Here is a 57200-nt window from a genome sequence, read left to right as displayed (position 1 = left end):
GGCCACCGCCCGCGGCGACGAGGTGGCGTCCAAAATCGCCGAACTGATCTCTACCGCGGACAGCCGCACCCACGACTACGACTGCATTGTTGCCACCCAGGACTGGCACATCGACCCGGGCGCGCACTTCTCGGACGCGCCCGACTTCGTGGATTCGTGGCCGCCGCACTGCCGGGCCGACTCCTACGGCGCGCAGATCCGCGGCCCGGTGAACACCGAACTGATCGACCAGTTCTTCAAAAAGGGCCACTACACCGCCGCCTACTCCGGCTTCGAGGGCGTCAACGCCGACGACGAGTTGCTGGCGGACTGGCTGCGCGCGCAGGGCGTTTCCCACCTGGATGTTTGCGGCATCGCCACCGACCACTGCGTGCGCGCAACCGTCCTCGACGCGCTGAAGGAAGGCTTCAAGGTCAGCGTGCTGCGGGCAATGTGCTCGCCTGTCGACGACAAGCGCGGCGCCGACGCCCTCCAGGAGATGATCGACGCCGGCGCGGAACTGGTCTAGCTCTCGTTCGGCGTGTAGCCGAGCATCTCCTCCATCTCGCCCATCTCGGCGGTTTGGACGTCGACCATCTGCTGCGCCATCTCGCGCAGCGGGCCGTAGCCGCCCCGGTCGATCTCGTCCTGCGTCATGTCGATGACGTGGGCGTGATGGAAGTGCATCATCTCCAAAAACGCAGTGCGAAGCTCGTCGCCGGTTTTTGATTCGAACTCTGCGAGCTGCTCCGTGTGGAACATGCCGTTGGCGATGTGTTTGGAGTGGTGCTCCATGTCGTCCTGGATGCCCCACTCGTCGGCCCAGACGCGCATCTGCTCGTTCTCGCGCTCCTGGCCGTCCTTGATGCGCTGCGCAAGGTCGCGGACTTGAGCGTCGTCCACGTCCGAGGCCAGTAGGACGTCCGACATGTCGATGGCCTGCTCGTGGTGCGGCACCATCATCCCGAGGAAGTGGACGTCCACGTCGTTGTAGCCCGCCTCCCCGTCGGCGGAAGTGGAGGTCTCAGGCGAAAACGCGGCGCGTATCGACGGCCCCGCGAACGTCAGCACCAGCGCCAGCGCCGCAATCAGCGCCACCGCGATCCACAGCGGCTTCTTGCTGGGCCGCATCTGTTCGAGTTCCGGATCGTGCGTAGTCTGCGCGTGCTCATTCGTCATTGGTATGCCCTTTCTCGTTCTGTTTGAGCGTAACCCAAAAACCGCGCCGACACACTGCGTTTTGTGCAGCGCATCGGCGCGGTAGGAATGAGAACTCGGGCTAGGCCGCAGGCGGTGCCGGCGGCGCGACCGGCTCCGCGATGGTGATGATGTTGTCGGCGTACCCCAGCGCCCCGCCGACGAACTGGCCACCGCAGGTGATCAGCACCAGGCGGTTCGGGCCGGTGGCGTCGTTGACCTCCGGCGGGAAGTCGGAGCCCTTCGGCAGCCGGTACGGCGCCTGGGTGACGCGGAAGGTGCGCGGCGTGCCGTCGATGAGCACGTCGAATTCCTGGCCCACCGCCATGTTGGCGAAGCGGGCGGCGTACCCGGTGCCCTGGCCCTGGTAGTTGATGTGGCCGGTGATCACCGAGGACCCGACGGCACCCTCTGCCCCCGGCACGGCCGAGGCGGAGTACCAGCCCAGGCGCGAGACGTCCGACGGCGGGATCAGCGCGCCAGCTTCCGTCAGCTGCACCGGATCCACCGCGGCGATTTCCCCGCCGACACTCAAGGCCATCCCCTCGATGCCGTCGAACTGGCCCGGCGCAGCCTCGTACTGCACCTCCTGCTCGCCCTCAGGGTCGACGTAGCCGCCCTCCGTCGGCACAGGGGTCTCCTCGCCCGGCTCCTGCTCCGTCGCGCCCTCAGGGGCCTCGCCTGCCGACGGCGCCACACTCTCCCCCACCGGCGCCTCACTGGCGGCGTCGGTGTCAGCGGGCTCGTCGTCGTTGTTGCGGAACGCGAAGATCGCGAGCTGCAGCAGCACCAGCGCGATTGCGATGATGGCCACGATCGGCCACCAATTGCGGCGCTGCTGCGTCTCCTCGTCGTCGCTCAGGCCGTCGAGCCTGTCGTCCTGCTTATCTTCGAGCCGGTGCTTTCCGCGGCCCGGTTCGGGGGTGCTGCCAGAGATGGAGGTGGACATGTGCGGGGGTTACCTTTGGTGCGTCGATTAGCGGTTGGCCAGGAGCTTCTGCAGTTCCTTGAGCTCGCTCTTGCGCTTGCGGCCGTTGTAGGCCTTGATGCTGATCAGGACTGCGATACCGGCAACGACGCCGCCGATGACCTTCTGCACCGTCTCGTCCTGCAGCCAGTTGGCGGCCTCGGACTTGGCGTTGCCGGCCAGGGTCTTCGGGTTGGTTCGGTCCGCGAGCTCGTCGAGGGTGCTGGCGAGCTGGTTGCGGGTGCGCTCGAGGTCGCGTTCGATGTCGTGGATGTCACGTGCCATGGGAAATTGCTCCTCAGATTGTTAAAAGTTTTGTCGTTCGGCGTTTCCGCCGCCGAGGTATCAGCTTAGTGTAAAACGGGGTGGTATGACTGACTCCATCCGCCTAGATACCGGCGACACCGCCCCCGAGTTTGCACTGTCCAACGACCGTGGCGAGACCGTCTCCTTAAAGGACTTCGCTGGCTCCCGCGTGATCGTGTACTTCTACCCCAAGGCCAACACCCCGGGCTGCACCACCGAGGCGTGCGATTTCACCGAGAACTTCAGCCAGTTCGATGACGCCGGCGTGAAGGTCCTCGGCATCAGCCCGGACAAGCCCGAGGCGCTTGCGAAGTTCCGCGCGGACCACGACCTCACCGTCGAGCTGCTGTCCGACCCGTCGAAGGAGACCCTGGAGGCCTACGGCGCGTTCGGCGAGAAAAAGAACTACGGCAAGGTGGTCCAGGGCGTCATCCGCTCCACCTTCCTGGTATCTGTGGACGACGCCGGCAAGGGCACCATCGAGACGGCCCAGTACAACGTGAAGGCCACCGGCCACGTGGGCCGCATCCTGCGCGACTGGCACATTTAAGCTTTTCGACGACCAAAGGCCCCGCACGCCCATTCGGGTGTGCGGGGCCTTTTCGGTTATGCCCTGCGGGCTATGCCTGGCACCGCCCTGGTGTGGGCGGCGCCGTCAGCGCCTAGATGTAGGCCGGCATGTCCTTCTCGAGGACGGTGCCGCCGGACGGGATCTGCTTGATCTCGCCACGCGGGCTGTCAGCCGGGACCGGCTTGCCCACCGGCGATGGCGCCGGCTGGTTGGACGGTGCCGGAGCAGGCTTGCTCTCCTGCGGTGCCGGGGTCGGCTTCGGCGCCGGCTTGGACGAGCCGTTGCCGCCACCGAGCACTGCCGGGATCATGCCCAGGCCCGGGATGAGCAGCAGCCACCACAGCTTCTTCTTGTCGAAGTCAGCCGAGCTGCCCTCCTCACCCGGAGTCGTGGACGGCGCCGGGGTGGAGGAAGCCGGGGTGGTCTCCTCAGCCGGTGCGCCCGGGGTGGTCGTCGACGGTGTGGTCGTTGCCGGGGTGGTCTCCTCCGCCGGCGGGGTGTTGCCCTCGCTGGTCTTCACCGTCTGGTAGCCGTCGTTGATGTCCTTGTGCTCGGCGATCTGGTTGTCGTCGGTGACATCGTCCGGGGTGTTGCCACCCTTCGGGTTCTCGTCGCCGTTGCGGTCAACCTCGGTGGAGGTCAGGGTCTCGAACGCCACGGCTGCCGGGACGGCACCCTCAGCGTTGGTCACCGGAATCTCCACCACAATCTCGCCGTAGGCAGCCTCCGGGGTGAAGGTCACGGACTGGGTACCCAGCACGCGGCCCTCGGTGTACGGAGCGGACTCGCCGAGGCGTTCCATCAGCTGCGCGGTAGCGGTGTAGGTCGCGCCCGGGACCAGGCCCCAGTACTTGACCACATCGCGCACCACTGCGCCGTTGACAACTTCAGCACCCTTGGAGAAGTCAGCGTTGGTGGACACACCCGGCTCGCCCGGGACGTCACGGCCTTCGCTGATACCTGGGGTGATCACCGTCTGCGCGGCATCGTTGATGTCGCGGTGCTCGGCGATCTGCTGCGGCACGCGGTTGCCTGCCGGTTGATCGTTGCCCTGAGCGTCGACCTCCGTGGAGGTCAGGCGCTCAAAGGCGACTGCAGCGTAGACCGGGTTGGTCACCCAGGAGGCGACGGTGATGTCGACGTTGACAGAACCGTAGCCAGCCTCGGATGCAACGAACTGCTTCTCGCCCTGGCCGATGATGGCACCGCTGCCCTTGGCAACGAGGTCGGCGGTCAGGGTGTAGGTCTTGCCCGGAACCAGGCCGGTGTAGCGGACGGTGTCCACCACGGTGGCGCCAGCCACAACCTGCTTGGCACCGTCAGCGAAGTTCGCGTTCGTGCCGATGAACGGCTCGGAGGTCTCCGGGACGTTCGAGCTGCGAACCGTCTGGTTCTGATCGTTGATGTTCTTGTGCTCAGCGATCGGGTTGTCATCGGAGACGTCGTTCGGCGTCTCGCCGCCCTGCGGGTTGTCGTTGCCCTCGCGGTCGACCTCGGTGGAGGTCAGCGTCTCGAAGGCGACAGCCGCGCGGACCGGGGTGTCGATGCCGTCTACAACCGGGATCTCCACAACCACGGAGCCGTTGCCGGTCTCCGACGCGGTGAAGGTCTTGGTGCCCGTGCCGATGATGGCGTCGCCGTAGGCGTCGCGGTTCACCAGCTCGTTGTAGACGTCCTTGCTCACCAGCTCAGCGGTCAGCGTGTAGGTCTTGCCCGGGACCAGGCCCTGGTACTTGACCGTGTCGTTGACCACGGTGCCGGAGACAACCTCCGTCGCACCGTTGGCGAAGTCAGCAGTCGTACCGATCTGCGGGTTCGGGAACCAGACAACCGGCGGCACAACCGGGGTGGTCGTGTTCGACGGAACCACCGGAGTGGTCGGCTTCGTCGGCTGCTCGGAGGTGGTCACCTTCGTCGGCTCGGTCGTCTGCTCAGACGTGGTCGGCTGAGCCGGAACCGTCGTCGTGGGCTCCTCGGAGGTCGCCGGGGTTGGCTTCTCCTCAGTGGTGGAAGCGCAGGTCTCCGGAACGGTGGTCACCTCAGTCGTGGACTCCTCAACCGTGGTACCCGGAACAGTGCTGCCCGGGGCGGTGGTTCCCGGACCAGTGGTGCCCGGAACGGTGGTCTCCGGAACCGTCGTACCCGGCACCGTGCTCACCGTGGTCGCCGGCACGCAGTTGTCCGGCGTGGTGCTCGGCGCCACCGGCGCAGTCGGCGAAGTGGTCGGGGTCTTCTCGACCACGAACGTCTGCGCCTTATCCTTCGGATCCTTGTGCTCGACGACCTTGCGGTTGTCCTTCGACGGATCCTTCGGCGTGCCGTCAGGGTTCGTCGTCGGCTGGTCGTTCTCGTCGAGCGGGATGGCCTGCTCGTACACCACGTACGTCTCACCCGCGGTCAGCTCGGTCAGCGTACCGAAGTCGACGGTAGCCGTACCCGCGCCGTTCTCAGCGGCAAGAACGTCGGTGAACTTCACCTCGGTCACCGGGGTGACCTTCACAACCTCGCCGGCCTCGTTGAACTCAACGTGCTGCAGCTGACCCTCGAAGCGGTACTTCGCGCCCGCGACCAGGCCGGAGTAGGTGATCTCGTCCGTCACCCTCAGGCCGTTGGTCACGTCCTGCTCGGTCACGGTCACCGGCTTGCCATCGACGATGGTCTTGCCGTTCACCGTCACCTTGGTGTCGATCTTGCCCTCAGGGTTCGACGGCACCAGTGGCACCACCGGGGTGCTGCTCGGAGCAGTTTCGCTTGTCGACGGCTCCGCCACCGACGTCGTCGTCACCGCAGTCGTCGCGTCAGTCGTCGTCGCCTCGGTGGTCGGCGTTGCCTCGGAGGTAGTTACCTCGGTGGTCGGAGCCGGCTCCGTGGTCGTGGTCGACTCACCAGTCGTCGGTTCAACCGGAACCGTCACCGTAGTAGACGCCATCGTCGTCGGCGTCGCCTCGGTGGTGGTTACCTCGGTGGTCGGAGCCGGCTCCGTGGTCGTGGTCGACTCACCAGTCGTCGGCTCAGCCGGAACCGTCACCGTAGTAGACGCCACCGTCGTCGGCGTCGCCTCGGACGTCGTCTCCGTGGTGGTGGTCTCGGTGGCCGGAGTCGGCTCCGTGGTCGACGTCGTCTCAGACGTCGTCGAGGTCTCCTCGCTTACGCCCGCGGTCTTCGTCGAGGATGCGCCACCCGTGGTCGTGGTCTCGGTGACCGTGGTGGTCTCCGCCGTCGTTGCCGGGGTGGTCGTGTTCACAGGACCCTCGACGGTCTGGTTGCCGTCGTTGATGTCCTTGTGCTCAGCGATCTTGTTGCCACCCTCGTTCGGGGCGTCGTCGCCGCCACGATCAACCTCAGTCGAGGTCAACTCCTCGAAGGCAACGGCAGCAGCAACCTGCTCGCCATCTTCAAGACCATCGACGGTGATACGCACATCAACCGAACCGTTCTCAGCCGGAGCCTGGAACGTCTCAGTGCCAGTACCGATCGTGCGGCCCACACCGTACGGAGCTGCCTCGCCGAGACGCTCCTTCAGCTCAGCGGTCAGGGTGTAGGTCTTGCCCTTCACCAGACCGGAGTAATCAACTGTGTCCACAACGACCGTGCCGTTTTCAACCTGCTTCGCACCATCCGCGAAGTTCGCGTTGGTAGCGATACGCGGGCTGCGCACGGTCTGCGCCTCGTCGTTGAGGTCCGTGTGCTCGGCGATCTTGTTGTCGTCGTCCGTAGTGCGGGTCTCCCCGCCCTTCGGGTTCTCCTTGCCAGCGCGGTCAACCTGCGTGGAGGTCAACTTCTCGAAGGCAACAGCAGCAGTGACAGTCTCACCCTCCGGCGCGTTGCTGACAACAATGGTCACATCCTCAGAACCGTTCGGCTCAGTCGGAATGAACGTCTTGTTGCCAGAACCGAGGACAGTCTCGCCGTCTGCCTTATTAATAAGGTCAGCGGTCAGGGTGTACACCTTGCCCGGCACGAGGCCTTCGTAGGTGACGGTGTCAACAACAGCGACGCCGTTCTTGACTTCCTGCGCACCGTTAGCGAAGTTCGCGTTCGTGGAGATCTTCGGATTACGGACCGTCTGATCCTGATCGTTGATCTCCTTGTGCTCAGCGATCTTGTTGTCATCCGAGTAGTCATCCGGGGTGTTGCCACCCTTCGGATTCTCGTTGCCACCACGGTCCACGACCTTGGAGGTCAGCTCCTCGAACGCCACAGCAGCAGTGACCGTGCGGTCATCCGGAGCGTTGTCGACGGTGATCTCCACATCAACAGAGTCATTCGGCTCCGTCGGGGTGAAGGTCTTAGTGCCAGTGCCCAGAACAGTGGTGCCATCAGCCTTATCAATCAGCTGCGCGGTCAGCGTGTACTCCTTGCCCGGCACAAGACCGGCATAGGAGACAGTATCCACAACCACAGCACCGTTGGTCACCTCAGCGGAACCCTCCGCGAAGTTCGCATTCGTGGAGATGTGCGGAACACCAACAGTCTGGTTGGCGTCGTTGATGTCCTTGTGCTCAGCGATCTTGTTGTCGTCGGACGTCTCCGGAGTGTCGCCACCCTGCGGATTGTCCTGACCGGTCTTGTCGACGACCGTGGAGGTCAACTCCTCAAACGCAACAGCGGCGTCAACCGGCTCAGTCACATCATCGTTGACCGTGATCTCGACCTCGACGGAACCGTCGGTTGTCTTCGGAGTGAAGGTCTTGGTGCCTGTGCCCACAACGGTCTTGCCGTCAGCCTTATTGATCAGCTGCGCGGACAGGGTGTACTCCTTGCCCGGAACCAGGCCCTTGTAATCGACGGTGTCGATCACGGTGTTGCCGGCAGCAACCTCAGTGGAGCCATCCTGGAACTTCGCATTGGTAGCAATGCTCGGCTCAAAGACGCTGCGGACCGTCTGCGCCTCATCGTTGATGTCCTCGTGCTTGGCAATGTCATTGGTCTTCTCGCCGTCGGTCTCTTCGCCTGCAGCGTTGACTTCCTTGGAAGTCAGACGCTCGAACGCAACCGCTGCCTGAACCGGGTTCGGGGCGTTGGTCACAGCAATCTCGACCTTGACGTTGCCGTTGACCAGCTCGCCCTCGTCGCCCGGGACCACGAAGGTCACCGCGCCGGTACCCAGGACCTTGTTCTCATCCTGCTTGTCGACGAGCTTCGCATCCAGCGTGTAGGTCTTACCGGCAACAAGACTGTAATAGCGCACAGTGTCCTCAACGGTGGTGCCGTTTTGAACAACGTTCACACCGTCCTTGAACTCCGCACGAGTTTCAATCTTCGGATTCGGCGTATAGCCCTGCTTGACAGTGGTAGTCACAGTCGTCGGCACCAACGGGACAGCAGGCGAAGTCTCCTGGGACGACGGAGCTTGCGTCGTCGGTGTCGGAGTGTCAACTGGGCCCTCGACGGTCTGGTTGCCGTCGTTGATGTCCTTGTGCTCGGCGATCTTGTTGTCATCCGAGTAGTCATCCGGGGTGTTACCACCCTGCGGATTGTCCTGACCGGTCTTATCAACCTCGGTGGAGGTCAACTCCTCAAACGCAACCGCAGCCGGAACCGGTTCGGTCACATCGTCGCTCACCTTAATGGTGACCTCAACAGAACCCGCACCAGTCTCAGACGCAGGGAAGGTCGCCGTGCCCTCACCCAGTACGCGGCCAGCCTCGTACGAGCCAGCCTCACCACGACGCTCCATCAACTTCGCAGACAAGGTGTATTCCTTGCCCGGAACCAGACCCTCGTAATCAACGGTGTCGATCACGGTGTTGCCAGCGGCAACCTCCGTCGAGCCATCCTGGAACTTCGCATTGGTCTTGATGCTCGGCTCAAACACGGTTCGGACCGTCTGCGCCTCATCGGTGATGTCGTCGTGCTTAGCGATGTCGTTGACCGTTTCACCGTCGGTCTCTTCGCCGGCAGCGTTGACTTCCTCAGAAGTCAAGTACTCGAACGCAACCGCAGCCGGAACCGGTTCGGTCACATCGTCGTTGACCTTGATTTCGACCTCGACGGAACCGTCGGTGGTCTCCGGAGTGAAGGTCGCCGTGCCCTCACCCAGTACGCGGCCAGCCTCGTACGAGCCAGCCTCACCACGACGCTCCATCAACTTCGCAGACAAGGTGTACTTCTTGCCCGGAACCAGACCCTCGTAATCAACAGTGTCGATCACCGTGTTACCAGCAACAACCTCAGTCGAGCCATCCTGGAACTTCGCATTGGTCTTGATGCTCGGCTCAAACACGGTGCGAACAGTCTGCGCCTCATCGTTGATGTCGTCGTGCTTAGCGATCTGGTTATCGTCGGACGAGTCCTCTTCCGTTTCAGCACCCTGCGGGTTGTCCTTGCCGTTTGCGTCAACCTCCGTAGAAGTCAGGTACTCAAACGCAACCGCAGCCAGAACCGGGTTCTCATCCTTTAGTTCCACGCCCTTACCGACAGTGATATCAACGTTGACTTTGCCGTTAACGAAGTCGCCGTCGTTACCTTCGGCAGTAAAGGTCACAGCACCGGTACCCAGGACATTGTTTTCGTCCTGCTTATCGACGAGCTTTGCGTTCAGCGTGTAGGTCTTACCCGCGACCAAGTTGGTGTAGGTCACAGTATCGACAACTACCGTGCCTGCTTTGATCTCGGTAGCGCCATCCTTAAACTCAGCCTGAGTCTTGATCGACGGCTCCGGGTTTTCAACCACGAAGGTCTGTGCCTTGTCGCTCGGGTCCTCGTGCTCGATTACCGTGCGCTTATCCTCCGACGAATCGTTGGGCTTGCCGGCATCATCGGTGGTCGGGTTGCCCTCGTTGTCAAGTGGGATTGCCTTCTCGTAAACGACATAGGTCGCGCCCGGCTTCAGCCCTTCAACATTTTTGAAATCGACGTCAGCCGTGCCAGAGCCGTTTTCGGCAGCAACAATGTCCTTACTTACGACACCGCCAACCGGGGTCACCTTCTCGCCATCAACCAGCTGCAACTGACCCTCAAACCGGTACTTCATACCAGCAACCAGGTCGGTGTAGGTGATGGTGTCCTTGAAGTCCAGACCATCGGCGACATCCTCCGCCTTAACGGTCACCGGAGCGTCCTTCGACGCCTCCACGTCGTTGACCGAAACCTTAGTAGCGATCTTGCCCTTCGGGTTCGACGGAACCGGCTTGAAGGACTTATCGATGGTGATGATCTGTGCGGCGTCGTTCGGGTCCGCGTGATCAGCCACAAGCTTCTCAGTACCGAGGTCGTTGAAGTAGAGACGCTCGAATACGACAGCGTCGCCGTCCTCGATCTGGTCGGATACGGGGATCTCCATGACGACGGAGCCGGAAACCGAATCGGGGAATGAGCCTTCAGCCCAAGTCTCGTCCGGTGTCACAGTCATGGACACTTCGTCTCCGTACGGCGTGTACGGGTAGGAGCGGCTGACCAACTGTCCTTTCAGCGTGTACTCAACACCCGGGACGAGGTCTTCAAGGTACACCTTGTCGTAGACAGTCGTTGCAGAAGAAGCCTTCGCGACACGCTCGCCGTCGAAGAGATCATTCTCCAGAGAAGCGCTCGTGCGAACCTTCGGTGCAAACCGCGGGACTTCCTTATCAACAGCGACAGTCTGCGCCTCATCGTCCAAGTCGTGGTGCTTGGCGATCTCCATCTTGGAGTCTGCAGAAACGAGTTTGCCGTCCTTCTTCTCCGCAAAAGCGTGCAGCGTCTCGAAGACAACTGCTTCCTCACCAGGCTCCAGAGCTTTCTCACGCGGCACTGCAACCGAGATCCAACCGGAGTAGCCGCCAGTGTCATCGGCCTTCTTATCGCGCAGTTTGTCGACGGTGAATTCGGCGCTCGACGCCTCTCCGCCCAGTGGTTCACCGGTGGACTTGCTCATCAGCTGGCCAGTTACGGAGTACGTGATGCCAGGCGCCAGGTTGGTGAAGTAGACCTTGTCGTAGACAACTGCGGGGGCTTCCTCGCCCTCGGGGATTTCTACGTAGTCGACACGCTTGTTGTCGAACTTGCCGTCGACAAACGAAGCGGAGGTACCCATGGTCGGCGGAACGAAACCGTGGTACGGGTACAGTCTCTGTGACTCGAAGTTTTTACCGTCGTGTATTGCGTAATTCTCGTCGGTACGGCCCGTCGGCTCGTTATCTTCGTCGATGTCGCGACGCTCCAAGCGCTGGCTAATGTAGCCAAATTCTCCGATCTTATTGCCGTCGTCGAGGTTTACGATTTCGTCGCTATCGTCGAGTTTCATTACGACGGACCCTGAAACCGTACCGTCTGGATTCTCCCAAGACTTTTCGAAGTCCTCACCCTCGTGATCGTCCTTCGCCTCGATTTCGAGGTCATTTCGAACAATAAACTCGACTGTATGATTGCCGCCCAGTTCCTCGTCCGGTTTACCCTCGAGGGCGCGAGTCCCCCATTGATAGGTGTGGAGTTTGTACCAGCCCGGGGGAAGATTTTCAATCGTAACTTCATCCCAGCCTTCGTCCGACACTTTGCCGACTGCGTGCTGAACCACCTTGTCCTTCTCAAAGGAGGCCTGCGTGCGGATCCGGACCTCTTCCTGCGGAACCTCCGGAGCGGGAGACGTCGACTCCTCAGTGGTCGTCGTGGTCTCCTCAGTGCTACCGGACGGCTTTGTCGAGGTAGTCGGAGAGGTCGGCTGCGTCGGCGGTACTTGGCCCGAGGTAGACGGTACAGATTCGTCAGTCTTCGGGAAAATAATCACGTCCTGCTGACCAACAGCATCGTCAGGCACGAAGACTCGTCCGCCAACCCCACTGAGGGCCTTGTTGGCGATACCAACGTTCGATGGCCCCGTGAGGTAGTCGTAAAGAGCCTGCATGTTTCGACGGTTCGTGCTACTGCCCTTGGAGTTCTGAAAATCAGGATTGATTCCGTCGGAGTAGTACTGCACTGCGGCTTGAGTTGCCGCCACCGCCTCACCAGGGTTTAGGTTCTTCCCCACCCGTGCCGAAAGCTCCTCAAGGCTCTTATACGGGTATCCGTTAAACGCAACCCAAGAAAGCTTTGCTTGGCGGTCGGAATCACCGGCCAGCTTATTAGGAGTTGGCGCATTGGATTCGTAACCGTTCCAATCAACGATCGTTCCCTCGACGTTCTTGGGAATGATACCGCTGGATGGCTCAATGCAGTAACCACTGTAGACAACATCGCCAATTCGAACGGTGAGAATAACAGGGACAACTCGTCCGTTACTCCCGTATGGGGAATCAGTCTGAACGGGGTAGCCCGACTGATCCGGAATGAAGCTGATACCCCGCGAACCCACGCCGTGGGCTTGCGCCTGAGCCGGAGTCGGCACTGAGACCATCGCGACTGCCAACGCAATAGAGGCGAGTAGGGAAACGAACACCCCCCACCACGATCTAGTTCTTGCTGGACTATTTAACACAAACTCCACCTTTCACTCACCGAGCAGCACGTGGCCGACCCGTTTCCGACACCCCACTCGACGGACACGCCGAAGACAGGGATATTCCAGGGAAAAGATAACCCATAGACAGGAGAGGGGCAACGGGATATACGCAGGTCGAAGACTTCTGTAAATTAGTGGACCATCCGCTTAACACCCTCTAAGGGTTGAGAGCTGGACATCCCTACAACGCGCTGGGGAAACCTTTTGAAAACATATAAAGCTGTCCAAAGCCCGAGAATCTCTAAGAATCCTCGAATCGCCCCCACTACCCCCGGGAGGATCTGTGCGCCCGGAGAGACTTGAACTCTCACGCCATAAGGCACTGGAACCTAAATCCAGCGCGTCTGCCAATTCCGCCACGGGCGCGTCGTTGATGAATACTACACAGTGGTCCGCAGCAAACGTTAACTGGAACCTGACCATTTGCAGCGACATATAAATAAGGTGCAATTGAAGATGCAGCAGTCAAACTTTCGTTTGGTCTTTTAAGGTTGCCGGGTAGACTGACCAGCTGTGAGCGAAGAAAACAAGGCAGTTGAGAGCACTGAGGCGGTGCCCCAACGCGAGCGCGTCCGCGTGCGTTGGTGGCACATCGTGCTGCTGATCGCTGCGGCCGTGACCTGCCTCCTGCTCGCTAACTGGCAGTGGGAGCGCTATCAGTCCGGCTCGGGAACGTTCCAGAATCTGGGCTACGCCCTGCAGTGGCCGTGCTTCGCCGCGTTTTTCATCTACGCCTACCGCGTGGGTATGCGCATGGAAAACGACAAAATCGACGCCGAAAACGCCGGCCTGACCATGGACGACCTCTACGAGGCCGACCTTGCCAAGTACGGCGAGGTGAAGGAACCCACGGCGATCGACGAGGACTTCCTCCCCTCTCGCCCCGAGCTGGACGTGGAGGAATACAACAAGCTTGTGACCCCGCGCCGTCGAACCAACACAAAAGGTAAAGGTGAATCAGCATGACGCAGCCCACCCCGCAGACCCAGCCTGCCCAGCCGGCGCGCATCCACCCGGAGCGCCAGCGTCGCGTGAAGCAGGCACTGCAATTTTTCACCGTCACCGCATGGATTACCGGTGTGCTGCTGCTCCTGCTGGTCGCGCGCATGATCATGCAGTACGGCTTGGACATGAACGTCGACTACCTGTCCTGGGTCGCCCGAGTGCACGGCTTCGCGTTCGTGGCGTTTTTGATGGCGTCGCTGAACCTCGGTTCTAAAGCCCGCTGGTCCGCGGGCACCTGGATCGCCACGGCCCTTTCGGGTGTGGTGCCGTTTATGTCCTTCGTCATTGAGGGCAAGCGCCGCAATGAAGTGAAAGAGAAGTTCCAGCTCGCATAAGCGGCAGAGAGCGTAAGACAAATCCCGGCAGGTTTTCACTGCCGGGTTTTATGCTGTCGCAGCCTATTTACTTCTCGCCCGTCTTGGTCAGCACCATTACGCCGACCTTTTCTGCCTGGTCGTTGCCCGGGCTCAGGGTGAGGGTGTCGCCGCTGCGCTCGGCGTCGTACTCGAGATCCTGGTGGGTCAGCGGATCCTCGAGCTTGAACTCCTTGTCGTCGCGAAGACAGTTCGCCTCGTTGGTTTCACCGTCGGTCTCGGTCATCTGCCAGTCGCAGTCCTTGCCATCGATAGTGATGGTGGCGTGGCCGCCGCCTTTGCCTTCCTGGGTAGAGGTGATGTCGCCGGTCCATTCGCCGTCGAAATCACCCTTCTGACCGCAACCGGTCAGCAGCGCGCCGGACGCGAGAACAGTTCCTACAAGTGCAATCGTTTTCTTCATAAGCACACTGTAACGAATTACGTCACTTCAGCGCCGCTATGTGCGGGGCGAGCGCGCGTAGCGCCTTGCCGCGGTGGGAGCGTGCGTTCTTCTCCTCAGGCGTCAGCTCTGCGGAGGAGCGGCCGTTGGCGTCGGCAGGTGCAAACAGCGGGTCGTAGCCGAAGCCGTGCTCGCCGCGGGGCTCGCGCAGCAGCTCGCCTTCCCAGCGGCCCTCGGCGGTGAACTCCTGCCCGTCTGGGGAGGCCAGGGCGCAGCAGGACACGAACGCGGCGGCGCGCTCGTTGATGTCCTTCATTTGGGCGAGCAGCAGGTCGTTGTTGGCTTGGTCGTCGCCGTGGTTGCCGGACCAGCGGGCGGACAGGATGCCAGGCATGCCGTTGAGCGCTTCCACGGTCAGGCCGGAGTCGTCGGCCACGCAGGGCAGGCCGGTGGCTTTCGCCCCGGCGCGGGCCTTCAAAAGGGCGTTGTCCACGAAGGTGAGGCCGTCTTCGACGGGGTCGGGGTACGGCGGAGCGTCGTGAAGCGAGACAAGCTCCACCCCTTCAATGTTGAGCTCGCGCAGCACCTGCTCGAGCTCGCGGACCTTGCCTTGGTTCCTAGAGGCAACGAGAACTTTTACCATCCCAGCGCCGCCTTCTGCGCAGCGATGAGCTCCTCGCAGCCCTTGGCCGCGACATCCAGCATCTCGCCGAGCTGCTCGCGGCCGAACAAGCCGTGCTCGCCGGTGCCCTGAATCTCCACGAAGTTGCCGCCCTCCTGCATCACCACATTCAGGTCGACCTCAGCACGGGAGTCCTCCTCGTAGGGCAGGTCCAGGCACACGTGGCCGTCGATGATGCCGGCGGATACGGCGGCAATCGGCTTGAGCAGCGGCTCGCCCGGGACCACGCCGCGCTCCTTGAGCACCGCGATGGCGTCCGCAAGCGCGACGTACGCGCCGGTAATCGAGGCGGTGCGGGTGCCGCCGTCGGCCTGGAGGACGTCGCAGTCGAGCTGGATGGTGTTCTCGCCGAGCTGGCTCAGATCCACCGCGGCGCGCAGGGAGCGGCCCACCAAGCGCGAGATCTCATGGGTGCGGCCCTTGACCTTGCCCTTCATGGACTCGCGCGGCATGCGCTCGTGGGTGGCGGACGGGAGCATGGCATATTCGGCGGTGAGCCAGCCCTCGCCGGAATCCTTCTTGAAGCGCGGCACGCCCTCCTCCACGGAGGCGGTGCACATGACGCGGGTGTTGCCGAACTCCACGAGCACACTGCCCGCCGGGTTGGAAGTGAAGCCGCGGGTGATGCGCACAGGGCGCAGTTGGTCGAAGGCGCGGCCGTCCAGGCGCGAAAAATCAGTCATGCGTCCAAGGGTAACGCAGTTCGGCAATGTCGATTCGTCGGATTGCTACGCCCAAAGCGTTTGATTGATCACGTTCGGAGGGCACCCATGTAGCTCCCCGAAATTTAGAAAACCGGCCCTGGACTGACCACCTGAAGTAGACGAGCGGAACCGGTCATTGTGCTGGTTAACTTAACACATTAAGTTGCCCTCACTGCCACTGCGCGCAACGCAGGCGCTTAGGGCTCGAAGGTGGCGCCGGCTTTGCCCAGGATGATCTCCCCGTTGAACTCGGTGCGAGCGGCTGCGAGGACCTCCTCCGGATCGGTCCACGGCTGGATGTGCACCAGCACCAGGGTCTTCACTCCTGCTTCGCGGGCAATGCGTCCTGCTTCCTTGCCGGACAGGTGCATGCCCTCCGCCTTACCCTCGGAGGTAGCGCCCCAGGCGGCTTCGCAGAGGAAGTAGTCGGCGTTGCGGGCGGCGTCGATAAGCGTTGGCGTGTACCCGGAGTCGCCGGAGAAGGTGATCACCTTGCCGGCGGCGTCCTCGATGCGCAGCGCGTGCGATTCTTGTGCCGGGTGGACTACATCGAACGGCGTGATGGTCAGGCCGCTGAGCTGCTCCGGCTGCCCGGCGCGCCAGGTGGTGAACTCGAAAGTGTCCGTAAAGTCGTCCTGCTCCCCCGGCGCGTCCGCGCTCATGCGACCCAGGTGCTCCGGGGCGTACGAGGGGCCGATCAGCCTGTGGCGCTGCTCCGCCGGGGCTGTGGGGTGGTACCGGCGCCACACGAGCAGCGACGGGAAATCCGAGCAGTGGTCGGCGTGAAGATGGCTGAAGATGACGTGCGCCGCAGACGGGTCGAACCGCTCCTGCATGGCGGCGAGCGCTCCCGGACCGAAGTCCATCACCACATCCGTTTCACCAGGCACGGAGATGACGTAGGAGGAAGCTGGGTTACCGGGCGCGGCCAGGCTCCCGGAGCACCCGAGGATGGTCAACTGCATGGAATCACTCTGCCATGAATGGGGCACATTTTCCTAGTGAATCCTTAAATTCTCCTAGTTGTGTGGCTGACCGAGCCTCATCCCCCAATTAGAGATCCAGCCCACTCAACCAGCATTACAGCTGGAAGGCGGGCTGAACTATTACCCCTGATCAAAACCGCACTCTGACCGGCTGTCAAGCCCTAATCGCGGCCCACGGCGTGCACCGGCGGGGCGAGGAAGCGCCGGGCGAGCGCGTCGAAGGTGTCGGGGTCGCCGGTGGATTCGAAGATGTGGGTGGGGGCGGCAGTGGCACTATTAAGCATGTCGCCCTCCGTGAGCACCCGCAGCACATCCTTCGAGGTCTCCTCGGCGGAGGAGACGAGCGCGACCTCGTCGCCGATGGCCAGCTGGATCACGCCGGAGAGCAGCGGGTAGTGGGTGCAGCCGAGCACGAGCGTGTCCACGTCCGCGTCGCGCAGCGGCGCCAAATAGCCCCGGGCTACCTCGAGGACTTCCTTGCCGGAGGTCTTGCCCTGCTCCACAAACGGCACGAACTCCGGGCAGGCCTGGGCGGTGACCTCAAGGCCCGGGTGGATGGAAAACAGGTCCTGGTACGCGCCGGACTTCACGGTGCCTTCGGTGCCGATCACGCCGATTTTGTTGTTGCGCGTGGTGGCGATTGCGCGGCGCACGGCGGGCTGGATCACCTCGATGACAGGGATGTCGTAGCGCTCGCGGGCGTCGTGAAGGAACGCGGCGGTGGCGGTGTTGCAGGCGATGACCAGCATCTTGCAGCCGCGTTCCACCAGCTCGTCGGCGATGCGCTGCGAGTGCGCGCGCACGTCCGCGATCGGCTGCGGGCCATAGGGTCCGTGGGCGGTGTCGCCGATGTAGATCAGAGATTCGCCCGGCAGCTGGTCCATCACCGCGCGGGCGACGGTCAGGCCGCCCACTCCGGAATCGAAGAGCCCGATCGGTGCTGAGTTGTTGTCGGCGAAAGTATCCACGCCGGCAATCCTATCGCTGGCCAGGATTCTGCAACGAACGCGCTTTGGCCTCGCGCTTTGCCACCAGCTCTGGCGGGTCGTCGGAGGTGATGACCATGCCGGCGACCAGACCGCCGATCGCGCCGAACAGGTGCGCCTGCCAGCTCACGCCCTCCGTGCCCGGCAGTAGCCCGAAGATCAGGCCGGAATAGAAGAAGCCGAGGATAAGGCCGGTGATGATCTGGCTGATGGAGCGGTTGAAGAAGCCGCGGATGATCAGATACGCAAGCCAGCCGTACACCAGCCCGGACGCGCCGATGTGGTTCGTGCCCACACCGCCGAGCAGCCAGGTGCCCAGGCCGCCGATGATCACCACGAACGTGGTGACCTCCCAGAACACGCGCTTGCCGGAGTAGCCCACCAAGAACGCGAAGATCGCGCCCGGGATCGAGTTGGAGATGATGTGCTCCAGATTCGCGTGGAGCAGCGGCGAGGTGAAAATGAACGGCAGGGAGGACACGTCCAACGGGTGAATGCCAAACGCCTGCAGCCACGGAAACACCAGCTCCAGGATGAACACGACCCAGATGGTGGCGAGGAAGCCGCCGGCGAGCTTCAGGCCCGTTTGGCGCTGCGCCTTTCGCTTCGACACCCGTTTGGTTCCGGGGGTTTGGTTGTACTGGGGTTGGCCGTATTGGCCCTGCAGGCCGTACTGGCCCTGCTGCGGGGTCGCGTACGGGTTGTACGGCTGTGCAGGCTCGCTGAACGCCGGCTGCTGCCGCTCCGGGTGCGAGAACGGTCGCTGGAACGGCTTGCCGTAGCCCGGCTGCCCGGTCTGGCCGTAGCCCCAGCCCTCGGGGGTGTGGTTGTGTTCGCTCATCGTGGTTGGAGTCTAGCGGGTTCGCCGGATACAGGCTGGGCGGTGGTTGGGCGGTGGCGGGCCGGAGGTCGTCGTAAAGCTGCGGGCGAAACCCCTAGCCCATGAGGGCTTCGAGGAGGGAGTCCTGGCAGAACGCGAGCCAGTCGATGAGGCGCTGGCGGTCCTCGCGCGCGGCCTCGCTGCCGGAGTCGTCCGCGGAGGCGTAGAGACGCATGTCGTTGAGCGCGGCGATGAACTGGTGCGCCTCGTCCTCCTCGATGGTCACCTCGACGCCGCCCGTGGGGCCGAGCGCAGTGTTGACCACCTGCAGGTTGATCAGCTTGGCCTTGATGATGTCGTTTTCGTGCAGGCTGCGAAGCAGGCCGTTGTCGCCGTCGAACTCCTCGTCGCCATCGCGCTCGAAGTTGGGCAAAAGGCGCGCCAGGCGCGGGTCCTCGGGTGCCTCGGTGTGGCCGGTGGCGACGCCGAGCATCTCCGCGAACTCGTCCTTCGGCGCGGACTGGGCGCGCGCGATCAGCGCCTCGGACACGGTGGCGGTGAGGTCGCCGATGACCTCGCGCTCCATCGGGTCGAAGACGGTGGTGTACTTCGGCGTCGAGCGCATTAGGCCCTTCTTCTTACGCCACGGCTGCATCGATTCTCCCCTACCCTGCCTGCTGCATCGTGGCCCAAAGCCCCGCGGTGTGCAGCTTCTTCACGTCGGTTTCCACCTTGTCCTTCTCGCCCGAGGAGACCACGGCCTTGCCCTCGGTGTGGACCTGCATCATCAGCTCGGTGGCGCGCTTGCGGTCGTAGCCCAGCACGGTCTGGAACACGTAGGTGACGTAGCTCATCAGGTTGACCGGGTCGTCCCACACGATGCACAGCCACGGCAGGTTCTCGCTCGTGGCCACGTCCACGTCGATGGCCTCGTCCAACTCCGGGGTTGCCAGCGGCGAACCCATGCGCTCCGCGCGGCTGGCCGCAGGAAAATCGGCTGAGGAAAACATGTGCACCACCTTACCTTCTCGTGCCTGGAGGGTACGCTGTCTCACCATGAACGACACTCCCACCCACTCCACCGGCACGCGCGGCTCCACCGCGTTTTTCACGGACATGTACGAGCTGACCATGCTCGACGCCGCCATTAAGGACGGAACCGCGGAGCGCGACTGCGTCTTCGAGGTCTTCGGCCGCCGCATGCCCAACGAGCGCCGCTACGGCGTAGTCGCAGGCACCGAGCGGGTGCTCGACGCGATCACCAAGTTCCGCTTCACGCAGGACCAGCTGGATTCCGCGGACTTCCTCTCGCCTGAGGCACGCGAATACCTGGAAAACTACAAGTTCTCCGGGCAGGTCGACGGCTACCGCGAAGGCGAGCTGTACTTCCCGTACTCGCCGATTATGACGGTGCGCGGCACGTTCGCCGAATGCGTGATCCTGGAGACGGTCCTTTTGTCCATCCTCAACGCCGATTCCGCTGTCGCATCGGCGGCGTCGCGCATGGTCTCTGCCGCGGACGGGCACCCGATTATCGAGATGGGTTCGCGCCGCACCAACGAGCAGGCCGCCGTCTCCGCCGCGCGCGCGACCTACATCGCCGGCTTCAACGCCACCTCCAACATGGAGGCCTCCCTGCGCTACGGCATCCCCGCCTCCGGCACCTCCGCCCACTCCTGGACGCTGCTGCACGTGGACGAGGACGGCAACCCGGACGAAAAGGCCGCGTTCAAGGGCCAGATCGACTCCCTCGGTGTGGACACCACGCTGTTGGTGGACACCTTCGACATCACCAAGGGCGTGGAAAACGCGCTCGAGGTTGCCGGCACCGAGCTGGGTGCGGTGCGCATCGACTCCGGTGACCTGGGCATCGTCTCTAGGCGTGTGCGCAAGCAGCTGGACGAGGCAGGCGCCTTCAACACCCGCATCATCGTCTCGTCCGACCTGGACGAGTTCGCCATCGCCGGCCTGCGCGGCGACCCGGTGGACGGCTTCGGCGTAGGCACCTCCGTGGTCACCGGCTCCGGCGCCCCCACCGCGGGCCTGGTGTACAAGCTGGTGGAGGTGGACGGCCACCCGGTGGCCAAGCGCTCCTCCGGCAAGGTCACCTACGGCGGCGGCAAGTCCGCGCTTCGCGCCTACCGCTCCTCCGGCGTGGCGGTCGGCGAGGTGGTCCACCCGCTCGGCGTGGACGTGCCGCGCAAGCCGAACCTGGAGTACCGCCCGATGACGGTGCCGCTGATCCGCGACGGCGAGATCGTGGACGGCCAGCCCGGCATTGAGGAGATCCGCGAGCTGCACGCGGCCGCCCGCAAGACGCTGCCGTGGGAGGGCCTGGCCCTGTCGCGCGGCGAGGTGGCCATCCCGACGAAGTTCGTCGGCTTCCCGGAGCCCACCGAGTAGGCCGTGGCAGCAGACGAACCACTCACCCAGTCCACCACCGACCTGCTCGCCGCCGCGGTCAAGTCCCTCGGCGGCTCGCGCCGCCCCGGCCAGGTCAAGATGGCCGAAGCGGTGACTACAGCCCTCGACTCGGAGCGCCACCTGGCCGTGCAGGCGGGCACGGGCACCGGCAAGTCCCTGGCCTACCTCGTCCCCGCCATCCGCCACGCCCAGGCGCACGGGACCACGGTGGTGGTGTCGACGGCGACGATCGCGTTGCAGCGGCAGCTCGTCGATAGGGATCTGCCGCGGCTGGCGGACGCGCTCGAGCCGCTGCTGCCCGAGCGCCCCACCTTCGCCATCCAGAAGGGCCGCAACAACTACCTGTGCAAGCACAAATTAATGCTTGATAGCGCACCTTCGGAATCCCTCATCGAGGAAGAGGACCTGTCCTGGCTGGGCAAACACGTCAAGCGCGTGGCCGAGTGGGCGCAGGACACCGAAACCGGCGACCGCGACGACCTGGTCCCCGGCGTGCCGGACATGGCGTGGCGGCAGGTGTCCGTCACCTCCAACGAGTGCCTCGGCGCGACCCGCTGCCCGCACGGCGAGGAGTGCTTCGCGGAGCTCGCCCGCGAGCGCACCAAGGACGTGGACATCGTGGTGACCAACCACGCGCTTTTGGCTATCGACGCCCTCGCGGACGTGGCCGTGCTGCCCGAGCACGACGCCGTGATCATCGACGAGGCCCACGAGCTCGACGGTCGCATCACCTCCGTGGCCACCAACGAGATCTCCGCGCGCGCCCTGGCGATGGCCGCCCGACGCGCCGGCAAGCTGGGCGCGGAGCGCGACACGCTCGAAGGCGTCATCGACGACTTCACCGCCGCCATCGACCTGGAGGCCCCGGGACGCTGGGAGGTCATCTCAGAACCGGCCCGCGGCGCTTTCGCCGCGCTTCGCGACGCCCTGTGGAAGACCCGCACCGCCATCTCCGACGCCCCACCCGGCGAGTCCGAAAACGACCCGGAGAAGTTCGCCGAACGCGCCAACCTGCGCAACCACTTAGAGGACCTGCACGACGCGGTGGTGCGCATCCTCGAGGTCTTCGACGAGCCGGACCCCGCCAAGCACGCGGACGTGGTGTGGCTGACCCGCTCGGAGCGCTACGGCGACTCCGTCTCGGTCGCTCCCCTGTCGGTGGCGGGCCTGTTGCACGAGCGACTGTTCGGCGAGAAGACGGTCGTGCTCACCTCCGCGACGTTGACTGTGGGCGGCAACTTCAACGCCATGGCGGCCGCCTGGGGCCTGCCGCAGGGCACCTGGGACTCGCTGGACGCCGGCACGCCGTTCGACCCGCGCAAGTCCGGCATCCTCTACACCGCGCGCCACCTGCCCACCCCGGGCCGCGACGGGCTGTCCGCGGAGACGTTAGACGAGATCGCGGAGCTGATCACCGCCGCAGGCGGGCGCACGCTCGGCCTGTTCTCCTCCCGCCGCGCCGCGGAGCAGGCCGCCGAAGCCATGCGGGCGCGCCTGCCCTTCGACATCCTGCTCCAAGGCGAGGACTCCACCGGCACGCTGGTGGACACCTTCGCCAAAAACGAGAACTCCTGCCTGTTTGGCACGCTGACCCTCTGGCAGGGCGTGGACGTGCCGGGCAGCGCTTGCTCGCTGGTGATCATCGACCGCATCCCCTTCCCCCGCCCCGACGATCCGCTGCTGCAAGCCCGCTCCAACGCCGCCGACGCGGCGGGCCGCTCCGGGTTCATGGAGGTCTCCGCCACGCACGCCTCCCTGCTCATGGCGCAAGGTGCGGGCAGGCTTTTGCGGTCTGTCGACGACCGCGGGGTCGTCGCCGTGCTCGACAACCGTCTGGTGACCAAGCGCTACGGCTCGTTCATCAGGCGCAGCCTGCCGGCGTTCTGGGACACCACAGACGCGGAAGTCGTGCGCGGGGCGTTGCGGAGGCTCGTCGCTAAGCAATAGCGAGCGCTGTGGTGGAACCGGGCGCGACCTCAGTAAAACCGGCGTCGCGCACCGCCACCGCATCCGCGCGCGCGGCGAGCTCCGCGAACTCCTCGCGGGGCAACTCGCGCACGTTTAGCGGGAAGCCCGCCTCCGCCCACCGCTGCGCCCAGGCGGTGTCGCGCGCGGCTGCGAGCAGCATCGAGGCGTGCCCGGCCTGGGCCGCTGCCTTGCCCGCGGACATGTGCAGCGACGCGTCGAGCGCGATCAGGGGCACGTGCGGGTCGCGCGGGAGCACCTCCCCCGGCTCGATCTCGGTGCCCTTGATCTGCAGCTTCGCAATCGCGTGCGGGACGTCTGCAACCGCCGAGGGCACGAAGGCGCGCACATTGCCGACTGTGACCCCGGGCAGCGCCTGCACGTCGTCCCAGGCCTTGTTGCGGGCGCGGCGGGCCACTTTGCGGATGCGGTGGGAGTACCAGGCGTCTAAGGCCTCGCGCCAAAACCCGTCCTCTCCCGCGCGCGGGTCGAGGCACACGGCCACGGCGGCGCGGGCAGCGTCTGCAAGCACCTGGTTTCGGCTGGGCGGGTCCTGTTTGGGCAGGTTGATGGCCATCTGCATCGCCTGCACCGTCTGCGGGTCGTCCGGGTCCTCGCTGCGGGCTTTGTAGTCGCCCGAGACGCGCTCTGTAAGGAGTTGGTGGGCGGCGGCGATCATCTGCTCAGTCACCGGGGTCAGGGTACTCCTCATTGCGTTGGGCCTGAAACGACGAAAACCCCCGCCGAAGCGGGGGTTCGTTCAGGAGGCCGGTGTCCGGCGACTACTTGGAGTCGCGGTGGCCGGTGTGCGCCTCGCGGCGCAGGGTTTCCACCATGTGCGGGTAGTGCAGCTCGAACGCCGGGCGCTCGGAGCGGATACGCGGCAGGGCGGTGAAGTTGTGGCGCGGCGGCGGGCAGGAGGTTGCCCACTCCAGGGAGTTGCCGTAGCCCCACGGATCGTCGACGGTGACGATCTCGCCGTAGCGCCAGGACTTGAACACGTTCCAGATGAACGGCAGGAAGCCGATGCCCAGGATGAACGCGCCAACCGTAGAGACCTGGTTCAGCAGCGTGAAGCCGTCGGTGTCCAGGTAGTCGGCGTAGCGGCGCGGCATGCCCATGTTGCCCAGCCAGTGCTGGACCAGGAAGGTCATGTTGAAGCCAACGACGGTGAACCAGAAGTGGATCTTGCCCAGCTTCTCATCCAGCATGCGACCGGTCATCTTCGGGAACCAGAAGTACACGCCAGCGGTGGAGGCGAACACCACGGTGCCGAACAGGGTGTAGTGGAAGTGCGCAACCACGAAGTAGGAGTCGTGCAGGTGGAAGTCCAGCGGCGGGGACGCCAGCATGATGCCAGTCAGGCCGCCGAAGAGGAAGGTGAACAGGAAGCCCACGGCCCACAGCATCGGGGTCTCGAACGTGAGGTGGCCGTTCCACATCGTGCCCAGCCAGTTGAAGAACTTCACGCCGGTCGGGACCGAGATGAGGAAGGTCATGAAGGAGAAGAACGGCAGCAGGATCGCGCCGGTGGCGAACATGTGGTGCGCCCACACAGCCATGGACAGGCCGGCAATTGCCAGCGTTGCAAAGATCAGGCCGATGTAGCCGAAGACCGGCTTGCGGGAGAACACCGGGACGATCTCAGAGATCACGCCGAAGAACGGCAGCGCCAGGACGTACACCTCGGGGTGGCCGAAGAACCAGAACAGGTGCTGCCACAGGATCGTGCCGCCGTTGGCGGTGTCGTAGATGTGGCCGCCCAGCAGACGGTCGTAGAGCACACCCATCGCCGCAGCGGTCAGCAGCGGGAAGATCATCAGGGCGATGATGGAGGTGACGAAGATGGTCCAGGTGAACGCTGGCAGACGGAACATGGTCATGCCCGGCGCACGCATCGTCAGCACCGTGGTGAGCATGTTCACCGCAGAGGCGATGGTGCCCACACCGGTGGCGCCCACGCCGACAACCCAGAGGTTGGCGGAGACGGACGGGGTGTGCACAGCGTCAGCCAGCGGCATGTACATGGTCCAACCGAAGTCGGCCGCGCCACCCGGGGTGACGAAGCCGAGGAGCATGGCGACAACGCCGACGGTGGTCACCCAGAAACCGAACGCGTTCAGACGCGGGAAGGCCACGTCCGGCGCGCCGATCTGCAGCGGCAGCACGTAGTTGGCGAAGCCCCAGACGATCGGGGTACCGAACGCCAGCAGCATCACGGTGCCGTGCATGGTGAACAGCTGGTTGAACTGCTCGTTGGACAGGAACTGCAGGCCTGGGCTGAACAGCTCGGTGCGGATAAGCAGTGCCATCAGGCCGGCCACGAAGAACCAGACGAAGGACATGATGATGTACATGATGCCCAGTTCTTTGTGGTCAGTCGTGGTGAGTTGCTTGTAAATCTTCGAGCCCTTACGAGCGTTGCCCGTCGGCTCGGGGCGTGTCGGCGGGACGTAATTATCCAGCCGCGGTGCCACAGCGGTCATCTGATCCTCCTGACTACGGCACCTGCACCCCGTCCAGCTCACGCCGGAATGGGCACAGATGCCACGAGTGATACCGGATCAGCATAACGTTCTGCACATTGATTTTCCAGCCTCCCGCAATGCTGCCCCCGTGCGGGGTCAGCGCCGGCGACGGCCAGTCCGGGCTGTTACTGGTGAGGCGCAAGGGACCTAGACGGGAGGCAAGAAAAATCCCCGGCTCGCAAGCGCGAACCGGGGACCACCGAAGGTGCGTCGTAAAGCTTGTGCCTAGAAGTCCCAGTCGTCGTCTTGGGTGTCCTCCGCGCGGCCGATGACGTAGGAGGAGCCGGAGCCGGAGAAGAAGTCGTGGTTCTCGTCCGCGTTCGGCGACAGCGACGCCAGGATCGCCGGCGAGACCTTCGTCTCATCCACCGGGAACAGGCCCTCGTAGCCGAGGTTGTTCAGCGCCTTGTTGGCGTTGTAGCGCAGGAAACGCTTCACGTCCTCGGTCCAGCCGAGCGCGTCGTAGATGTCCTCGGTGTACTGGTTCTCGTTTTCGTAGAGGTCGTAGAGCAGCTCGAAGGCGTAGTCCTTCAGCTCCTCCTTGCGCTCCTCGGACTCGTTTCGCAGCGCCACCTGGTACTTGTAGCCGATGTAGTAGCCGTGCACCGCCTCGTCGCGGATGATCAGGCGGATGATGTCCGCGGTGTTGGTCAGCTTGGAGTGCACCGACCAGTTCAGCGGCAGGTAGAAGCCGGAGTAGAACAGGAAGGACTCCAGCATCACGGAGGCGATCTTGCGCTTGAGCGGGTCGTCGCCCTCGTAGTAGCTCAGGATGATCTTCGCCTTGCGCTGCAGGTACTCGTTTTCCTCGGACCAGCGGAACGCGTCGTTAATTGCGGGCGTGTCCGCCAGCGTCATGAAGATGTTGGAGTAGGACTTCGCGTGCACCGACTCCATGAACGCGATGTTGGTCAGCACCGCCTCCTCGTGGAGGGACTTCGCGTCCGGCAGCAGCGAAACCGCGCCGACGGTGCCCTGGATGGTGTCCAGCAGCGTCAGGCCGGTGAACACGCGCATGGTGGCCTGCTTTTCCTCGTCGTTGAGGGTGTTCCAGCTCGGGATGTCGTTGGACACCGGGATCTTCTCCGGGAGCCAGAAGTTGCCGGTCAGGCGATCCCACACTTCAAGGTCCTTGTCGTCCGGAACGCTGTTCCAGTTGATAGCCTTCACGGGCTTGTCGTGGGACTCGAGGTAACGCGCGTAATCGTCAGTCATGGCGACCATCCTACTTCGGTGTCAACCGGCTCGGGCGACGTCCTGCTCCCCGTGCGCGGACTGCCCACACGCAATGCCGTAACCGCGGAGGTGCATGACATAAACTACTCGCAGATTGCTGCAATACATCATCTTTTAAAGGAGGTCGCGCCGTGACTACAAGCGGTCATCGGTCCTCTCAACCCCTACTTTCCTCGATCCTGGACACGCTCGGCGAAGACATCGTCTCGGGCAGGCAGCCGGAGGGGCACACGTTCACGCTCCACGACCTGTCGGAGCGCTTCGGCATCTCCCGCACCGTCGCACGTGAGGCGATGCGCGCACTGGAGCAACTGGGGTTGGTCTCCTCCTCGCGCCGCGTGGGTTTGAAAGTGCTGCCGCAAAGCGAGTGGAACGTATTCGACCACTCCATCATTTCCTGGCGGCTACGCAGCGAGGAGCAACGTCCGGCGCAGTTGGCGTCGCTGCGGGAGCTTCGCGACGCCATCGAGCCAGCCGCCGCCCGCCTAGCCGCCACCAACGCGTCCCGCGAGCAGGCGCGCCGGCTGTGCCAGCTGGCAGACCAGATTGTGGAGCTGGCAGGACAAGACGCCGGCAACTCCGAGGCGTTCCAGGAAGCGGACCTGGAGTTCCACGGCCTGATGCTCGAGGCGTCCGGCAACGAGATGTTCGTGGCGCTGACCCCGCCGATCATGGACATCATGTCCGGCCGCGCGCTCTACGGCATCATGCCGGACGACCCGCACGTGGACACCATGCAGATCCACGTGGATCTCGCCCACGCCATTTCCTCCGGCGACGCGGATGCAGCAGAAGATGCTTCTCGACGTCTCCTCCGCGGCGTCAACGATTTCATGGAGATGTAACTCGCCCCGCGCCTTGCAAACGAAAACCGCTGATGTGCTAGTTCCCCTAAAACGGAACTAGCACGTCAGCGGTTTTCTCGTCGAGAAGCACGCGCTCCCCTACAGCATGCAGGAGACGCAGCCCTCGATCTCGGTGCCTTCCAGCGCCATCTGGCGCAGGCGGATGTAGTACAGGGTCTTGACACCCTTCTTCCACGCGTAGATCTGCGCGCGGTTGATGTCGCGGGTGGTCACCGTGTCCTTGAAGAACAGGGTGAGCGACAGGCCCTGGTCGACGTACTTCGTGGCCACCGCGTAGGTGTCGATGATCTTCTCGTAGCCGATCTCGTAGGCGTCTTTGAAGTAGTCGATGTTCTCGTTGTCCATGTGCGGCGCCGGGTAGTAGACGCGGCCGATCTTGCCTTCCTTGCGGATCTCAATCTTGGAGGCGATCGGGTGGATCGAGGACGTGGAGTTGTTGATGTAGGAGATCGAGCCGGTCGGCGGCACCGCCTGCAAGTAGCGGTTGTAGATGCCGTCGCGGGCGACGTCGGCCTTCAGCTGCGCCCACTCCTCTGCCGTCGGCACGGCGATGTCGGACTTGGCGAACAGCTCCTTGACCTTGTCAGTCTTGGGCTGGAAGTCCGCCGGGTCGTAGCGGTCGAAGAATTCGCCGGTGGCGTACTCGGACTTGGCAAAGTCGGCGAACGCGGTGCCCTTCTCCACGGCGATCTTGTGGGAGGCGCGGAGGCACTGGTACATCACGGCGGCGAAGTAGGCGTTGGTGAAGTCCAGGCCTTCTTCGGAGCCGTACTCGATGTGCTCGCGGCCGAGGTAGCCGTGCAGGTTCATCTGCCCCAGGCCGATGGCGTGGGAGGCGTCGTTGCCGTCGCGCACCGGCGGCACGGAGTCGATGGAGGTCTTGTCCGCCACGGCGGTCAGCGCGCGGATGGCGGACTCGACGGTGCGGGCGAAGTTGTCGGAGTCCATGGCCATCGCGATGTTCAGCGAGCCGAGGTTGCAGGAGATGTCGTGGCCGGTCTCGGCGTAGGTCAGGTCGTCGTTGAGCACGGACGGCGAGTTGACCTGCAGGATCTCCGAGCACAGGTTGGACATGTTGATGCGGCCGGTCTTCACCGGGTTCGCGCGGTTGGCCGTGTCCTCGAACATGATGTACGGGTAGCCGGACTCGAACTGGATCTCGGCGATGGTCTGGAAGAACGCGCGCGCGGAGATCTTGGACTTGCGGATGCGCGGGTCTTCCACCATCTCCTCGTACTTCTCGGTCACGGAGATGTCCGCGAACGGCACGCCGTAGACGCGCTCGACGTCGTACGGGGAGAACAGGTACATGTCGTCGTTGCGCTTGGCCAGCTCGAAGGTGATGTCCGGGATGACGATGCCGAGCGAGAGGGTCTTGATGCGGATCTTCTCGTCCGCGTTCTCGCGCTTGGTGTCCAAAAAGCGCATGATGTCCGGGTGGTGTGCGTTGAGGTACACCGCGCCGGCGCCCTGGCGCGCGCCGAGCTGGTTGGCGTAGGAGAAGGAGTCTTCCAGCAGCTTCATCACGGGGATGACGCCGGAGGACTGGTTCTCGATGTGCTTGATCGGCGCGCCGGACTCGCGGATGTTGGAAAGCAGCAGCGCCACGCCGCCGCCGCGCTTGGACAGCTGCAGCGAGGAGTTGATGGCGCGGCCGATGGACTCCATGTTGTCCTCGATGCGCAGCAGGAAGCACGACACCAGCTCGCCACGCTGCGCCTTGCCGGCATTCAAGAACGTCGGGGTGGCGGGCTGGAAGCGGCCGGTCATGATTTCGTCCACAAGCGCGAATGCGAGCTCCTCGTTGCCGTCGGCGAGGAAGAGCGCCGTCATGGCGACGCGGTCCTCGAAGCGCTCGAGGTAGCGGCGTCCGTCGAAGGTCTTCAGCGTGTAGGAGGTGTAATACTTGTACGCGCCGAGGAAGGACTTGAAGCGGAACTTGTAGGAGTACGCGCGCTTGAACGTGTCCTTAATAAAGTTCCAGTCGTACTTCTCAATGGTGTCCGGCTCGTAGTACTTGTTGGTGACCAGATAGTCGATCTTTTCTTCCAGGTCGTGGAAGTAGACGGTGTTCTGGTTGACGTGCTGGAGGAAGAACTGGTTGGCGGCCTCGCGGTCCTTGTCAAACTGGATCTGGCCGTTTTCGTCGTAGAGGTTCAAAAGCGCGTTGAGCGCGTGGTAATCCAGCTGGTCGCTTGCATTGACCGGCTCCGGGACATTCTTACCGACAGTCTGGGTAGTCACATCGCGTCCTTCATCGTGTTCTTGAGTATTTACCGGCGTATTTTTCACGCAGTTTTGCCAAGCGCTCGGATTCGTCCGGAGCATCTTGCCTATCGACGACCTCCGGTCCCCCACGCAGCCCCAACCTTCCAGCGTTCTGGATTAGTTGGCGGCGCACGTGCGCAACGTCCTCGGCCAAGCCCATGAGCTCGAACCGGTACAAGTACGGGACCTTACACTTGTCGGCGATAACCTTCCCGGCAAGGCAGTAATCTGCCCCGAAGTTGGAATTGCCGGCGGCGATGACACCCCGGATCAGGCTCCGGTTGCCTTCGTTGTTGAGGAAGCGGATCACTTGCCCCGGCACCGGCCGCGAGTTGCCGCCGCTCACACTCGCCCCGCCGCCGTATGTGGGGCAGATGAGCACGTACGGCTCGTCGACGGTGAGTTCCGGGTCGCTCCTGCGCAACGGGATGCGCTGGGACGGGAGGCCGAGCTTCTCCACAAACCGCTTCGTGTTTTCCGTCGCGGAAGAGAAGTAGACCACCAGCATGGCCGCCGCCTTTCTTCGTGTTGAGTTTTAGTTGTTCGGCGCCGCCCGCCCTATCCCCGCGCTGCGGCGGGGTGGACCGCCGAGTTAGGCAGCCGCTGCGAGGCCCTTGATGCGGTCCGGGCGGAAGCCGGACCAGTGCTCGCCGTTCGCCTCCACGACCGGCGCCTGCACGTAGCCGAGGGCCATGACGTAGTCGCGGGCCTCCTCGTCCATGGAGATGTCGACCGTGGTGAACTCAAGGCCGGCCTTGGTCAGGGCCTTCTCGGTTGCCTTGCACTGCATGCAGGCCGGCTTGCTGTAAACGGTGATCGACATAGTTCTTCAGGCTCTTTCTGTGCGGGTCTTCGACTGGGATTCGACAGGGAATCGACGGGGTTTTCTCGCTTCCCCGGATCCCCCGGGGCAACACCAAGAGACACTATACCTTGGGGGAAACTTCGGCAACTGCTACTACATGTAGTAGTTACACGGGTGGTATTCCCAGGATAGGGCCAGCAAATCACCTACATGTAGTTAAAACATGGACGGCCATCTGCTCCCACGGGTGTAATTTGGCGGAAAATTACAGCAAAAAGCCCCGCCACCAAACGGTGACGGGGCAGGATTCGCGCTTAGCCCTGGCGAGCCTTGAAGCGGGGATCCTTCTTGTTGATCACGTAAACCTTGCCGTGGCGACGCACAACCTGGGCGCCCGGCTTGTTCTTCAGCGACCGAAGCGACTTGCGGACCTTCATCGGGCGCTCCTTTCTGCTCGGATTACCTGCAATTAGCGACCAACGGCGGGCTGCCGGGTCGCAACACGGGGGTAAATGTTACACATCGGACGCGCTGAATCAAAACCTCCTACCATGAGCGCCATGCAGTCAGACATCATCGCCGCCCTCGGCGTGGCACCGACCATCGACCCGGACACCGAAATCACCCGGCGCGTGCAGTTCCTGGTGGACCACCTGGACGCCACCGGCGCGAAGGGATACGTGCTGGGCATCTCCGGCGGGCAGGACTCCACGCTCGCCGGGCGCCTGGCGCAGCTGGCGGTGGAGCAGCGCCGCGCGGACGGCAACGACGCGACGTTCGTGGCGGTGCGGCTGCCCCACGGCGTGCAGGCCGACGAGGACGACGCGCAGCTGGCCCTGCAGTTCATTCAGCCCGACGAGACGGTCACGGTGGACATTGAGCCAGCCACCACCGCCATGGCGGGTGCTGTGGCGGACGCGCTAGAAACGGGCAGTCTCGGCGACTTCAACAAGGGCAACGTCAAGGCGCGCATACGCATGATCGCCCAGTACGCCATCGCCGGCGAGCGCGGCCTGCTGGTGGTGGGCACGGACCACGCGGCGGAGAACGTCACCGGGTTCTTCACCAAACACGGCGACGGCGCCGCGGACCTCGTGCCGCTGGCTGGGCTGAACAAGCGCCAGGGCGCGGCGCTGCTGGACCACCTAGACGCGAATCCCCGCCTGTGGGAGAAGGTCCCCACCGCGGACCTGGAGGAAGACCGCCCCGCGCTTCCCGACGAAGACGCGCTCGGCATCACCTACGCCCACATCGACGACTACCTGGAGGGCAAGCAAGTCCCGCAAGAGGTCGCCAAGCGCCTCGAGCACCTGTGGCGCACCGGCCAGCACAAGCGCCACCTGCCGCCGGGCCCGAACGACACCTGGTGGCGCTAGAGCAGGTCGCGAAGGTCCGCCATCACTCGTACCAGGCGGTCCTCACCGCGCTCCTCTTCGAGCCATTCCTCAAGAGTGAAGTCGAGTTGGATGGGTTCCCAGGTCACTTCGAAGGGTTTGCCCCTCTGCTCCAGGAGCCCGAGTTCCTCGAGCCTGTCTAGCGAATTTTCTGCATTCCCCATCTGAATCTCCTCCTTTATTGCCTACTGTCTACCACGCGCAGGGTCTCCTCCGCCGCGCGCACGAGCGCGGAGCCGTAGGACGGTCCGTGCGTCCACGCGTGCACGGCCAGCGGGTGCAGCTGGTGCACCGCGATGCGCCGCTGCCAGTCGCGGCCCAGCTCGCCGCCGGCATCCACATACCCGTCCACGATCGCGTTGAAGTACGGGGCGCCGAACAGCTCGAGCATCGCGATGTCGGTCAGCGGGTGCCCGCCGTGCGCCGCCGGGTCAATGAACCGCGGACCCTCCGACCCGAACAGCAGGTTGCCCGCCCACAGGTCGCCGTGGATGCGCGCCAGTGGGGCGTCCTCGTCCGCTTCGAGTAGCGCATCGCATGCTTGCTTAACGACGTCCATGCCGCCGCCCCCGAGATTCCCCGCTTTAAGCGCCTTCTCGGCGAATGGCAGCACGCGCTGCTGCACGTAGAACTCGGCCCAGCGTTCGGTGGGCTCGCACGCCTGCTGGCGGGTGCCGATGAAGTTGGGGCCGTCCCACCCGTCCGCGGGCGCGCCGAACGCGGCGGCGCCCATGGCGTGGATGGCGGCCAGCTCCCGCCCGGCCTCGCGGGCGGCGTCCACGGTCGGGCGGGCCGAATCCACCTTCTCGATGGTCAGCGTGTTCGCGTCCTCGTCGAGTGCGAGCACCTCCACCACCGCGGCGGAGCCCTCCCGCAGCCAGCGCAGGTACGCGGCCTCCGCGGCTGCCGCTCCCGGCGCGCTGCCGTACTTCACAAACGAGTCAGACATCGATGCCCTCCATTCGCAGTAGGAAACGTTTTGCCTCTACCCCGCCACGGTAACCGCCGAGTTGGCCGTCGGAGCGCAGCACCCGGTGGCACGGGATGAACAGCGGCAGCGGGTTGGTCGCGCACGCGCTGCCCACCGCCCGCACCGCTTTGGGGTTGCCCACCGCGCGGGCGAGCTGCGCATACGTGGTGGTCTCCCCGAACGGGACCTTCGCCAGCTCCCGTAGCACCGCCGCCCGGAACTCAGTCACGCCTGACAAGTCCAGCGGGACAGTGAATTCCCGGCGCGTGCCAGCGAAGTACTCGGTCAGTTCTTGGGTGACCAGGGGGCTCACCGAAAGGGCGTCGTCAAGCAGCGGCTCCCCCTCGAAGCACACGCGGGTGACGCCGCGCCCGCTCGCGGCGAAGCGCAACGGCCCGATCGGTGAGGTAAACATGCAGCTCAGAGTAGCTCCCCGCGCCGGCAATTGCGCTAAAATTCTGGCCATGCACAGGAGACTCACAACCGCCCTCGCCTGCGCCGCGGCCCTGACCTTGGCCGCCTGCGGCAGCTCATCCGACACCATCGCCGGCACCAGCCCCGCCATCGCCTCTGCGGTGTGCGACGGCGACGACGGCTGCGAATCCGACATGCGCGAGCTCAGCCACAAGCTCGACGCGTCGGACGACGCGGACGGCGACGGCGTCATCGACCGCGAGGAGCTCGACGCCGCCCTCAAGCGGCTGGACAAGGAAGCCGAGGAGAAGGAGGCCGCCGCCTCGTCATCCGCGGCCGCTGCGTCCTCTTCTGCTGCGGCGGCTTCCTCTTCCGCCGCGGCTGCGTCGAGGTCCGCGGAGGCTGAGCGCGAAGCCGAACGCAAGGCAGCCGAACGTGAAGCGGCTGAGCGCGAGGCGGAAGCGCAGCGCGCGGCCGAGCGTGAGGCGGCGAACCAACAACAGCAGCAACAGCAACAAGCGCCGCAACAACAAGCCCCCGAACCCGCACCCCAGCAACCCTCCGGCCCGCCGGCCATGGAGTGGGCCACCTTGGGCCCCTACGGCAGCCTGTTCACGTGCGAGCAGGCGCGTGACGTGTGGCCCGTCGATTCGCACGCCTGCTACACCGGCTCGGACGGCAACGCCTACTTCGAGGGCATGCGCCAAGCCGCCCAGTAACGCATACAAACAAAATACTGCCCGGCCGAACAGCCGGGCAGTTTTGCTTTTGGTGGAGCTAACGGGATTCGAACCCGTGACCCCCACACTGCCAGTGTGGTGCGCTACCAACTGCGCCATAGCCCCGTATGGCAGCCGTGCCGCCACAGGAATATGTAGTTGTGGAGTGGAGCTAACGGGATTCGAACCCGTGACCCCCACACTGCCAGTGTGGTGCGCTACCAACTGCGCCATAGCCCCTTGGATAACTCACGTAAATATACAGCCGGGCGCGCGGGCCTCCAAATCCCCAGCGGGAACGTGAAACCGCCCCACCCCGGGACCGGAGTGAGGCGGTGAAAACGCTTGCGGAACGCGTTTACATTTGGGACAGGGTCTCCGGCCAGTCGTCGCGCTTGCCCTCGATGTCCTCGATGTCCTTGCCGTCGACCAGGACGCGCGGGGTCCACGCCTCGCCGGTGTTGTCCTCCTGGTACTTCATGTTGTCTGCACCCATTCGCTTGGCGGTCTCGATGAACTTGCCGTCGCGGATGTCCTGGATGGCCGCGTCGGAAGCCTCGTAGTCCTTGGCCATGTCCGCGAAGCCGTCGTTGTCGTACTTGTTGTACACGCTCTGCTGGTTCTGGAACAGGTAGTCGCGGATGGTGAACGCCTGGGCCAGGTCGCCGTTGGCGATAAGCGCAAGCTCTGCGGCGAGCGCCTTGGTGGAGTGACCCTCCTCGCCCTTGTCCAGGGCGGTCATCGGGCGCAGGTCCACGTTGATTTCGCCAGCCTTGAGCTTCTCAATCATCGCTTCGTCGCTGGCGATGTGCAGGTCCGCACAGTGGGTGCAGGAGAAGTCCTCGAACAGCTCGGCGGTCTTGGCGTCGGCGTTGTCGCCGGTGAGGTGGATGATGTCTTCATCCTCGTTCCAGGCGACGTTGATGCCTTCGACGTCGATCATCCCCTCCTTGATGGCGGCGCTGCGGTTTTCGCGGCCGTTGAAGACGATCAAGCCGATCACCACAAGGGCGATAGCGAGTACGGCGAGGACTGCCCAGATGAAGGCGGTGTTGCCCTTCTTGTTCGGGTTTTCCACTTTGCGTGTGGTCACAGTTATCTCCTGTTGTGCGTGCCTGGCGGCATGGCGGGTACAGATTTACCCGCACAAGTTTAGGGGTAGATAGCGAACTTCTTAAACGGACGCCACATCATGAAGCCGGTGATCGCGATGTAGGCCACGTCGCGCGCGACGGTAACAAGCAGGTTGGTCTCGCCCTCCCCCGCCGCGGACGGATCGAAGCAGCCGCAGTCGATGACCAGGCCGCGCTGCCAGGCGGACAGCATGCCGATGATGAACAGCGTCAGCACGATGATGGACACCTTGCCGGACCAGCGCAGCTTGATGCCCAGAAGCAGCAGCAGGCCGCCGGCCACCTCAAGTGGGCCGATGATGTGGGCCAGCAGGTAAGACCAGTCGGGGGTAAAGATTTCGTAGGCCTCGATGGTCTTGGTCACGTCGAGGGGGACGCCGAGTTTCGCGATGCCGGCGTCCAGCCACACGTACGCCATGTAAAACCGCGCGAGTGCGGACAGTACGTCCAGCACCAGCGTCTTCGTGTTGCGCTCGGGCGCGGGGGTTGTCGTTGTGCTCACAGGTCGTACGTTACTCCATTAGTCGCCCAAAACTTCAGAAACGAGCGCCTGCGCTTCCTCTTGCACCTGCTGCAAGTGCGCGTCGCCCTTGAATGATTCGGCGTAGATCTTGTACTTGTCCTCGGTGCCAGACGGGCGCGCGGCGAACCACGCGTTTTCGGTGGTCACCTTCAGCCCGCCGATGGCGGCGCCGTTGCCAGGAGCATCAGTCAGCTTTGCGACGATAGCTTCGCCCGCCAACGTATCCGCCGACACCTGGTCAGCCGAAAGCGCCTTGAGCTTGGCTTTCTCCTCGCGGCCGGCCGGGGCATCGATACGCGCGTAGGCCGGGGATCCGTACTCGGCCTCGAGCTCCGCGTAGCGCGCGGAGGGGGTCTTGCCGGTCACGGCGGTGATCTCGGCGGCGAGCAGGTCCATAATCAGCCCGTCCTTGTCGGTGGACCAGACGGTGCCGTCTTTGCGCAAGAACGACGCGCCGGCGGATTCTTCGCCGCCGAAGCCGATCGTGCCGTCGATGAGCCCCGGCACGAACCACTTAAAGCCGACGGGCACCTCCACCAGCTCGCGGCCGAGCGACGCGACGACGCGGTCGATCATGGAGGACGACACCAGCGTCTTGCCCACCGCGGTGCCGTCGGACCAGCCGTCGCGGTGGCTGAACAGGTACTCGATGGCCACGGCCAGGTAGTGGTTCGGGTTCATCAGGCCAGCGTCGGGGGTGACGATGCCGTGGCGGTCCGCGTCCGCGTCGTTGCCGGTGGCCAGGTCGAACTTGTCGCGGTTGTGCACCAGCGACGCCATGGAGTTCGGGCTGGAGCAGTCCATGCGGATCTTGCCGTCGGTGTCCAAGGTCATAAACCGCCAGGTGGCGTCGACGTGCGGGTTGACCACCTCGAGGTTCAGCCCGTAACGCTCGCCGATGGCACCCCAGTAGTCCACGCTCGCCCCGCCCATCGGGTCGGCGCCGATGTGCAGGCCGGACGCCTTGATCGCGTCCATGTCCACCACGTTGCCCAGGTCGGCAACGTAATGGTCGAGGTAGTCGAACTTCCCGGCGCGCTCGTCCAGCACGCCGCTGACGGGGGTGCGCTTCACGCCGTCAAGGCCTGCGGCGATGTACTCGTTGGCGCGCTTGGCAATCCAGTCCGTGGCCTCCGCCGGGGCAGGCCCACCGGTGGGCGGGTTGTACTTGAAGCCGCCGTCGCGCGGCGGGTTGTGCGACGGGGTGACCACGATGCCGTCAGCCTTGCCGCCTTTGTGGGTCAGGATGGCGTGGGAGACGGCTGGGGTGGGCGTGTAGCGGCCGGAGGCGTCGACAAGCACTTGCACCCCGCCTGCGATGAGCACCTCGAGCGCGGAGACCATAGCCGGCTCGGACAGGGCGTGGGTGTCGCGGCCGATGTAGACCGGCCCGTCGATGCCCTCGCCGCGGCGGTAGTCCACGATCGCCTGCGTGGTGGCCAAGATGTGCGCCTCGTTGAACGCGTTATCCAGGGAGGAGCCGCGGTGGCCGGAGGTGCCGAAGGCGACCTGCTGGTCCGGGTTGTCCGGGTCGATGTCGCGGGTGTAGTAGGCGGTGACCACCTCGGCGATGTCGATGAGGTCGTCCTCGCGGGCGGGCTGGCCGGCGCGTTCGTATGCCATGGGAATACTCCTTGTGTCTCAGGCAGAGTCCTTTCCACCATCATCGTCCGTGAATGTATTTCCCGCCACCTATATATTATTCACCGCGCCGTATGTTTTACTATTCGGCATGGCTGACACCTTGAACGACATCCTCAGTGCGATCTCCACTTTCGTCTGGGGACCGTTCCTGCTCATCCCCCTGCTGCTGGGCACCGGCCTGTTCCTGACCATCCGCCTGCGCGGCATCCAGTTCCGCACCCTCAGCCGCGCCACCCGCCACGCGTTCGTGGACAAGCCCGAGGAAGGCGCCGGCGACATCTCCAATTACCAGGCGCTGACCACCGCCCTAGCCGCCACGGTGGGCACCGGCAACATCGTCGGCGTGGCCACCGCGATCTCCATCGGCGGGCCCGGCGCGCTGTTCTGGATCTGGCTGACCGGCATCGTCGGCATGTCCTCGAAGTACTCCGAGGCGTACCTGGGCGTGCGCTTCCGCACCACCGACAAGAAGGGCAAGCAGCAGGGCGGGCCGCACGAGTACCTGCGCACCGGTGTCGGCGGCCGCTTCGGCAAGACGCTGGCCGCGGCGTTCACCCTGTTCACCATCTTCGCATCCTTCGGCATCGGCAACCTCGCCCAGGGCAACTCCATCGCCGCGGGCATGAACGACGCTTTCGGCATCAGCGCCAACGTCGCCGGCGTAATCATCTTCTTCGCGGTCGGCGCGGCCGTGCTCGGCGGCATCGAGGGCATCGGCAAGATCACCGCTGCGTTCGTGCCGCTGATGATCGTCATCTACGTCGGCGGCGGCATCACCGCGCTGGCACTGATGGCGGACCGGGTGCCGGAAGCCATTGCCACCATCTTCACCGACGCGTTCACCGGCACCGCCGCCACCGGCGGCTTCGTCGGCTCCGGCATCATGCTGGCCATCCAGTTCGGTGTGGCCCGCGGCATCTTCTCCAACGAGTCCGGCATGGGCTCCGCCGCCATCGCCGCCGCGGCCGCGAAGACGCAGCACCCGGCGCGCCAGGCGCTGGTGTCCATGACCCAGACGTTCATCGACACCATCATCGTGGTCACCATCACCGGCCTGGTCATCGTCACCGCAGGCACCTGGGACATGGGCCGCGACCAGGCCGCGATTATGACCGCCACCGCCTTCGAGACGGCCCTGCCCGGCGAGTGGGGCAGCATGATCGTCTCCGTCTCCCTGATCTTCTTCGCCTTTTCCACCATCCTGGGCTGGTCCTACTACGGCGAGCGCGCCATCGTGGCGCTGTTCGGCGACTGGGCGTCCATCCCCTACCGCATGTTCTTCACCGCCCTGTCCTTTGTGGGCGCGGTGGCGTCGCTGGAGCTGGCGTGGACGTTCTCCGACCTGTCCAACGGGCTGATGGCCATCCCGAACCTGATCGGCCTGCTGCTGTTGTCCGGCATCGTGGTGCGCGAGACCCGCGAGTACCTCGCCTGGGACCCGTACCTGAAGAAGACCCCGGAGGAGGTCGCGGAGTTCGTGGAACGCCAGCAGATGGACTGGCGATAGACTCCCAGCCGTGGACACATTCCGGACAGCACTCACGGTCGGGCTCGGGGCGGGCCTTGGGGCCGTCGTCAGGCATTTTGTGCTCCTATATGCCGCACCCGGGTCCACGGCGGCGCTCGCACTGACCTTCGCCGTCAACATCGCCGGCTGCTTCGCCATGGGCCTGTACAAGCCGGGTCCGTTGTGGGGCGCGGGCTTCCTCGGCGGCTTCACCACCTTCTCCGCCATTTCGGTGGCGGCGATGCAGTCGGAGGCGATCATCGCGCTGGTCATCGTCGCACTCAGCTTTGCGACGTCTATAGCCTCCTACCTTCTCGGCCACACCCTCCGGGAGCGCCGCCATGGTTAGCTGGCTCGGATTGGCACTTACCCTCGTCGTCGTGTTCGCCGGCGGTGTGCTCGGCGGCATGGCGCGCTTCGCGTTGTCCCAGCTGATCGACAACGCCCACGCCGCCACCTTCGCCGCCAACACCGTGGCCTGCACCATCGCCGGTTTCGCCGCCACCGCCCCAATCGCGTGGCAGATCGCACTCGGCGCAGGCTTCGCCGGTGCGCTGTCCACCTGGTCCACCTTCGCCCGCGAGCTCGGCGACCTGATCACCGCCGGGCGGCACCGGGCAGCCCTGCGCTACGCCCTGCGCACCGCGGTGCTCGGCATCGTCGCCGCCTGGTTCGGCATGCGCTGGGGCCTGCGGGCCTTCGGCGGCTAGGGCGTTAGAGTGGGAAATGTGCAGTTCAAAGACCTCACAACCGGCCTTTCCGTGGCGCTGGGCGCGGGACTTGGAGCTGTCGCGCGCTACCTCGTGCTGATCTGGGTCAACCCCACCACGCCCGAAGCGCTCGCGTTGACCGTGATTTCCGCGGTGAACCTCGTCGCCTGCTTCGCCATGGGCCTGTTCCAACCCGGCCCGTTCTGGGGCGTGGGCTTCCTCGGCGGGTTTTCCACCCTCTCCGCGGTCTCCCTGACCGCGGTGTCGGATTCTCCGGTGTGGGCCGGATTCATCATCGTGCTCAGCCTCACCACCGCCACCCTGGCCTGGATGGCCGGCGACGCCACCCGGGGGCGCCGACATGCCTAACCTGCTGCCCCTGCTCATCGGAGTCGTGGCCGTGTTCATCGGCGGCATGCTGGGTGGGTTCGCCCGTTGGCTGCTCATGCGCCAGATCCACAGCCCGCTTGCGTCCACGTTTGCGGCGAACGTCTCGGCCGCCGCAGTCATCGGGTTCGCGGCGGCGGCGCCGGGCGTGTGGCGCGTCGGCATCGGCGTCGGCTTCGCCGGGGCGTTGTCCACCCTGTCCATGCTCGCGCGCCAGCTCGGCGAGATGGTCGAAAGCGGCGAATTCGTCCTCGCCGTGAAATACGGGGTGGGCACCGCCCTCGCCGCCATCGCCGCCTCGGCGGTCGGCGTGTACGGGTTCGGGTAAGCCCCCCCTACTCCGCGATCGCGTCCAGCGGCGGCGTCTTCGCGGCCCTGCCCGCCGGCCACACCGCGGCCAGCAGGCCGACCAGGAACGACCCTACGAGGACGGTGAGGATGAGCTGCCACGGGACGGTGATCGTCGTCAAGCCTTTTGCCTCGAGTACGGTGAGGAACGCCCAGCCCAGTCCAAGCCCCAACAGCACGCCGAGGATGGCGCCGTAGACCGTCATCTGCACCGACTCCAGCGTGATCATCGTGCGGACCTGGCGGCGCTGCGTGCCCACCGCACGCAGCATGCCGATCTCTTGGCGGCGCTCAATCACCGACAGCGTCAGCGTGTTCACGATGCCCAGCACCGCGATCACCACCGCCAGCGACAACAGCGCGTACAGGATGAACAGCATCTGGTCGATCATGGCGGAGACCTCGCCCGCCATGTCGTTGGTGGAGCGGACCTGCACGACGATGTCGTGGCGCACCTCTTCCTCGAGGTTCGCGCGCAACTGGGCCTCGTCCACCGTGCCGTCGTTGTTCACGCCGACCATGAGGACGCGCCCGGTCCCCCGCGCGCCCGTGGCCGCGGCTGCCTCGTCGGAGACCACGAAGGACTGCAGGATATTCGACGGCTCGAAGGTCCCGCCCAGGGTCGCCTCCACCGACTCGCCGGTGGGCCCCGCGACGGGGAGGGTGTCGCCGACGCGCCAGCCGTGCTCCTGTGCCAAAGGCGCCGGCGCGATGATGGTGTTGCCGTCCAGGCTGGAACTGCCCTCCACCATGTCCAGGGTGATCAGGTCCGCCGGGTCGCCCTGCAGCACGTCGGTCATACCGAAGCCGCCGAGCTGGTAGCCAAACTGCCCGTCCACGGTGATCGGCGCCTGGGTGTACGCGGCCGTCTCGCCGGCGCCGTCCACCGCATCCAAGCGCTCCGGCAGGTCCTCCGGCAGCGGGAACACCCCGTTCTGCGGGCCGGAGAGCACGAAGTCCGCGGACACCTCGCTGCTGGCCACGTCATCCACCGAGCGCTTCATCGACGCGCCCAGCATGCCGATCACCGTCACCAGTGCAATGCCCAGCATCAGCGCGAACGCCGTGGTGGCGGTGCGGCGCGGGTTACGGCGCGTGTTCGTGGACGCAAGCCTGCCCACCGCACCGAACGGCAGCCCAATCACCCGGCCCAGCGGCGGCACCACCGGCAGGCTCAGCGCAGGGCCGGCCAGGAACAGGCCAGTGATCGCGGCCAGTGCCGCCACGCCCACCAGGCCCGCGCGGCGGCCGGTCGCGCCGTCGTCCCAGCCCATCGCGTACACCGCCGCCGCGACGCCCGCGGCCACCAGGATCAGGCCCGCGATAGTGCGCCAGCGCAGCGGCTGCGGGGTGGCGTCCTCGCTGGAGCGCATCGCCTCCACAGGCTTGACCTGCCCCGCCTTGCGAGCCGGCGCCAGCGCCGACAGCACCGTCACCAGCGTGCCCACCACCAGCGGCACCACCACCGCGCGGGTGGACAGGCCCGTGCCCGCGTCCGGCAGCGGCATGCCGTAGCGCGCCATCGCCACCCGGATCAGGGCCACCAGCCCCACGCCGCCGGCCACGCCGAGCGCGGAGCCGAGAAGGCCCACCAGCGCGGACTCGAACGCCACCGAGCGGGTGATCTGCCCGCGCGACGCCCCCAACGAGCGCAGCAGCGCAAACTCGCGGGTGCGCTGCGCCACGATCATGGAGAACGTGTTCGCAATGAGGAACGTCCCCACCAACAGCCCAACCAGGCCGAACGCGACGAGGAAGTAGCTGACAAAGCTCAAGCCCTCGCGGATCTGTTGAGACATCTCCTCGGCCACATCCGCGCCTGCGCGGACCTCCAACTCCGGAAACTGCGCCTTCAGCCTATCGACGACCCCAGCTCCCCCATCCACCGTCACCGCCGGCACCGACGCGCCGTCCCGGTACACGTCGAGGTACGCCTGCTCCCCCACACGCAGCACCAGCGACGTCTCCTGCGCCAGCGGGTCCTCGTATAGCCCCGTGACGGTGAACTCGTTGCGCCCGTCCTTGTCCACCACGATGAGCTTCTCGCCCATCGCGATGCCGTACTTCTGCGCGCCGTTCGCGTTGACGGCGATGTCGCCGGTGGCGGTGGGAGCGGAGCCGTCGATAAGCACAGGTGCCCTCCCCACAGCCTCACCCTCGCTGTAGAAAGGCAGGAGGCGGGAGGTGCCGAGCTGCGTCTGAATCGCAACTTCATCTTGCCTAGCGACGACCACAGGTTCATCCACGAACACATTCACCCGATCGACACCCTCGGTGTCCTCGATGGCGTTGAACGTGTCCATGTCGATGCTGCCCTCGGTCGGGCGCACCACCGCGTCCACGTCTTCCAGCGCCGTATCGACGGCCGAATCGAACGTGGCAGACAGCATGTTCGTGAACATCAGCGCACCCGACAGGAACGCCGTGCCCAGCACCACCGCAAGCACCGTCAGCGCGAGCCGCAGCTTGTGCGCCGCGACGTTGCGCAGCGACACCTTCGTCAACGTGTTGGCCATCTAGTCCTCCATGCCAGCCATGACGCGGAGGATGGAATCCATGTCCGGATCGCGCATCTCGTCGACGATGTTGCCGTCGCGGAGGAACACCACGCGGTCGGCGTAGGAGGCGGCGCGGGCGTCATGCGTGACGATGACCACCGTCTGCCCGTCCTTATCCACCGCCGTACGGAGAATGTCCAGGACCTCTTTCGAGGCGTTGGAGTCCAAGTTGCCCGTGGGCTCGTCACCGAAGATCAGCTCCGGGCGACTCACCAGCGCGCGGGCGCAGGCGACGCGCTGCTGCTGGCCCCCCGACAGCTCCGCCGGGCGGTGATCCAGCCGCTTGCTCAGGCCGAGGCGGTCGGTGACCTCGTTGAACCATTGGGGGTCCACCTTGCCGCCCGCGATGTTCGTGGGCAGCGTGATGTTCTCCGCGGCCGTGAGGGTGGGGACCAAGTTGAAGGACTGGAAGATGAATCCGAGACGGTCGCGCCGCAGCGCCGTGAGCTGCTTGTCGTTGAGCTGGGACAGGTCCGTCTCGCCGATGTACGCTTCGCCGGTGGTGGCGGAGTCCAGCCCCGCCATGACGTGCATGAGCGTGGACTTTCCCGACCCGGACGGGCCCATAATCGCCGTGAACTCATTGCGGCCGAACTCCACATTGACGCCGTCGAGCGCCCTGACCTCGGTGTCGCCCTTGCCGTACGTCTTGACCAGGCCTACCGCCCGGGCGGCCGCGTTGTGCGTTGCCGGTTCTGCTGCTGCTGCGATGGGTGCTCCCGCTTTAATGATCTCGTCCGACTCAGACATCGAGGTTCACCTTCCTGTCAATCCATTCCTCCGGGACTATACGCATCCGGTAAGACAGGGCAGATAGTCAGCTACTCCCTTGAAGAATTCGTGGGCGGACACCAATGATGGGGGCTGGTGTGGTTGTCCGCAATGCGTAGTATCGCCCGATCTGCAGTTCGTGGGTGTACACCCATCGTTGGTGTATCTGGTGGTTGTCCGCAATGCGGAGTGTGGACCGGCCCCGGGTTGTTGTGGGTGCGTTGTTAGTCGAGTAGCGGAGGTCGAGTCCAACGGTGTACGCGGGCGTACTCGACGCCCGGTACTCGACTTCCGCCCCACAGTAGGCGTCATGGTGGTTGCGTGTGCTGGCCCCGCGACCTATGTGGCCCCTAGTTGGCAGGTCGCGCCCCGCCGGGTGGTCTCGCCCCGGGGTCTCATGGGTATGCACCAATGACAGGTGGTGGTCTGGTTGTCCGCAATGCGGGGATCCCCCAGGCGGCCTCGCGGGTCACTGGCTGCGCATATGAAAAAACACCCGCCGCACAACGGTCGTGTTGTGCAGCGGGTGCTTGTGTGTGAAGTTGTTGGGTCGGCGGTAACCTACTCTCCCACTCCCTCCCGGGGGCAGTACCATTGGCGCGGGCGGGCTTAGCTTCCGGGTTCGGAATGGGACCGGGCGTTTCCCCGCCGCCATCAACCACCGACACACCTTATGGGGTATGCACGGCGCTGTTGTGTTCAGCGTGTGTATGCAATTATATCGGCCAACTTGTCCCGCATGTAGCGGTGTTGGTGTGTTGTGTCAGTGACTGCACAGTGGACGCGGAGCATATGTGCTCTTGATTGTGTTCGTTTTCGCGGTGTTCACACCCTTGGTTGGTGTGCGGCGATTCGTGTGTTTATTGGTGTATTAGTACCGGTCGCCTCCACACATTGCTGTGCTTCCAGGTCCGGCCTATCAACCCAGTCGTCTTCTGGGAACCTCAAATGAAACCTCATCTTAAAACAGGCTTCCCGCTTAGATGCTTTCAGCGGTTATCCCTTCCGTACGTAGCCAACCAGCCGTGCTCCTGGCGGAACAACTGGCACACTAGAGGTACGTCCGTCCCGGTCCTCTCGTACTAGGGACAGCCTTCTTCAAGTTTCAACGCGCGCGGCGGATAGAGACCGAACTGTCTCACGACGTTCTGAACCCAGCTCGCGTGCCGCTTTAATGGGCGAACAGCCCAACCCTTGGGACCTACTCCAGCCCCAGGATGCGACGAGCCGACATCGAGGTGCCAAACCATCCCGTCGATATGGACTCTTGGGGAAGATCAGCCTGTTATCCCCGGGGTACCTTTTATCCGTTGAGCGACACCACATCCACAAGTAGGTGCCGGATCACTAGTCCCGACTTTCGTCCCTGCTCGACTAGTCAGTCTCGCAGTCAAGCTCCCTTGTGCACTTACACTCTATACACCTGATTGCCAACCAGGCTGAGGGAACCTTTGGGCGCCTCCGTTACATTTTGGGAGGCAACCGCCCCAGTTAAACTACCCACCAGGCACTGTCCCCAACCCAGATCATGGGCCAAGGTTAGATATCCACTACGGTCAGAGTGGTATTTCAACAACAACTCCACACACACTAGCGTGCATGCTTCACAGTCTCCCACCTATCCTACACAAACCGCACCGAATGCCAATACCAAGCTATAGTGAAGGTCCCGGGGTCTTTTCGTCCTGCCGCGCGAAACGAGCATCTTTACTCGTACTGCAATTTCACCGGGCCTGTGGTTGAGACAGCAGGGGAGTCGTTACGCCATTCGTGCAGGTCGGAACTTACCCGACAAGGAATTTCGCTACCTTAGGATGGTTATAGTTACCACCGCCGTTTACTGGGGCTTAAATTCTCCGCTTCGGACATCACGTCCTAACAGGTCCTCTTAACCTTCCAGCACCGGGCAGGCGTCAGTCCGTATACATCAACTTAACCGTCTTCGCACGGACCTGTGTTTTTGATAAACAGTCGCTCCCCTCTCTTCTCTGCGACCCACACCAGCAACACAATCGTATGACCGGTAACCAGTGTGGGTCCCCCTTCTCCCGAAGTTACGGGGGCATTTTGCCGAGTTCCTTAACCACAGTTCACCCGCTCGCCTCAGTATTTTCTACCTGACCACCTGTGTCGGTTATGGGTACGGGCCGTATACGCACATCGCTAGAGGCTTTTCTCGGCAGTCCAGGATCACCAACATCACCCACATATGGGCTACGCATCACGCCTCACACAAAAAACACCAGGATTTACCGTGGTGTCGTGCCACACGCTTGCACCGCAATCCAATCAGCGGCTCGGCTACCTCACTGCGTCACCCCATCACTGACCTACAACGGATCAGGCCCCACGCATCACCACCAACCAACCACTTCGAAAAGTGGCAACGGCCGGCGGGTCAGGGTGGTTAGTATCACCGCTTCGATACTGGGCGCGCATATACGGGTACGGGAATATCAACCCGTTAACCATCGACTACGCCTGTCGGCCTCGCCTTAGGACCCGACTCACCCTGGGAAGACGAACTTGACCCAGGAACCCTTAGTCATCCGGCGGGCAAGATTCTCACTTGCCATTCGTTACTCATGCCTGCATTCTCACTCGCATGCAGTCCACCGCTCCTTCCGGTACGGCTTCACCCCACACACGACGCTCCCCTACCCAAACAAAAATGTTTGCCGCGGCTTCGGCGGTGTGCTTGAGCCCCACTACATTGTCGGCGCGGAACCACTCGACCAGTGAGCTATTACGCACTCTTTCAAGGATGGCTGCTTCTAAGCCAACCTCCTGGCTGTCTTCGCGATCCCACATCCTTTTCCACTTAGCACACCCTTAGGGGCCTTAACCGGCGATCTGGGCTGTTTCCCTCTCGACTATGAAGCTTATCCCCCACAGTCTCACTGCAATGCACCACTATAAACCGGTATTCGGAGTTTGGCTGACGTCGCTAAGATGATAGTCCCGCTCAACCAACCAGTAGCTCTACCTCCGGCAAGCTCACATCACGCTGCACCTAAATGCATTTCGGGGAGAACCAGCTATCACGGAGTTTGATTGGCCTTTCACCCCTACCCACAGCTCATCCCCTCAGTTTTCAACCTAAGTGGGTTCGCGCCTCCACAACCTCTTACAGCTGCTTCACACTGGCCATGGGTAGATCACCCCGCTTCGGGTCCAGGACATGCCACTTAAACACCCTATTCGGATTCGCTTTCGCTACGACTACCCCACAAACGGGTTAACCTCGCGACATGCCGCTGACTCGCAGGCTCATTCTTCAAAAGGCACGCCATCACACACAAAAAAGTGCTCTGACGGATTGTAAGCGCATGGTTTCAGGAACTCTTTCACTCCCCTCCCGGGGTACTTTTCACCATTCCCTCACGGTACTTATCCACTATCGGTCACACTGAGTATTTAGGCTTACCGGGTGGTCCCGGCAGATTCACAGCAGATTCCACGAGCCCGCTGCTACTCGGGGAAAAACACAAACCACACAACCACACACACCTTCACGTACAGGACTTTTCACCTACTCCGGCGCACCATCCCAGATGCTTCCGCTGATGTATATGCATTGCGCGTGCAGTTGACAGCCTGCACCATTTGCGCCCCACAACACCGCACACGCAACCCCTGCCAGGTATCACACGCACACGGTTTAGCCTCATCCGCTATCGCTCGCCACTACACACGGAATCACAATTGTTTTCTTCTCCTACGGGTACTGAGATGTTTCACTTCCCCGCGTCAACCCCCACACAGACTATGTATTCACCTGCGGGTAACACCACACAACTGGTGCTGGGTTTCCCCATTCGGACATCCTCGGATCAACGCTTTGTTGGCAACTCCCCGAGGCATAACGCAGCCTCACACGTCCTTCATCGGCTCAGCATGCCAAGGCATCCACCATACGCCCGTAACAAAACACACGGACACACAAACAATCAAGGTACAAACACCAAAACACAAAAAAGAAAGATACTCGCGTCCACTATACAGTTCTCACACAACACAACCCCCACACACAACCAACCACACATAAGCAGCCAGCCGACATGAGGGCCCAACAGGAACAACCTTGTGCTGCCCCAGACACCCAACAGTGCACCAACGCATACTCTTTTGTCACGCAAACCGGTGTGACCACCAACCAACACCATGTGAGCACAACCCCTTCTCAGCCCAGCCGCACCACCATCCAGACGGTGCCACCATGACCTTGAAGGTGTGTCTCCACCCGGCAAAATACTTTCGTGGCAGTCGCACACTCGGCGACTCAACCACACAAAACAACACCCACAACTGCGGGCGAAAAATAAAAGCTCCTTAGAAAGGAGGTGATCCAGCCGCACCTTCCGGTACGGCTACCTTGTTACGACTTCGTCCCAATCGCCGATCCCACCTTCGACAGCTCCCATGACAGGCCACTGGCTTCGGGTGTTACCAACTTTCATGACGTGACGGGCGGTGTGTACAAGGCCCGGGAACGTATTCACCGCAGCGTTGCTGATCTGCGATTACTAGCGACTCCGACTTCATGGGGTCGAGTTGCAGACCCCAATCCGAACTACGACCGGCTTTACAGCGATTAGCTCACCCTCACAGGCTTGCAGACGCGTTGTACCGACCATTGTAGCATGTGTGAAGCCCTGGACATAAGGGGCATGATGATTTGACGTCATCCCCACCTTCCTCCGAGTTAACCCCGGCAGTCTCTCACGAGTCCCCACCATAACGTGCTGGCAACATAAGACAAGGGTTGCGCTCGTTGCGGGACTTAACCCAACATCTCACGACACGAGCTGACGACAACCATGCACCACCTGTACACCAACCACAAAGGGAAGCTACATCTCTGCAGCGATCTGGTGTATGTCAAGCCCAGGTAAGGTTCTTCGCGTTGCATCGAATTAATCCACATGCTCCGCCGCTTGTGCGGGCCCCCGTCAATTCCTTTGAGTTTTAGCCTTGCGGCCGTACTCCCCAGGCGGGGCGCTTAATGCGTTAGCTACGGCACGAACCCCGTGGAAGGGACTCACACCTAGCGCCCACCGTTTACGGCATGGACTACCAGGGTATCTAATCCTGTTCGCTACCCATGCTTTCGCTCCTCAGCGTCAGTTACTGCCCAGAGACCTGCCTTCGCCATCGGTGTTCCTCCTGATATCTGCGCATTCCACCGCTACACCAGGAATTCCAGTCTCCCCTACAGCACTCAAGTTATGCCCGTATCGCCTGCAGTCCCGCAGTTAAGCTGCGGGCTTACACAAACGACGCGACAAACCACCTACGAGCTCTTTACGCCCAGTAATTCCGGACAACGCTCGCACCCTACGTATTACCGCGGCTGCTGGCACGTAGTTAGCCGGTGCTTCTTCTCCAGGTACCGTCACTTGCGCTTCGTCCCTAGCGAAAGGAGTTTACAACCCGAAGGCCGTCATCCCCCACGCGGCGTCGCTGCATCAGGCTTGCGCCCATTGTGCAATATTCCCCACTGCTGCCTCCCGTAGGAGTCTGGGCCGTATCTCAGTCCCAATGTGGCCGTACACCCTCTCAGGCCGGCTACCCGTCGACGCCTTGGTAGGCCATTACCCCACCAACAAGCTGATAGGCCGCGAGCTCATCCCACACCGAAAAAACTTTCCACAATGGCATCCAAACCATCGTCCTATCCGGTATTAGACCCAGTTTCCCAGGCTTATCCCGAAGTGCAGGGCAGATCACCCACGTGTTACTCACCCGTTCGCCACTCGAGTACCCCTGCAAGCAGGAGCCTTTCCGTTCGACTTGCATGTGTTAAGCACGCCGCCAGCGTTCATCCTGAGCCAGGATCAAACTCTCCACAAAAAGTTTCAGAAAGAAACAGGCCGTGAAAAGCCCAAACCCAACCAAAAACAAACCAAACACCCAAAACCAGGGCATCAAGTGACTGGCAAAAATCCAAAAATTACAAAGGTTCAACAACCAACCCCCAACCCGACGGGGTCGAAAACACAGGGGTCGGCCAAAAATACGTGAAACATGTTCAACCACACCCCACGCACACTGAACCAAACAGATGACGCGATCCATCATTGGAATTCAACCACGCCACCACCGGCACACACCCACAACAGGGCGCACACCACACAGTGCACAAAACGAGGCAGGCAAACACACCCACGCAACAAAAGTACATTGGCACACTATCGAGTTCTCAAACAACACCAGCACACCCAACACCAACCCACACACAGTGAGTCAGCATCAAAGTGACTTTGGAATCTACCAGCGATTGTTTTCCTGCCCGCCACACAAACCGGAAAGAATCTCACCTTCCAGCGGGGCGTTGTCGGTCTCGCTGACTCGATATAAGTTACACACACCCCACACACAACACAAACCCGCAGCACAACGCGGGTTTTATGCGCGTTCTACATGTGCACCAAGCGCGTTTAACTGCTCGACAAAGGCCGGGTAGCCGCGGTCGATGTGGTGCACCTCGTGCACGGTGGTCACACCGTCCGCGACCAGGCCAGCGAGCACGAGTCCGGCGCCGGCGCGGATGTCGGAGGACCACACGTCGGTGGACGACAGGTTGTCCACTCCACGCAGCATGACGTGGTGGCCGTCCACGTTGGCGTCGGCGCCCAGGCGCAGCATCTCGTCCACAAACCGGAAGCGGGCCTCGAAGACGTTCTCGGTGATCACGGATACGCCGTCGGCAATCGTCGCCAGCGCGATTGCCATGGGCTGGAGGTCCGTCGGAAAGCCGGGGTACGGCAAGGTCTGGTAGTCCACGGCGCGTGGACGCTGGTCCATGCGCACGCGGAACCCGTTGTCGTAGGTCTCCACGTTGGCGCCGGCGAGCTTGAGCTTCGACAGCGCCAGGTGCAGATGCCCGGGGGCGGCGCCGGTGACGGTGATGTCGCCCTGGGTCATGGCCGCGGCGTACGCCCAGGTACCGGCGACGATGCGGTCGCCGACCACCGTATGCTCCGTCGGCGAGAGCGAATCCACACCATCGACGGTGATGGTGGACGTGCCCGCGCCTTCGATGCGCGCGCCCATGGAATTGAGCATGGAACACAGGTCCACGATCTCCGGCTCGCGCGCGGCGTTGTCAAGCACGGTGCGGCCGTCCGCAAGCACCGCCGCGGTGACGATGTTCTCCGTCGCACCCACGGACGGGAAGTCCAGCTTGATGGAGGCGCCGGTGAGTTTGTCTGCCCGCGCCACCACCGCGCCGTGCTCGATGTGGGTGGTCGCGCCCAGCTTCTCCAGGCCGGACTGGTGCATGTCCAGCGGGCGCGAGCCAATCGCGTCTCCGCCAGGAAGCGCCACGTACGCCTCGGTGCAACGGGCCACCAACGGCCCGAGCACTGCAACGGATGCGCGGAACTGGCGCACCGCGTCAAAGTCCGCGTGCGGGGACACCTCGGCCGGAGTGTGGATGCGCACCACATCGCCGTCAATGTCCACCTCGCAGCCCAGCCCGACCAGGACGTCGCGCATCAGCGGAACGTCCAGGATCCGGGGGCAGTTGCGCAGCGTGGTGGTGCCTTCGGCAAGAAGGGCCGCGGCCATCAGTTTGAGCACGCTGTTCTTGGCGCCGTCGACGCGAACTTCGCCCGCAAGCCGGGCGCCGCCTGAAACCAAAAACCGTTCTTTCACGTCCGCCACAGTACAGAACCGGAGGGACGTCGATAAGCAATTGCCTACGGCAGAGCGCCGATGCGACGCGCGGCGTTGACCGCCTCATACCTGGTGTGAGCACCGAGTTTGCGCATCACGCTGCGCAGGTAGGACTTCACGGTCTCCGCGCCGATGCCCATCTCGGCGGCGGCCTCCACGTTGGTGTGGCCGAGCGCCACGCATGCGAGCACGTCGAGCTCGCGAGCGGACAGCTTGGTGGTCTGCTTCACGGCCACCGGGGAGACCAGCTGCTCACAGAGCTGCTCGAGCTCTTTGCGCAGCTTCTCGTCCTCCACACGGTTGGTCAGCATGCGCAGCTTGGAGTGGGTGGCGCGCACCTGCTCCCACTCGGCGCCGTTCATCGCGCGACCGGTCTTGGCGCCGGCGCGGTCCCCGCCGTCGGAAGAGCGCAGCGCCGCGTTGACGGCGAGCTCCTGCTCGAGGGTGCGCGCGGTCATGGCGACTTCCTCGATGACCTTGTCGCCCAGACGCACAGGCGAGTGCACGCCGACGTACAACACGCCCCGAATCTCACGCTGCACGATCACCGGCACGGCCACGACGGAGTGCAGGCCCTCGTCCTGGATCTGCTGGTCGTACTCGTGGGAGATCACGGACGCTCGCGTGTAGTCGGCGATGCCCACTGCGCGGCGGGTGGACACGACCCTGCCGCCCACGCCAGCCCCCTCGGCGACGCTGAGGTTCTGCAGCGCCGGGGTACGCAGGCCGATCCACTGGGTGATTTGGATCCGGTTGTCCGACAGGAGAGTGCCGTACATGGCAACTGGAATTCCGGTTGCGGTCTTCAACGCGGTCAGTGCAGCACGGATCGCGTCATCGTCGTCCTTGATGCGCTGCGCATCCATCGTCATACGTGTCGCCTTCCACCGTTCCGGGGGCACCCGTTTGGGGAACACCCGAATCCGAACAGGACTCAAAAACAATCGTGATCATATCGCGCGAACGGGGGTAGCCAAACTTAGCCCCGCTCGAACGGCGCTTGATTCAACGCTTCCACGGCACCCAAAACGCCGGTCCGAACCATCCGGTACACACGAGACAAACCACCCGGTCTAGTTCGGGGTGTATGCTGAGCCTTAAACAAACTCAATCAACCCAGGAGGCAATCTCTCATGGCGAAGATCGCAAGCAACGTTCTCGACCTCATCGGCGGCACCCCGCTCGTCGAGCTGAAGGACATCACCGAGGCCAACGGATCCAAGGCCCGCGTGCTGGCCAAGCTGGAGTTCTACAACCCGGCCAACTCCGTCAAAGACCGCATCGGCAAGGCCATCATCGAGGCCGCCGAGGCATCCGGCGAGCTGAAGCCGGGTGGCACCATCGTCGAGGCAACCTCCGGCAACACCGGCATCGCACTCGCACTCGCGGGCGCCGCGAAGGGCTACAAGGTCATCCTGACCATGCCGGAGACCATGTCCACCGAGCGCCGCGTGCTGCTGCGCGCCTACGGCGCAGAGATCGTGCTCACCCCGGGCGCCGCCGGCATGAAGGGGGCCGTGGAGAAGGCCAACGAGCTGGTAGAGCAGAACGAGGGCGCCATCCTGGCCCGCCAGTTTGAGAACGAGGCCAACCCGAAGATCCACTACGCCACCACCGGCCCGGAAATCTGGGAGGACACCGACGGCGAGGTGGACATCCTCGTCGCGGGCGTGGGCACCGGCGGCACCATCTCGGGTGCCGGCAAGTACCTCAAGGAGCAGAAGTCGGACGTCAAGGCCGTGGCCGTCGAGCCGGCTGCCTCCCCACTGCTCTCCAAGGGCGAGGCTGGCCCGCACAAGATCCAGGGTCTGGGCGCCAACTTCATCCCGGGCACCCTGGACCGCAACGTCGTGGACGAGATCATCGCCGTGACCAACGAGGACGCCGTGTCCACTTCCCGCGAGCTCGCGGTGAAGGACGCCATCCTCGGCGGCATCTCCGCAGGTGCAAACGTCAAGGCGGCGCTGGAGCTGGCCGCGCGCGAGGAGAACGCGGGCAAGACCATCGTGGTCATCATCCCGGACTTCGGCGAGCGCTACGTCTCCACCGTCCTGTACGAGGACATCCGCGACTAAGCACTATTTGCTTTGCGACGAGCTGTCGCCCCTCCCCCGGCCCCGACACCATCCGGCGCCGGGGCGGGCGGGGCCCGAAACCCGCAAACCGGCTACCTACAACCGGCTACCCGTCGAAAACGGGAGCGCGGACAAAAAGTTGGAGTGTTGGGGGCTGGAAGGTATTCCGATGCCCGCAGGTTTTCCATCTGATATCCGCGTTGGTGCGGTTGAGAGGTTTTTGGCTGGGTCGTCTGCCCGTGAGGTCTGCGACTGGGCTGAACACGCGTGTGGTCGCCGACCGTCGGTGGCCACGGTCGGCAACTGGGTTGCGGCCAAGCGTCGTGGCCAGAGCTTGGACGGTACGCGACGCGCCTACGACGCTGAGACCATCGCAAAAGTTGTCGCACGCAGATTGACCTCGCAGGCGACAGTGCGTGACATTGCCGTGGAGTTCGATGTCCACGACACCGCGGCACTGACCTGGACGAAGCGGTTTTGGCCCGACGATGACGAACGCGATTCGGCAGCGTCGATGACTTTCGACGAGGCCTATGCGGCGACAATGGAACGCGTGAGCAAACACCGCAAAGTCCAACGCAACCATCAGCAGCAGCGAGTCGATGAGGCAGCCAATGCGAAGAAACCACCCCGGCCAGTCAACGAGTGGCTGCCAGGGCCTGGGCCGATAGACGATATCGCTGATTTACCCAGTGACATGGACGAGCTGAAAAAACTCGTTGTTGAGATGCGCGACCGGGAAACGGTCAAAGACGCCATTATCCACGTGCTCATGAGCGATGGTGAGCCACGGGGAAAAGACAACGTCCGCGACGGTGAGTCGCGGGGAAAAGACGACGTCCGTGACGGTGAGCTGTCCACCGCGGCGAAAGCCGCAGTGGTGGTTGCCCTCACGGACGCCCACGAGTTTTCCATCGCTCGAGCATGCGCGGTCGTTGGGATTGCGCAGTCGACGTTTTACTACCACCGACACAAACACACGCAGGTAGTGCAACAGCGCGAACAGCGCCACGCTGCACTCAAACCGCTGATCTTGCAGGCAGCCGCCGAATCCGGGCAAAGCTACGGCTACCGGCGCATCCACGCCTGGTTAAAGATCATGGGGCATACAGTGTCGGAAAAGATCGTGCGCACCCTCATGAAAGAGCTTGGGTGCCGCCCGCCGGCGAAGGCGTCGGGCAAGTACTCCTCCTACACCGGTGAAACCGACCACAAACCGGCAAACCTGCTGCTGATCACCCCACCCGACAGCAGCGACGGGGATGCGGATTCGGATGCGGCCCGGCCGGTTGTTGCACCGTCGCAGTATTTCATCGACCACGCCGACACTCAGGGGCTGACCCACGATTTCCACGCGGATGCCCCGTGGGAGAAAATCGGCACCGACGTCACCGAAATCCACTGCCCAGACGGGAAGTTGTTCCTGTCGGCAGCGATCGATTTCTACGACGGGATGCCGATTGCGGTCACCATGTCGACGTCGCCGAATCACGACTTGGTCGCCGAGATGATCGCGCGAATCGACGAGGTAAAACCCGACGGTGCGCAACCGATTATCCATTCCGACCGTGGCGGGCTCTACCGCAGTGAACGCTGGGTCAGCCTGATCACCGACCACACCCACAACATCCTGGATTGCCCCGACTGCCAGGCCGATGCGTGGTGCGACACCCGGTGGCGATACATCCCGTCACTGTCACGCAAAGCCACCAGCGGCGACAACGCGCGCACCGAAGGGTTCTTCGGCACGATGAAACAAGAACTGCTCAAAGGCAGGCCTGTGGTGTCAACGATGACGGTGGAGCAAATGCGCGACTATATTGACACCTACATCGACTTCTACATTCACAGACGATTGAAGTCGACACTCGGCGACGGCTACACCACCATCGCCGAACACCGACAAGCACTGAGTGCATAACAACGAGACAAAGTCCCCCAAATGCACTCCAAGAATTTGTCCGCATCCCCAACTCGGCTGGTAGCCGGTTGTAGGTAGCCGGTTTCTTCGTGCGAACGGACCGGTTCTGACGGGCTGGGCAGGGCTGGTCGGACCACCCATGACCCCGGGGGAATCTTTATCCCCACAAAAAATGAACCGCTTGGTACACTGCGCCCCATGCTTTCCCTGGCCGCAAAGGTAATTTCCACCGTCCGCGAGGACCTGGCAAACGCGCGCGAGCACGACCCGGCCGCGCGCGGCGACGTCGAAAACGCTGTCGTGTACTCAGGCCTGCACGCCATCTGGGTGCACCGCATCTGCCACGCCATGTGGGAGCGGGACTGGAAGGGGCCGGCGCGCATCCTGGCGCAGTTGAACCGGTTCTTCACCGGCATTGAGATCCACCCCGGCGCGACGATCGGCCGCAGGTTCTTCATCGACCACGGCATGGGCATCGTCATCGGCGAGACCGCGGAGATCGGCGAGGGAGTCATGCTCTACCACGGCGTCACTTTGGGCGGGCAGGTGCTCACACAGACGAAGCGCCACCCCACCATCGGCGACAACGTCACTATCGGCGCCGGCGCGAAGGTGCTGGGCCCGGTGACTATCGGCGCGGGCTCCGCCGTCGGCGCGAACGCCGTCGTGACCAAGGACGTGCCGGAAAACTCCATCGCTGTCGGCATCCCGGCGAAGACCCGCCCGCGCAAGACGGACGAGTGCATCAAGCTTGTGGACCCGGACAGCTACGTCGATCCGGGCAGCTACATCATCTGATTAGGCGAGCAGGTCCCGGTACTGCGGGTTCTGCTCGATGTAGCGCTCCACGGCGGGGCAGGACGGGGTGACCTGCATGCCGTCGGCGCGGGCGTCGTCAAGCGCTGCCTGGATCAGCGGCTTGGACAGGCCTTGGCCGCGGAACTTGGGGTCCACCACGGTGTGCGGCAGGTCGCGCACGCCGTTCGCGTCGGTGTAGGTGGCAAAGCCGGCGACTTCTTCGCCGACGAGGATTTCGTACTGGCCTTCCGTTTCGTTCTTGCGCACGGATACTTCCGGGTTCTCAGACATGCGGCCGACTATATATGTGAAACCCCTTCCGCGTCGCTGCGGAAGGGGTTTCGGGAGTGTGGCCAGAGCCAGGATCGAACTGGCGACCCCACACTTTTCAGGCGTGTGCTCTACCAACTGAGCTATCTGGCCGGAACTACTCGTTTGCCAAGCAATTCAGCGACCCTGACGGGACTTGAACCCGCGACCTCCGCCGTGACAGGGCGGCGCGCTAACCAACTGCGCCACAGGGCCATATTCTGTTGTTTCTGTGCCCTCTCAAGTGCGATTCACACTGTCGCTTGCACGAGTTGATACACTACACAGCACCCTCACACTGCTACAAATCGCCAGCTTATGAGAGGTATCTCCCGGTTTCGGACCCGGTGCTTTCATGCCTATCGACGAGCTGCCGCACCGTGCCCGCATCCACCACTCGCCCACCCGCAGAGCCGGCACCGGGGCCCAGGTCGATGACATAGTCGGCGCGGGACACCAGCGCTAGGTTGTGTTCCACCACGATGACGGTCGCGCCGGAATCCACCAGCCGGTCGAACAGCTCCACCAGGCGCGCGGTGTCGGTGAGGTGCAGGCCGGTGGTGGGCTCGTCCAGGACGTAGGCGGGAGCCGGCTTCTTCAGACTGGCCGCGAGCTTGAGACGCTGACGCTCGCCGCCGGACAGGGTTGTCAGCGGCTGGCCGAGGGTGACGTAGCCCAGCCCGACGTCGATAAGGTGCCCGCACATCTTGGCGGCCGCGTTGACCTTGTTCTCCTTCAGGTAGGGCTGCGCCTCCTCCGCCGGCATGGACAGCACCTCGGCGATGTTCTTGCCGCCGAGGGTGTGCACCAGCACGGCGTCGCTGAAACGCTTACCCTCGCAGACCTCGCAGGGCACGTCCACGCCCTGCATCA

At 63.6% G+C, this 57200-nt stretch carries 48 protein-coding genes, 5 tRNA genes, 3 rRNA genes and 1 pseudogene (2 of these 57 running past the window's edge); 17 read left to right on the top strand and 40 right to left on the bottom strand.

Annotation, left to right across the window (positions count from 1 at the left end; all coding sequences use genetic code 11):
* On the top strand, positions 1–508 hold the 3' portion of the coding sequence (locus ACF3NP_RS00815) for an isochorismatase family protein (RefSeq protein WP_392398819.1). It extends 59 nt beyond the left edge of the window; 508 of the gene's 567 nt are visible here — the last part of the coding sequence; its start codon lies off the left edge, out of view; the stop codon is at positions 506–508.
* Here the strand turns inward: ACF3NP_RS00815 and ACF3NP_RS00810 are convergent.
* The 3 genes from ACF3NP_RS00810 to ACF3NP_RS00800 form a co-directional block, all read right to left on the bottom strand.
* Complete coding sequence (locus ACF3NP_RS00810) at positions 505–1158, bottom strand: DUF305 domain-containing protein (RefSeq protein ID WP_392398818.1); 654 nt, start codon at positions 1156–1158, stop codon at positions 505–507. The two genes, ACF3NP_RS00815 and ACF3NP_RS00810, sit on opposite strands and share 4 nt — an antisense overlap.
* Positions 1159–1258: 100 nt before the next feature.
* Positions 1259–2125: a class F sortase gene (locus ACF3NP_RS00805; protein WP_392398817.1), complete on the bottom strand. Its 867-nt coding sequence runs from the start codon at positions 2123–2125 to the stop codon at positions 1259–1261.
* A 27-nt stretch (positions 2126–2152) separates the two neighbouring features.
* Positions 2153–2428, bottom strand: coding sequence for a DUF3618 domain-containing protein (locus tag ACF3NP_RS00800; protein WP_181888980.1), 276 nt, complete (start codon positions 2426–2428; stop codon positions 2153–2155).
* 85 nt (positions 2429–2513) lie between these two features.
* Between ACF3NP_RS00800 and bcp the strand changes: the two genes are divergently transcribed.
* On the top strand, positions 2514–2999 hold the full coding sequence (gene bcp / locus ACF3NP_RS00795; RefSeq protein ID WP_392398816.1) for a thioredoxin-dependent thiol peroxidase: 486 nt from the start codon (positions 2514–2516) through the stop codon (positions 2997–2999).
* A gap of 112 nt (positions 3000–3111) precedes the next feature.
* Here the strand turns inward: bcp and ACF3NP_RS00790 are convergent, their stop codons facing one another.
* The 3 genes and pseudogenes from ACF3NP_RS00790 to ACF3NP_RS00780 form a co-directional block, all read right to left on the bottom strand.
* Positions 3112–11244: a VaFE repeat-containing surface-anchored protein gene (locus ACF3NP_RS00790; RefSeq protein WP_392399119.1), complete on the bottom strand. Its 8133-nt coding sequence runs from the start codon at positions 11242–11244 to the stop codon at positions 3112–3114.
* A gap of 618 nt (positions 11245–11862) precedes the next feature.
* A pseudogene (locus tag ACF3NP_RS00785) lies at positions 11863–12330 on the bottom strand (Cys-Gln thioester bond-forming surface protein); the annotation flags it as partial.
* Positions 12331–12719: 389 nt separating this feature from the next.
* A tRNA-Leu gene (locus ACF3NP_RS00780) sits at positions 12720–12801 on the bottom strand.
* Between the two features lie 147 nt (positions 12802–12948).
* Here ACF3NP_RS00780 and ACF3NP_RS00775 point away from each other — a divergent pair.
* Entirely contained in the window at positions 12949–13401 is a 453-nt protein-coding gene (locus ACF3NP_RS00775; protein WP_392398815.1) for a hypothetical protein, read from the top strand.
* Positions 13398–13775, top strand: a complete 378-nt coding sequence (locus tag ACF3NP_RS00770; RefSeq protein WP_392398814.1) for a DUF3817 domain-containing protein — start codon at positions 13398–13400, stop codon at positions 13773–13775. The genes ACF3NP_RS00775 and ACF3NP_RS00770 overlap by 4 nt, the downstream gene beginning before the upstream one ends.
* A 67-nt stretch (positions 13776–13842) precedes the next feature.
* Here the strand turns inward: ACF3NP_RS00770 and lptM are convergent, their stop codons facing one another.
* The 8 genes from lptM to clpS all read right to left on the bottom strand — a co-directional run bounded on the left by lptM (position 13843) and on the right by clpS (position 19384).
* Positions 13843–14217, bottom strand: a complete 375-nt coding sequence (lptM, locus tag ACF3NP_RS00765; RefSeq protein ID WP_392398813.1) for an LPS translocon maturation chaperone LptM — start codon at positions 14215–14217, stop codon at positions 13843–13845.
* Between the two features lie 22 nt (positions 14218–14239).
* On the bottom strand, positions 14240–14839 hold the full coding sequence (gene rdgB, locus ACF3NP_RS00760; protein ID WP_392398812.1) for an RdgB/HAM1 family non-canonical purine NTP pyrophosphatase: 600 nt from the start codon (positions 14837–14839) through the stop codon (positions 14240–14242).
* On the bottom strand, positions 14833–15561 hold the full coding sequence (gene rph, locus ACF3NP_RS00755; protein ID WP_181888987.1) for a ribonuclease PH: 729 nt from the start codon (positions 15559–15561) through the stop codon (positions 14833–14835). The genes rdgB and rph overlap by 7 nt, the downstream gene beginning before the upstream one ends.
* A gap of 218 nt (positions 15562–15779) precedes the next feature.
* Positions 15780–16547 (bottom strand): MBL fold metallo-hydrolase, encoded by a 768-nt coding sequence (locus tag ACF3NP_RS00750; protein WP_392398811.1) that lies wholly within the window; start codon positions 16545–16547, stop codon positions 15780–15782.
* A 182-nt stretch (positions 16548–16729) separates the two neighbouring features.
* On the bottom strand, positions 16730–17536 hold the full coding sequence (murI, locus tag ACF3NP_RS00745) for a glutamate racemase (RefSeq protein WP_392398810.1): 807 nt from the start codon (positions 17534–17536) through the stop codon (positions 16730–16732).
* Between the two features lie 10 nt (positions 17537–17546).
* On the bottom strand, positions 17547–18395 hold the full coding sequence (locus ACF3NP_RS00740) for a rhomboid family intramembrane serine protease (RefSeq protein ID WP_392398809.1): 849 nt from the start codon (positions 18393–18395) through the stop codon (positions 17547–17549).
* A gap of 94 nt (positions 18396–18489) precedes the next feature.
* Complete coding sequence (locus ACF3NP_RS00735) at positions 18490–19029, bottom strand: DUF2017 domain-containing protein (RefSeq protein ID WP_269952847.1); 540 nt, start codon at positions 19027–19029, stop codon at positions 18490–18492.
* A 10-nt stretch (positions 19030–19039) separates the two neighbouring features.
* Positions 19040–19384: an ATP-dependent Clp protease adapter ClpS gene (gene clpS / locus ACF3NP_RS00730; RefSeq protein ID WP_239307514.1), complete on the bottom strand. Its 345-nt coding sequence runs from the start codon at positions 19382–19384 to the stop codon at positions 19040–19042.
* A gap of 46 nt (positions 19385–19430) precedes the next feature.
* On the opposite strand from clpS, the gene ACF3NP_RS00725 reads away from it, so the two are divergent.
* On the top strand, positions 19431–20777 hold the full coding sequence (locus tag ACF3NP_RS00725; protein ID WP_392398808.1) for a nicotinate phosphoribosyltransferase: 1347 nt from the start codon (positions 19431–19433) through the stop codon (positions 20775–20777).
* 3 nt (positions 20778–20780) lie between these two features.
* Positions 20781–22745, top strand: a complete 1965-nt coding sequence (locus ACF3NP_RS00720; RefSeq protein WP_392398807.1) for an ATP-dependent DNA helicase — start codon at positions 20781–20783, stop codon at positions 22743–22745.
* Here the strand turns inward: ACF3NP_RS00720 and ACF3NP_RS00715 are convergent.
* From ACF3NP_RS00715 to nrdF, 3 genes are all read right to left on the bottom strand, one after another.
* Entirely contained in the window at positions 22735–23475 is a 741-nt protein-coding gene (locus tag ACF3NP_RS00715) for a peptidyl-tRNA hydrolase (RefSeq protein WP_392398806.1), read from the bottom strand. The two genes, ACF3NP_RS00720 and ACF3NP_RS00715, sit on opposite strands and share 11 nt — an antisense overlap.
* A gap of 70 nt (positions 23476–23545) precedes the next feature.
* Positions 23546–25249 carry an aa3-type cytochrome oxidase subunit I gene (gene ctaD, locus ACF3NP_RS00710; RefSeq protein WP_269511327.1) on the bottom strand — a complete coding sequence of 568 codons (1704 nt, stop codon included), beginning with the start codon at positions 25247–25249 and terminating at the stop codon, positions 23546–23548.
* Positions 25250–25516: 267 nt separating this feature from the next.
* Positions 25517–26506: a class 1b ribonucleoside-diphosphate reductase subunit beta gene (gene nrdF, locus ACF3NP_RS00705; RefSeq protein WP_392398805.1), complete on the bottom strand. Its 990-nt coding sequence runs from the start codon at positions 26504–26506 to the stop codon at positions 25517–25519.
* A 152-nt stretch (positions 26507–26658) separates the two neighbouring features.
* Here nrdF and ACF3NP_RS00700 point away from each other — a divergent pair, with 152 nt between their 5' ends.
* Entirely contained in the window at positions 26659–27372 is a 714-nt protein-coding gene (locus ACF3NP_RS00700) for a FadR/GntR family transcriptional regulator (protein ID WP_392398804.1), read from the top strand.
* A gap of 99 nt (positions 27373–27471) precedes the next feature.
* Here the strand turns inward: ACF3NP_RS00700 and nrdE are convergent, their stop codons facing one another.
* The 4 genes from nrdE to ykgO all read right to left on the bottom strand — a co-directional run bounded on the left by nrdE (position 27472) and on the right by ykgO (position 30903).
* Positions 27472–29637: a class 1b ribonucleoside-diphosphate reductase subunit alpha gene (nrdE, locus tag ACF3NP_RS00695; RefSeq protein ID WP_392398803.1), complete on the bottom strand. Its 2166-nt coding sequence runs from the start codon at positions 29635–29637 to the stop codon at positions 27472–27474.
* Between the two features lie 10 nt (positions 29638–29647).
* Positions 29648–30169 carry a class Ib ribonucleoside-diphosphate reductase assembly flavoprotein NrdI gene (gene nrdI, locus ACF3NP_RS00690; protein WP_239307508.1) on the bottom strand — a complete coding sequence of 174 codons (522 nt, stop codon included), beginning with the start codon at positions 30167–30169 and terminating at the stop codon, positions 29648–29650.
* A gap of 84 nt (positions 30170–30253) precedes the next feature.
* Positions 30254–30484 carry a glutaredoxin-like protein NrdH gene (gene nrdH, locus ACF3NP_RS00685; RefSeq protein WP_070475768.1) on the bottom strand — a complete coding sequence of 77 codons (231 nt, stop codon included), beginning with the start codon at positions 30482–30484 and terminating at the stop codon, positions 30254–30256.
* A 296-nt stretch (positions 30485–30780) separates the two neighbouring features.
* Positions 30781–30903: a type B 50S ribosomal protein L36 gene (ykgO, locus tag ACF3NP_RS00680; protein WP_005288826.1), complete on the bottom strand. Its 123-nt coding sequence runs from the start codon at positions 30901–30903 to the stop codon at positions 30781–30783.
* Between the two features lie 114 nt (positions 30904–31017).
* Here ykgO and nadE point away from each other — a divergent pair, with 114 nt between their 5' ends.
* A complete protein-coding gene (nadE, locus tag ACF3NP_RS00675; protein WP_392398802.1) occupies positions 31018–31842 on the top strand; it encodes an ammonia-dependent NAD(+) synthetase in 825 nt (274 codons plus the stop codon).
* Here the strand turns inward: nadE and ACF3NP_RS00670 are convergent.
* From ACF3NP_RS00670 to ACF3NP_RS00660, 3 genes are read right to left on the bottom strand one after another with little or no spacing between them, the layout of a single operon-like run.
* On the bottom strand, positions 31839–32024 hold the full coding sequence (locus ACF3NP_RS00670) for a hypothetical protein (RefSeq protein ID WP_392398801.1): 186 nt from the start codon (positions 32022–32024) through the stop codon (positions 31839–31841). The two genes, nadE and ACF3NP_RS00670, sit on opposite strands and share 4 nt — an antisense overlap.
* Positions 32025–32038: 14 nt before the next feature.
* The gene (locus ACF3NP_RS00665; RefSeq protein ID WP_181889000.1) at positions 32039–32809 is read right to left on the bottom strand and encodes a fructosamine kinase family protein; all 771 of its coding nucleotides are present in this window, start codon (positions 32807–32809) and stop codon (positions 32039–32041) included.
* On the bottom strand, positions 32802–33245 hold the full coding sequence (locus tag ACF3NP_RS00660) for a methylated-DNA--[protein]-cysteine S-methyltransferase (RefSeq protein WP_202032095.1): 444 nt from the start codon (positions 33243–33245) through the stop codon (positions 32802–32804). The genes ACF3NP_RS00665 and ACF3NP_RS00660 overlap by 8 nt, the downstream gene beginning before the upstream one ends.
* Positions 33246–33294: 49 nt before the next feature.
* Between ACF3NP_RS00660 and ACF3NP_RS00655 the strand changes: the two genes are divergently transcribed.
* A complete protein-coding gene (locus ACF3NP_RS00655; RefSeq protein WP_392398800.1) occupies positions 33295–33963 on the top strand; it encodes a hypothetical protein in 669 nt (222 codons plus the stop codon).
* 50 nt (positions 33964–34013) lie between these two features.
* Here ACF3NP_RS00655 and ACF3NP_RS00650 read toward each other — a convergent pair.
* The 5 genes from ACF3NP_RS00650 to pgm form a co-directional block, all read right to left on the bottom strand.
* A tRNA-Ala gene (locus ACF3NP_RS00650) sits at positions 34014–34089 on the bottom strand.
* A gap of 41 nt (positions 34090–34130) precedes the next feature.
* Positions 34131–34203, bottom strand: a tRNA-Ala gene (locus tag ACF3NP_RS00645).
* A 118-nt stretch (positions 34204–34321) separates the two neighbouring features.
* Positions 34322–35056, bottom strand: a complete 735-nt coding sequence (locus ACF3NP_RS00640) for a thioredoxin domain-containing protein (RefSeq protein ID WP_392398799.1) — start codon at positions 35054–35056, stop codon at positions 34322–34324.
* Positions 35057–35115: 59 nt separating this feature from the next.
* Complete coding sequence (locus tag ACF3NP_RS00635; protein WP_239307502.1) at positions 35116–35598, bottom strand: MauE/DoxX family redox-associated membrane protein; 483 nt, start codon at positions 35596–35598, stop codon at positions 35116–35118.
* An 18-nt stretch (positions 35599–35616) separates the two neighbouring features.
* Positions 35617–37242: a phosphoglucomutase (alpha-D-glucose-1,6-bisphosphate-dependent) gene (gene pgm / locus ACF3NP_RS00630; protein WP_392398798.1), complete on the bottom strand. Its 1626-nt coding sequence runs from the start codon at positions 37240–37242 to the stop codon at positions 35617–35619.
* A 109-nt stretch (positions 37243–37351) separates the two neighbouring features.
* On the opposite strand from pgm, the gene ACF3NP_RS00625 reads away from it, so the two are divergent.
* The 5 genes from ACF3NP_RS00625 to ACF3NP_RS00605 all read left to right on the top strand — a co-directional run bounded on the left by ACF3NP_RS00625 (position 37352) and on the right by ACF3NP_RS00605 (position 40195).
* On the top strand, positions 37352–38770 hold the full coding sequence (locus ACF3NP_RS00625) for an alanine/glycine:cation symporter family protein (protein ID WP_392398797.1): 1419 nt from the start codon (positions 37352–37354) through the stop codon (positions 38768–38770).
* 79 nt (positions 38771–38849) lie between these two features.
* Positions 38850–39119: a CrcB family protein gene (locus tag ACF3NP_RS00620; protein WP_392398796.1), complete on the top strand. Its 270-nt coding sequence runs from the start codon at positions 38850–38852 to the stop codon at positions 39117–39119.
* The gene (locus ACF3NP_RS00615; RefSeq protein WP_392398795.1) at positions 39112–39480 is read left to right on the top strand and encodes a fluoride efflux transporter FluC; all 369 of its coding nucleotides are present in this window, start codon (positions 39112–39114) and stop codon (positions 39478–39480) included. Before ACF3NP_RS00620 ends, ACF3NP_RS00615 begins: the two co-directional genes overlap by 8 nt.
* An 18-nt stretch (positions 39481–39498) precedes the next feature.
* Positions 39499–39849 (top strand): CrcB family protein, encoded by a 351-nt coding sequence (locus tag ACF3NP_RS00610; protein ID WP_392398794.1) that lies wholly within the window; start codon positions 39499–39501, stop codon positions 39847–39849.
* Positions 39842–40195, top strand: coding sequence for a CrcB family protein (locus ACF3NP_RS00605; RefSeq protein WP_392398793.1), 354 nt, complete (start codon positions 39842–39844; stop codon positions 40193–40195). The genes ACF3NP_RS00610 and ACF3NP_RS00605 overlap by 8 nt, the downstream gene beginning before the upstream one ends.
* Positions 40196–40202: 7 nt before the next feature.
* On the opposite strand, the gene ACF3NP_RS00600 is transcribed toward ACF3NP_RS00605, so the two are convergent.
* From ACF3NP_RS00600 to ramA, 7 genes are all read right to left on the bottom strand, one after another.
* Entirely contained in the window at positions 40203–42731 is a 2529-nt protein-coding gene (locus tag ACF3NP_RS00600) for an ABC transporter permease (RefSeq protein ID WP_392398792.1), read from the bottom strand.
* Positions 42732–43523, bottom strand: a complete 792-nt coding sequence (locus tag ACF3NP_RS00595; protein WP_392398791.1) for an ABC transporter ATP-binding protein — start codon at positions 43521–43523, stop codon at positions 42732–42734.
* A gap of 569 nt (positions 43524–44092) precedes the next feature.
* A 5S ribosomal RNA gene (rrf, locus tag ACF3NP_RS00590) occupies positions 44093–44210 on the bottom strand.
* 185 nt (positions 44211–44395) lie between these two features.
* Positions 44396–47481, bottom strand: a 23S ribosomal RNA gene (locus ACF3NP_RS00585).
* A 399-nt stretch (positions 47482–47880) separates the two neighbouring features.
* A 16S ribosomal RNA gene (locus ACF3NP_RS00580) occupies positions 47881–49397 on the bottom strand.
* Together the 16S, 23S and 5S rRNA genes form the textbook arrangement of a ribosomal RNA operon.
* 555 nt (positions 49398–49952) lie before the next feature.
* Positions 49953–51203: a UDP-N-acetylglucosamine 1-carboxyvinyltransferase gene (murA, locus tag ACF3NP_RS00575; RefSeq protein WP_181889011.1), complete on the bottom strand. Its 1251-nt coding sequence runs from the start codon at positions 51201–51203 to the stop codon at positions 49953–49955.
* A 44-nt stretch (positions 51204–51247) separates the two neighbouring features.
* Positions 51248–52090, bottom strand: a complete 843-nt coding sequence (gene ramA, locus ACF3NP_RS00570; RefSeq protein WP_181889639.1) for an acetate metabolism transcriptional regulator RamA — start codon at positions 52088–52090, stop codon at positions 51248–51250.
* A 267-nt stretch (positions 52091–52357) separates the two neighbouring features.
* Here ramA and cysK point away from each other — a divergent pair, with 267 nt between their 5' ends.
* From cysK to epsC, 3 genes are all read left to right on the top strand, one after another.
* Positions 52358–53299, top strand: coding sequence for a cysteine synthase A (cysK, locus tag ACF3NP_RS00565; RefSeq protein ID WP_181889012.1), 942 nt, complete (start codon positions 52358–52360; stop codon positions 53297–53299).
* Between the two features lie 286 nt (positions 53300–53585).
* The gene (locus ACF3NP_RS00560; RefSeq protein WP_181889013.1) at positions 53586–55220 is read left to right on the top strand and encodes an IS3 family transposase; all 1635 of its coding nucleotides are present in this window, start codon (positions 53586–53588) and stop codon (positions 55218–55220) included.
* Between the two features lie 198 nt (positions 55221–55418).
* Entirely contained in the window at positions 55419–56018 is a 600-nt protein-coding gene (epsC, locus tag ACF3NP_RS00555) for a serine O-acetyltransferase EpsC (RefSeq protein ID WP_239307583.1), read from the top strand.
* Here epsC and ACF3NP_RS00550 read toward each other — a convergent pair whose 3' ends face one another.
* The 4 genes from ACF3NP_RS00550 to ACF3NP_RS00535 all read right to left on the bottom strand — a co-directional run.
* Positions 56019–56309 carry a GNAT family N-acetyltransferase gene (locus ACF3NP_RS00550; protein WP_239357421.1) on the bottom strand — a complete coding sequence of 97 codons (291 nt, stop codon included), beginning with the start codon at positions 56307–56309 and terminating at the stop codon, positions 56019–56021.
* Positions 56310–56368: 59 nt separating this feature from the next.
* A tRNA-Phe gene (locus ACF3NP_RS00545) sits at positions 56369–56441 on the bottom strand.
* Positions 56442–56469: 28 nt separating this feature from the next.
* Positions 56470–56543 (bottom strand) — tRNA-Asp (locus ACF3NP_RS00540).
* A gap of 100 nt (positions 56544–56643) precedes the next feature.
* Positions 56644–57200, bottom strand: the 3' portion of a protein-coding gene (locus ACF3NP_RS00535) for an ATP-binding cassette domain-containing protein (RefSeq protein WP_392398790.1). The gene runs 1786 nt beyond the window's last position; 557 of the gene's 2343 nt are visible here — the last part of the coding sequence; the start codon falls outside the window, past its right edge; it ends in the stop codon at positions 56644–56646.

Origin of the sequence: Corynebacterium lehmanniae, from assembly GCF_043161975.1 — a bacterium.
Lineage (GTDB): Bacteria > Actinomycetota > Actinomycetes > Mycobacteriales > Mycobacteriaceae > Corynebacterium > Corynebacterium lehmanniae.
The sequence above is the reverse complement of the archived record's forward strand: the minus strand, read 5'-3'. Positions and strand labels throughout refer to the sequence as shown.

Bases quoted from the DNA above. Each gene is read 5' to 3' on its own strand.
- nrdF (WP_392398805.1), bottom strand. From the start codon at position 26,506: ATGACTGACGATTACGCGCGTTACCTCGAGTCCCACGACAAGCCCGTG.
- ACF3NP_RS00655 (WP_392398800.1), top strand. From the start codon at position 33,295: ATGCACAGGAGACTCACAACCGCCCTCGCCTGCGCCGCGGCCCTGACC.
- rph (WP_181888987.1), bottom strand. From the start codon at position 15,561: ATGACTGATTTTTCGCGCCTGGACGGCCGCGCCTTCGACCAACTGCGC.
- ACF3NP_RS00625 (WP_392398797.1), top strand. From the start codon at position 37,352: ATGGCTGACACCTTGAACGACATCCTCAGTGCGATCTCCACTTTCGTC.
- ramA (WP_181889639.1), bottom strand. From the start codon at position 52,090: ATGGATGCGCAGCGCATCAAGGACGACGATGACGCGATCCGTGCTGCA.
- ACF3NP_RS00805 (WP_392398817.1), bottom strand. From the start codon at position 2,125: ATGTCCACCTCCATCTCTGGCAGCACCCCCGAACCGGGCCGCGGAAAG.
- ACF3NP_RS00800 (WP_181888980.1), bottom strand. From the start codon at position 2,428: ATGGCACGTGACATCCACGACATCGAACGCGACCTCGAGCGCACCCGC.
- epsC (WP_239307583.1), top strand. From the start codon at position 55,419: ATGCTTTCCCTGGCCGCAAAGGTAATTTCCACCGTCCGCGAGGACCTG.
- ACF3NP_RS00725 (WP_392398808.1), top strand. From the start codon at position 19,431: ATGAACGACACTCCCACCCACTCCACCGGCACGCGCGGCTCCACCGCG.
- ACF3NP_RS00735 (WP_269952847.1), bottom strand. From the start codon at position 19,029: ATGCAGCCGTGGCGTAAGAAGAAGGGCCTAATGCGCTCGACGCCGAAG.
- pgm (WP_392398798.1), bottom strand. From the start codon at position 37,242: ATGGCATACGAACGCGCCGGCCAGCCCGCCCGCGAGGACGACCTCATC.
- ACF3NP_RS00605 (WP_392398793.1), top strand. From the start codon at position 39,842: ATGCCTAACCTGCTGCCCCTGCTCATCGGAGTCGTGGCCGTGTTCATC.
- ACF3NP_RS00615 (WP_392398795.1), top strand. From the start codon at position 39,112: ATGGTTAGCTGGCTCGGATTGGCACTTACCCTCGTCGTCGTGTTCGCC.
- ACF3NP_RS00810 (WP_392398818.1), bottom strand. From the start codon at position 1,158: ATGACGAATGAGCACGCGCAGACTACGCACGATCCGGAACTCGAACAG.
- cysK (WP_181889012.1), top strand. From the start codon at position 52,358: ATGGCGAAGATCGCAAGCAACGTTCTCGACCTCATCGGCGGCACCCCG.
- ACF3NP_RS00595 (WP_392398791.1), bottom strand. From the start codon at position 43,523: ATGTCTGAGTCGGACGAGATCATTAAAGCGGGAGCACCCATCGCAGCA.
- ACF3NP_RS00550 (WP_239357421.1), bottom strand. From the start codon at position 56,309: ATGTCTGAGAACCCGGAAGTATCCGTGCGCAAGAACGAAACGGAAGGC.
- clpS (WP_239307514.1), bottom strand. From the start codon at position 19,384: ATGTTTTCCTCAGCCGATTTTCCTGCGGCCAGCCGCGCGGAGCGCATG.
- nadE (WP_392398802.1), top strand. From the start codon at position 31,018: ATGAGCGCCATGCAGTCAGACATCATCGCCGCCCTCGGCGTGGCACCG.
- rdgB (WP_392398812.1), bottom strand. From the start codon at position 14,839: ATGGTAAAAGTTCTCGTTGCCTCTAGGAACCAAGGCAAGGTCCGCGAG.
- ACF3NP_RS00665 (WP_181889000.1), bottom strand. From the start codon at position 32,809: ATGTCTGACTCGTTTGTGAAGTACGGCAGCGCGCCGGGAGCGGCAGCC.
- lptM (WP_392398813.1), bottom strand. From the start codon at position 14,217: ATGAAGAAAACGATTGCACTTGTAGGAACTGTTCTCGCGTCCGGCGCG.
- ACF3NP_RS00715 (WP_392398806.1), bottom strand. From the start codon at position 23,475: ATGAGGAGTACCCTGACCCCGGTGACTGAGCAGATGATCGCCGCCGCC.
- ACF3NP_RS00750 (WP_392398811.1), bottom strand. From the start codon at position 16,547: ATGCAGTTGACCATCCTCGGGTGCTCCGGGAGCCTGGCCGCGCCCGGT.
- ACF3NP_RS00670 (WP_392398801.1), bottom strand. From the start codon at position 32,024: ATGGGGAATGCAGAAAATTCGCTAGACAGGCTCGAGGAACTCGGGCTC.
- ACF3NP_RS00790 (WP_392399119.1), bottom strand. From the start codon at position 11,244: ATGAAACTCGACGATAGCGACGAAATCGTAAACCTCGACGACGGCAAT.
- ykgO (WP_005288826.1), bottom strand. From the start codon at position 30,903: ATGAAGGTCCGCAAGTCGCTTCGGTCGCTGAAGAACAAGCCGGGCGCC.
- ACF3NP_RS00770 (WP_392398814.1), top strand. From the start codon at position 13,398: ATGACGCAGCCCACCCCGCAGACCCAGCCTGCCCAGCCGGCGCGCATC.
- ACF3NP_RS00740 (WP_392398809.1), bottom strand. From the start codon at position 18,395: ATGAGCGAACACAACCACACCCCCGAGGGCTGGGGCTACGGCCAGACC.
- nrdH (WP_070475768.1), bottom strand. From the start codon at position 30,484: ATGTCGATCACCGTTTACAGCAAGCCGGCCTGCATGCAGTGCAAGGCA.
- ACF3NP_RS00600 (WP_392398792.1), bottom strand. From the start codon at position 42,731: ATGGCCAACACGTTGACGAAGGTGTCGCTGCGCAACGTCGCGGCGCAC.
- bcp (WP_392398816.1), top strand. From the start codon at position 2,514: ATGACTGACTCCATCCGCCTAGATACCGGCGACACCGCCCCCGAGTTT.
- ctaD (WP_269511327.1), bottom strand. From the start codon at position 25,249: ATGACCGCTGTGGCACCGCGGCTGGATAATTACGTCCCGCCGACACGC.
- nrdI (WP_239307508.1), bottom strand. From the start codon at position 30,169: ATGCTGGTGGTCTACTTCTCTTCCGCGACGGAAAACACGAAGCGGTTT.
- ACF3NP_RS00660 (WP_202032095.1), bottom strand. From the start codon at position 33,245: ATGTTTACCTCACCGATCGGGCCGTTGCGCTTCGCCGCGAGCGGGCGC.